Annotated in this window: 35 protein-coding genes and 1 rRNA gene (1 of these 36 running past the window's edge); 13 read left to right on the top strand and 23 right to left on the bottom strand. The window is 61.3% G+C overall.

The annotated features are described in order from the left end of the window. From VLA07_RS24005 to VLA07_RS23975, 7 genes are all read right to left on the bottom strand, one after another. On the bottom strand, positions 1–245 hold the 5' portion of the coding sequence (locus tag VLA07_RS24005; RefSeq protein WP_097086795.1) for an efflux RND transporter periplasmic adaptor subunit. It extends 643 nt beyond the left edge of the window; 245 of the gene's 888 nt are visible here — the first part of the coding sequence; its start codon is at positions 243–245; its stop codon lies off the left edge, out of view. Further along, positions 242–451: a DUF1656 domain-containing protein gene (locus tag VLA07_RS24000; RefSeq protein WP_027611129.1), complete on the bottom strand. Its 210-nt coding sequence runs from the start codon at positions 449–451 to the stop codon at positions 242–244. The genes VLA07_RS24005 and VLA07_RS24000 overlap by 4 nt, the downstream gene beginning before the upstream one ends. After that, on the bottom strand, positions 448–2,511 hold the full coding sequence (locus tag VLA07_RS23995) for an FUSC family protein (protein ID WP_333991890.1): 2,064 nt from the start codon (positions 2,509–2,511) through the stop codon (positions 448–450). The genes VLA07_RS24000 and VLA07_RS23995 overlap by 4 nt, the downstream gene beginning before the upstream one ends. Continuing rightward, positions 2,508–2,936 carry a MarR family winged helix-turn-helix transcriptional regulator gene (locus VLA07_RS23990; protein ID WP_201236054.1) on the bottom strand — a complete coding sequence of 143 codons (429 nt, stop codon included), beginning with the start codon at positions 2,934–2,936 and terminating at the stop codon, positions 2,508–2,510. The genes VLA07_RS23995 and VLA07_RS23990 overlap by 4 nt, the downstream gene beginning before the upstream one ends. Before the next feature lie 122 nt (positions 2,937–3,058). Next, a complete protein-coding gene (locus VLA07_RS23985) occupies positions 3,059–3,304 on the bottom strand; it encodes a hypothetical protein (RefSeq protein WP_041070983.1) in 246 nt (81 codons plus the stop codon). An 87-nt stretch (positions 3,305–3,391) separates the two neighbouring features. After that, positions 3,392–3,637, bottom strand: coding sequence for a DUF2789 domain-containing protein (locus VLA07_RS23980; protein ID WP_333991886.1), 246 nt, complete (start codon positions 3,635–3,637; stop codon positions 3,392–3,394). A 128-nt stretch (positions 3,638–3,765) separates the two neighbouring features. Next, entirely contained in the window at positions 3,766–4,227 is a 462-nt protein-coding gene (locus VLA07_RS23975; protein WP_027611126.1) for an aminoacyl-tRNA deacylase, read from the bottom strand. A gap of 152 nt (positions 4,228–4,379) precedes the next feature. On the opposite strand from VLA07_RS23975, the gene VLA07_RS23970 reads away from it, so the two are divergent. Both VLA07_RS23970 and VLA07_RS23965 read left to right on the top strand, forming a co-directional pair. Continuing rightward, positions 4,380–4,931, top strand: coding sequence for an NfeD family protein (locus tag VLA07_RS23970; RefSeq protein ID WP_333991881.1), 552 nt, complete (start codon positions 4,380–4,382; stop codon positions 4,929–4,931). Between the two features lie 2 nt (positions 4,932–4,933). After that, positions 4,934–5,692: a slipin family protein gene (locus tag VLA07_RS23965; RefSeq protein WP_333991879.1), complete on the top strand. Its 759-nt coding sequence runs from the start codon at positions 4,934–4,936 to the stop codon at positions 5,690–5,692. Between the two features lie 8 nt (positions 5,693–5,700). Here VLA07_RS23965 and VLA07_RS23960 read toward each other — a convergent pair whose 3' ends face one another. The 12 genes from VLA07_RS23960 to VLA07_RS23905 all read right to left on the bottom strand — a co-directional run bounded on the left by VLA07_RS23960 (position 5,701) and on the right by VLA07_RS23905 (position 21,928). Beyond that, complete coding sequence (locus VLA07_RS23960; protein WP_333991878.1) at positions 5,701–7,296, bottom strand: glycosyltransferase family 39 protein; 1,596 nt, start codon at positions 7,294–7,296, stop codon at positions 5,701–5,703. A 162-nt stretch (positions 7,297–7,458) separates the two neighbouring features. After that, on the bottom strand, positions 7,459–9,006 hold the full coding sequence (locus VLA07_RS23955; RefSeq protein ID WP_333991875.1) for an efflux transporter outer membrane subunit: 1,548 nt from the start codon (positions 9,004–9,006) through the stop codon (positions 7,459–7,461). Then, positions 9,003–10,073, bottom strand: coding sequence for an HlyD family secretion protein (locus VLA07_RS23950; RefSeq protein WP_333991872.1), 1,071 nt, complete (start codon positions 10,071–10,073; stop codon positions 9,003–9,005). Before VLA07_RS23950 ends, VLA07_RS23955 begins: the two co-directional genes overlap by 4 nt. A gap of 26 nt (positions 10,074–10,099) precedes the next feature. Further along, positions 10,100–11,638, bottom strand: coding sequence for an MFS transporter (locus VLA07_RS23945; protein WP_333991869.1), 1,539 nt, complete (start codon positions 11,636–11,638; stop codon positions 10,100–10,102). A 218-nt stretch (positions 11,639–11,856) separates the two neighbouring features. After that, positions 11,857–12,774 (bottom strand): LysR family transcriptional regulator, encoded by a 918-nt coding sequence (locus VLA07_RS23940; protein WP_041070933.1) that lies wholly within the window; start codon positions 12,772–12,774, stop codon positions 11,857–11,859. 176 nt (positions 12,775–12,950) lie between these two features. Beyond that, complete coding sequence (locus VLA07_RS23935) at positions 12,951–13,817, bottom strand: ABC transporter permease (RefSeq protein WP_095137828.1); 867 nt, start codon at positions 13,815–13,817, stop codon at positions 12,951–12,953. 21 nt (positions 13,818–13,838) lie between these two features. Then, positions 13,839–14,699, bottom strand: coding sequence for an ABC transporter ATP-binding protein (locus tag VLA07_RS23930; protein WP_027611118.1), 861 nt, complete (start codon positions 14,697–14,699; stop codon positions 13,839–13,841). 5 nt (positions 14,700–14,704) lie between these two features. Further along, complete coding sequence (locus VLA07_RS23925; RefSeq protein WP_333991863.1) at positions 14,705–15,730, bottom strand: ABC transporter substrate-binding protein; 1,026 nt, start codon at positions 15,728–15,730, stop codon at positions 14,705–14,707. Between the two features lie 18 nt (positions 15,731–15,748). Then, positions 15,749–16,645 carry a TauD/TfdA dioxygenase family protein gene (locus tag VLA07_RS23920; RefSeq protein WP_333991862.1) on the bottom strand — a complete coding sequence of 299 codons (897 nt, stop codon included), beginning with the start codon at positions 16,643–16,645 and terminating at the stop codon, positions 15,749–15,751. 374 nt (positions 16,646–17,019) lie between these two features. Continuing rightward, entirely contained in the window at positions 17,020–18,387 is a 1,368-nt protein-coding gene (locus VLA07_RS23915) for an HlyD family type I secretion periplasmic adaptor subunit (protein WP_096796933.1), read from the bottom strand. Then, complete coding sequence (locus VLA07_RS23910; RefSeq protein ID WP_027611114.1) at positions 18,377–20,533, bottom strand: type I secretion system permease/ATPase; 2,157 nt, start codon at positions 20,531–20,533, stop codon at positions 18,377–18,379. The genes VLA07_RS23915 and VLA07_RS23910 overlap by 11 nt, the downstream gene beginning before the upstream one ends. Before the next feature lie 42 nt (positions 20,534–20,575). Further along, positions 20,576–21,928 carry a TolC family outer membrane protein gene (locus VLA07_RS23905; RefSeq protein ID WP_329699117.1) on the bottom strand — a complete coding sequence of 451 codons (1,353 nt, stop codon included), beginning with the start codon at positions 21,926–21,928 and terminating at the stop codon, positions 20,576–20,578. Positions 21,929–22,285: 357 nt separating this feature from the next. On the opposite strand from VLA07_RS23905, the gene VLA07_RS23900 reads away from it, so the two are divergent. Further along, positions 22,286–39,121 carry a LapA family giant adhesin gene (locus VLA07_RS23900; RefSeq protein ID WP_333991856.1) on the top strand — a complete coding sequence of 5,612 codons (16,836 nt, stop codon included), beginning with the start codon at positions 22,286–22,288 and terminating at the stop codon, positions 39,119–39,121. Positions 39,122–39,268: 147 nt separating this feature from the next. Continuing rightward, a complete protein-coding gene (locus VLA07_RS23895) occupies positions 39,269–39,607 on the top strand; it encodes a hypothetical protein (RefSeq protein WP_027611112.1) in 339 nt (112 codons plus the stop codon). A gap of 128 nt (positions 39,608–39,735) precedes the next feature. Here the strand turns inward: VLA07_RS23895 and lapD are convergent, their stop codons facing one another. Next, the gene (gene lapD, locus VLA07_RS23890; RefSeq protein ID WP_139053425.1) at positions 39,736–41,682 is read right to left on the bottom strand and encodes a cyclic di-GMP receptor LapD; all 1,947 of its coding nucleotides are present in this window, start codon (positions 41,680–41,682) and stop codon (positions 39,736–39,738) included. Positions 41,683–41,696: 14 nt separating this feature from the next. Beyond that, positions 41,697–42,389: a cysteine protease LapG gene (gene lapG, locus VLA07_RS23885; RefSeq protein ID WP_007962016.1), complete on the bottom strand. Its 693-nt coding sequence runs from the start codon at positions 42,387–42,389 to the stop codon at positions 41,697–41,699. 196 nt (positions 42,390–42,585) lie between these two features. Between lapG and VLA07_RS23880 the strand changes: the two genes are divergently transcribed. The 5 genes from VLA07_RS23880 to VLA07_RS23860 all read left to right on the top strand — a co-directional run bounded on the left by VLA07_RS23880 (position 42,586) and on the right by VLA07_RS23860 (position 49,665). Continuing rightward, positions 42,586–43,296 carry a GntR family transcriptional regulator gene (locus VLA07_RS23880; protein ID WP_027611110.1) on the top strand — a complete coding sequence of 237 codons (711 nt, stop codon included), beginning with the start codon at positions 42,586–42,588 and terminating at the stop codon, positions 43,294–43,296. 768 nt (positions 43,297–44,064) lie between these two features. Next, positions 44,065–44,841 (top strand): DUF3050 domain-containing protein, encoded by a 777-nt coding sequence (locus tag VLA07_RS23875; RefSeq protein ID WP_103367800.1) that lies wholly within the window; start codon positions 44,065–44,067, stop codon positions 44,839–44,841. Further along, positions 44,838–45,767, top strand: coding sequence for a diiron oxygenase (locus VLA07_RS23870; RefSeq protein WP_333991851.1), 930 nt, complete (start codon positions 44,838–44,840; stop codon positions 45,765–45,767). The genes VLA07_RS23875 and VLA07_RS23870 overlap by 4 nt, the downstream gene beginning before the upstream one ends. 13 nt (positions 45,768–45,780) lie before the next feature. Then, positions 45,781–49,173: an amino acid adenylation domain-containing protein gene (locus VLA07_RS23865; RefSeq protein WP_333991848.1), complete on the top strand. Its 3,393-nt coding sequence runs from the start codon at positions 45,781–45,783 to the stop codon at positions 49,171–49,173. Between the two features lie 24 nt (positions 49,174–49,197). Then, positions 49,198–49,665 (top strand): SRPBCC family protein, encoded by a 468-nt coding sequence (locus VLA07_RS23860; protein WP_333991847.1) that lies wholly within the window; start codon positions 49,198–49,200, stop codon positions 49,663–49,665. A gap of 126 nt (positions 49,666–49,791) precedes the next feature. On the opposite strand, the gene VLA07_RS23855 is transcribed toward VLA07_RS23860, so the two are convergent. Beyond that, complete coding sequence (locus VLA07_RS23855) at positions 49,792–51,672, bottom strand: methyl-accepting chemotaxis protein (RefSeq protein WP_115985152.1); 1,881 nt, start codon at positions 51,670–51,672, stop codon at positions 49,792–49,794. 311 nt (positions 51,673–51,983) lie between these two features. Between VLA07_RS23855 and VLA07_RS23850 the strand changes: the two genes are divergently transcribed. The 4 genes from VLA07_RS23850 (at position 51,984) to VLA07_RS23835 (ending at position 57,328) form a co-directional block, all read left to right on the top strand. Then, positions 51,984–52,484, top strand: a complete 501-nt coding sequence (locus tag VLA07_RS23850) for a sigma-70 family RNA polymerase sigma factor (RefSeq protein ID WP_098966527.1) — start codon at positions 51,984–51,986, stop codon at positions 52,482–52,484. Continuing rightward, positions 52,484–53,485, top strand: a complete 1,002-nt coding sequence (locus VLA07_RS23845; RefSeq protein WP_333991844.1) for a FecR family protein — start codon at positions 52,484–52,486, stop codon at positions 53,483–53,485. Before VLA07_RS23850 ends, VLA07_RS23845 begins: the two co-directional genes overlap by 1 nt. An 87-nt stretch (positions 53,486–53,572) precedes the next feature. Further along, a complete protein-coding gene (locus tag VLA07_RS23840; protein ID WP_333991842.1) occupies positions 53,573–56,074 on the top strand; it encodes a TonB-dependent siderophore receptor in 2,502 nt (833 codons plus the stop codon). Between the two features lie 75 nt (positions 56,075–56,149). Beyond that, on the top strand, positions 56,150–57,328 hold the full coding sequence (locus VLA07_RS23835; protein WP_333991840.1) for a PepSY-associated TM helix domain-containing protein: 1,179 nt from the start codon (positions 56,150–56,152) through the stop codon (positions 57,326–57,328). Positions 57,329–57,393: 65 nt separating this feature from the next. Here VLA07_RS23835 and rrf read toward each other — a convergent pair. Next, positions 57,394–57,509: ribosomal RNA gene (rrf, locus tag VLA07_RS23830) — 5S ribosomal RNA — on the bottom strand. Positions 57,510–57,671: the final 162 nt, after the last annotated feature.

Raw genomic sequence — 57,671 nt, 5'->3', positions numbered from 1 at the left:
CGGTCCTGGTCGATGCTGAACAGCACCTGGCCGCGTTTGATCAACTGGTTGTCCTTGACCTCGACCTGCTGGATCAGCCCGGACACGTCCGGAGCGATCTGGATGATGTCGGCGCGGATGTGGCCGTCGCGGGTCCACGGCGCAAACATGTAATACATCACCATGCGCCAGACGAGGACGACGGCAAAAGTCACGATCAGCAGGGTCAGGACCACGCGACCGATAGTCAGAAACGGTTTTTTCATGTCATCAGGTATCGACTGAGTGAGTCCACGCCGTACAGCAGCACGGCGTAGAGCGCCACGTTGAACAATGCCCGGTGCCAGACCAGACGGTAAAAGTGCAGGCGCGTGAGCACGCCATGCACCAGCAAAAACAACACATAGGTGATGCCCATCAGCACCAGCAGGGTGGGCAGGAAAATCCCGCTGATATCCAGATCACCGATCATAGGGGCGCTCCATCGGGCAGCGGTTCTTCGGCATCGCTGGTGCTGACGAATTCCACACCGGGCAGCAGCGCCAGGCGCAAACCGCTCAAGGCATGCAACAGGTTTAGCCGGGTTTCTTCATCGCCGTGGCCTTTGAGCGCACGGCGGGCGCGATCCATGGTCATCAATAAAGGACTCGGTGCCGGCAAGCGTTCGCCGGCCTTCAGACACGCGCGAAAATACTCGCCGACCTCAGCCACCACTTGCTGCAGCAGGGCCTTCGGCGCGCCGCTGACCCTTGGCGTGTAAGCCAGCAGATCGAGCAGGTTCAAGCCGACGCGCACTTCACGCATGGCAATCCCGGTGTCCTGGCCGGTCATGGCCAGACGCGGCAAGTGCTGCATCAAACGGTCGAGCAACTGCACGCCCAGATGCCGATGTTCGGCCAGATTGGCCGGCTCGGTCATGCGCACGATGTCTTTCCAGCTGAAGCGGGTCAGACGTTTGGCGGCCAGCTCGACGCCGAACGGGCGGGCGATCAGGGTCCAGATAAACGCGAACAGCAGGCCCAGAGGGCCGGCCAGGTTGGAGTTCACGAAGGCGAAGAAGTCCGCGTCGTAAGCGCCCTGAATGCTGATGAACGACGAGGTGTTGACCAACGTCAGGAGCATGCCGAGGAAGAAGCGTGGCTGCACCGTCAGGGTGCCGACACAGATGAACGGAACCGCAAACGCCAGTACCAGCATCGGGAAATCGTGCAGGTTCGGCAGAATCAGAAACAGGTAAAGGCTGGCGAACAGCACCGACATCCCGGTCCAGAAAAAGAACCGGTAGATCTGCGGTGCCGGGTCGTCCATCGAGGCGAAGAAACTGCACGCTACCGCCGCCAGAATCACCGCGCTGCCACCGTCCGGCCAGCCGAGCAGAATCCACAGCACCGAAGCGACGATGATCGCCAGAACGGTCGAGGCCACCGAATACAGCATCATCCCGCGATCGAGAAACGGCGTCAGCCGCCCGAGGCGCCAGTGCCGGTACACCGCGCGCCAGCTGTCCTGGCGCTCGCAGAGAATCGCGTCCTGCAAACTGCGGCAGTCCTGCCACAGATCGATGAATTCGCCGAGGCGATAAATCGCGTTGGAGAACAGCAATTGCTTGCGATCTTCCAGCGCCTCGCAGCTTGGCTGCAGGGCCTGGAGTTGATCCTTGAGCGCCTGCCACCGTTCGAGATCGGCGTCGTTATGGCCGAGCCATTGCTGGGTCGCGGTCAACAGCGGGGCAAACTTTTCCACCAGTTCCGGTGTGCGTCGCTCAAGGGCATAGAGCGAGTCTTCCAGCGCGTCGATCACCGGCAACAGGTGGATCATCCGCCCGCGCAGCTCCTTGGTGTTGCGCACGGTTTGCGGTCGAGCGCCTTCGTGGGGCAACTGGCCGATCATCAATTCGAGGCTGTTGAAATTGGCGACCATGGCCATGCGCAGCGTGGCGATCTGTTCAGGCTGCACGTCGCGGCTGAGAAACTTCAGGCTGTAGGTGGTGGCGTCGGCGAACCACTTGCCCACTGCGTCGTTGAACACCGGCGCCAGACGCCGCGGCCAGAACATCGCGCCGACCACCGCCGCCACGGCGATGCCGAGAAAAATCTCTTCGGTGCGCGCCTCCGCCACGTCCCACACCGCCAGCGGATTATCCACCGTCGGCAAGGCAATCAGCGGCAAGGTGTAGCCGGCCAGCATCAGTGCGTAACTATTGGCGGTACGCAGGTGCAGCGACAGGAACAGCAAAATCCCCGTCCACAAGGCAATCACCACCACCAGCACATAGGGACTCTGCACGAACATCGGCACGAACAGCACCGCCGCCGCCGCCCCGAGAAAGGTACCGATGGCGCGGTACAGCGCCTTGGAACTGGTCGGCCCGAGAAACGGGCTGGAGACGATATACACCGTGGCCATCGCCCAATACGGACGCGGCATTTGCATGAGCAAGGCGATGTACAGCGCGATCATCGACGCTGCAAAGGTACGGACCCCGTAGAACCAGTCCCGGGCAGGCGGGATGCCAGAGAAAAAACCGTTCAAGAATTGACCACCACAGGCGGATTGGCCGCCTCAAAAGCTCGCAGTACCCGAAGCGTAGCTTCCAGATCACTCTGGTCGATGCCTTCGAGCACTTCATGACGCAGACGCACCAGTTCGATCTCCACCGCTTGCACCAGTTCACGGCCGGTGTCAGTCAGGCTCAGGCACTTGGCCCGGCGATCCTGCGCATCTTCGGTGCGGCAGACGTAGCCGGCGTGGCACAACTGATCGAGCAGACGCACCAGCGACGGACTCTCCATCCCGGCTGCCTGCGCCACCTGCACCTGACGCACACCCTCGCCCAACCGCCCGATCATCAACAACGGCACGGCGCAGGCTTCGGAGATTCCATAGTTGACCAGCGTGGTCTGGCAGATCTTCCGCCAATGCCTGGCGGCCACCACCATGGCACTGCTGATGTTCATCTGGAGAGCGTCGAGGGAATTCGCCACGGGAAAATGCACACTGTTAGTTTGCTAACTATCAATATCGCATTGGCGGGGAATTTCAGTCAAGTTTTGAAACAAATCTTCTCGGCAGAGAATTTCTATAGTTCATCCAGCTCGATGGCTACCCCTACTTCGTTCCTGCGCGAATATGTGATTGACACCAAATCGAAATCATCCAGCTTATTCAGGATCGCTTCATAAATTTCTGGCGAAATCAGCACAGCCACTGTTGTGTCGTGCTTCCGAAACTCGACAGGCCCGTTGGAGATGCTTTCGATCACTGCCTCAATACAGTCCCCAAGCGCGTCAACATCAATTGTTCTGACTGGCAAAAATGATTGCATCGACGGCTCCGGATTGTTGAATTGGCAAGCTACTCCAACATCGATAGGGATCCTGCGGACATTCTGTAATAAGGTTTTACTTCAGTCCTACAAAACCCGCCCCTTGCGCAACAACACATTCAACTGATCCACCACCTCCGCCCAGTCCGCATCATCAAAAATCTCATCCCGCAAAAAATCCGCCTGGCTCTTGCTCCAGAAAAACGCGTCCGCCAGGTGCAGCTCGGGTTTGAGTGGTGAGTGGGTGGCGATGAATTGGTCGATGCTGGTCGGGTCGTTGTCCAGTCCCAGTTGTTTGAACAGGGACGGCAGGCTGTGGGTGGGCTGGTCCATGGAGGACTCCTTCAAGAATGCGGTGGGTGGGAGATTATTCGCGAGCAGGCTCGCTCCCACAGGGGGAACGCGTTCAACCTGTGGGAGCGGGCTTGCTCGCGAAGGCGTCCGCGAAAGCGCTACAGAACCTAATGACTCAACTCCCGCACCTCGGCATGCGGCACCATTTTCAGAAACTCGGGCATGCTCATGTGCAGCAGGTAATTGTGGTTGCCGGCTTCCAGGTAGATGTCTTTCTGCCGGGTCAACAGCGGGTCGATGACCATGTCCAGGCCGTAGGAATCACCGAGCGGCGGCACCGCGCCGCGTTCGCAGTCATCGAAGATATGCGCCAGGTTGCTCTCCCGGGTGATCTGCCATTCGCCGCGAATGCGCACTTTACTCAAGTCCAGATGCCGACTGGCCGGCAGCACGGCCATCAGGTAATGCCCGTGATGGTCGTCGAGAATGACCGACTTGGCCACGCGTTCGGCGGGCACCCCGGAAACCCGTGCGGTTTCCAGACTGCTGGCCGAGTGGCGGTGGGCCACGATGTCATATTCGCAGTGCGCCCGGTTCAGGCTGCTCTGCACTTTTTTTGCCATACGCATGCTGCACCTCGGTGTCCCGCTGAACGTTGTGCCTGTTCTGCTGAGTCTAGTTCGGCCAGTTGCTGATGAAGAGAAATCCGCTCATTGGACACATACGCTTATTGATCAAAATTCATCCGGCGCCAGGCTCAACTAGACTTAAGGAAACACCCATGACTCTCCCGGAGGGTCACGTGAACAGCCGATGTTGCACGTTTTTCCTGATACTGCTGACCAGCGGCTCAGCCCTCGCGGCTGATGTCCTGCCGACGGCGGTCAATCCGGTCGGCCTGTGGCTGATCACCCTCGGCATTGCCTTTCTGATCGCCGAAGCCGCGCTGCCCAACTACGGGGTGATCGGCCTCGGCGGGATCATCATGTTCGTCATCGGCGCGCTGATTCTGGGCAACGCCGAGTTGCCGGTGCCGATGATCATCGGCCTCGGCCTGCTCAGCGCCCTGCTGCTGATCGCATTGATCGTCCGCGCCTTGAAAACCCGCCCGCGCCACGCCGTCAGCGGCGATGCCGGGCTGGTCGGCAGCGTGACGGCGGTGACCACCGTGCAAGCGCAAAACGCCCACAACGGCTGGGTGCAATTGCAGGGTGAACACTGGCAAGTGCACAGCACGACACCGCTGCACGCCGGGCAATCGGTGCGCGTGGTCGGGCGTAAGGGCTTACTGCTGAAAGTCGCCGCGACTGACGCGGTGCGACACGGAGAGTGATCATGGGTCTGCAAATCGGTTTCGTTGCACTGCTGCTGTTGGTGATCGCCCTCGCCGGGTCGACCTTCCGCATCCTGCGTGAGTACGAGCGCGGCGTGGTGTTCCAGCTCGGGCGCTTCTGGCAGGTCAAGGGCCCGGGGCTGATCCTGCTGATTCCGGTGGTGCAGCAAATGATCCGGGTCGACCTGCGCACCGTGGTCCTCGACGTGCCGCCACAGGATGTGATCACCCGCGACAACGTCTCGGTAAAGGTCAATGCGGTGCTGTACTTCCGCGTGCTCGACCCGCAGAAGGCGATCATTCAGGTCGAAGACTTTCTCTCGGCCACCAGCCAACTGGCGCAGACCACCCTGCGCGCGGTGCTCGGCAAACATGAGCTGGATGAACTGCTGGCCGAACGCGAGCAGTTGAACATCGACATCCAGCAGGTGCTCGACGCCCAGACCGACGCCTGGGGCATCAAGGTCGCCAACGTCGAGATCAAGCACGTTGATCTCAATGAATCGATGGTGCGTGCGATTGCCAAACAGGCCGAAGCCGAACGCGAACGCCGGGCCAAGGTGATTCACGCCGAAGGCGAACTGCAGGCCTCGGAAAAACTCATGCAAGCCGCCGAAATGCTCGGCCGCCAGCCCGGTGCCATGCAATTGCGCTACATGCAGACCCTGAGTTCGATTGCCGGCGACAAGAGCTCGACGATCGTCTTTCCGTTGCCGATCGAATTGCTCAAGGGGATGGCGGATTTGTCGGGCAAATCCTGAGCCTGCGATCACCCGCCCGGTTTATCGGCGCTCGGCTCCCTCACGTACAAACGTGCAAATGCGCCGCCTGCATGGACATCGCTCTGCCGCTGCCAGCCTTCAGGCAACGCCGCAAACTCATCGGGTTCATCCAGCGTGCCGATCAACCACATCCGCGTGCTGCCCTTGGACACGTCACCAAGCTGATCAAGGAAAACCTCCTCGCCGACCAAAGTGCCAAATCCGTAGGCATTGGGACGCGTGGAACGCCCATCCGCCGCTGGTGGCGTATACAGACGGATCTGCGCGTCAGTGCGGTTGTAGTAGATGTAGCTGAGGTACCACATCATGTCGCTGGTGACGATCCGGTCACCCTCGGTGAAGTGTCGATTGACGTAGTCGACCAGCACGCTGAACTGATCATTGCTGTCGACCGTGGCGTTGTTCTTCACACCCACCAGTTCGACCCCGACGAACAGCACCAGAATCGCCAGCGCCAGAACGCGAGAACCTGTGTACAGCCGATCGACCGCCAGCGCCACCAGCATCGGCAACCCCAACGCATAGGCCGTCAAATACCGCTCGATGAACACCGGCGAGATGAACGACACGCCAAACACCAGCAGAATCGGCATCACGCTGTAGCACAGCAACAACAAGCTGCCGCGAAATACGCTGCGATCACGATGCAGGGCAACAGCAATCACGGCTACCAGCGCCAATGGCAAAAGCAAAAACAGCCACCCCGGCAAGGTCATGCCGTCGTCCTGGATCAGCAACGACCAGACCATCGACGGCAATGAGCTGACGGTCACCGGATCTTCCCAGCCTATGTCATTGCTGGCCTTGAGTTCCGGGATGTGCTGCAGCAGATCAAGCAGGTTGGACACCCACGGCATGTACAGCAACGCGATGCTCAAGTTGGCCAGCCACCAGGCCGGACGCTGAATATGCCGCAGCCGATACCCCGGCTGCACGCGCACCGCTGTCAGATACAGCCAGTGGCTGATCACGCACAGAACGGTGAAGTAGTGGGTGTAGAACGCTGCTGTCATCAGCAACGCATAGGCCACCAGATAACGATGCCGCCGCGGCTGGCGCACCCAGTAGACCAACGCAATCGTCGCCCCGATCAGCCACATGCCGAGCAGCGAATACATGCGCACTTCCTGGCTGTAGCGCACGGCCGTGGGCAACAACGCCAGCAATAGCCCGGCCAGCAACGCAGCGCGACGGGTGGCGAGCAGATCCACCAGCCACACACCGAGGCCGACGGTAATGATGCCCGGCAGCGCACTCATCAAGCGAATGGACAGGATGCCGTCACCGAACAGCCCGATCCAGCCGTGCAGCAGCAGGAAATACAGCGGTGGGTGCACGTCGTGGGCCGCTAGCCCCCAGATCTCGGCCAGTGGAAACTGGCTCAGCAGGACGCTGGAGCCTTCGTCGAACCAGATCGCCGCCGCCGTCAGGTCGAAAAAACGCACCGCCGCCGCGAGCAGCATGATCGGTAACAACCAGTGCTCTCTGGCCCAGCGAAGCAGACGCAAGGCCACCAGCCATGCACCCGGGACCGCGCGCGGATCCTGCGTGTCGCCAACCGGCGTTTCTCTGTGTGCCGCCATTGCATCCTCTTGCTGTGCCGGAATATCGCGAACGGGATGGAGCCGAACCTGCCCGTCACTTTAGGTCAGCCACAGGAGAGCCGTCGATGGCGGTGTGCGCTTTCACGACATCCGGCACCCCGGCCAATCCCAAACAGCCCTCGGCATTTCCAGTTCAGGCCATCAGCGTTGCGCCATCTCCCCCGCCGGATACACCGACTCCCAGCCCCCGCCCAACGCTCGGTACAACCCGACCATCGCCAGCGAAACGCCGGTCGAGCTTTCCACCCACTGCTCCTGAGTCGCCAGCAACGCGCCTTGAACGGTGAGGACGTTGACGAAATCGACCACGCCTTCGACGTACTGCTGCTGTGCGGTGCGCAGGGCGATCTGGTTCTGCCGCACGGCTTCGGCGAGGCTGTCGCGGCGGCGTTGGCTGGCGTTGTAAGCCGTCAGTTGGTCGTCGATTTCATGCCAGGCGCTCAGCACGGTTTGCTGATAGGCGATGGCCGCTTCCTGTTGCTGGGCTTCGCGCAGTTGCAGCATGCCGCGCAGGCGTCCGCCGTCGAACAGCGGCAGGCTCAATTGCGGGCCGATGCCGAACGCGCGCGAGCCCCAGGAGCCGAAATCGCTCAGTTGCATCGCTTGCGATCCGAGGTTGCCGGACAGGGTGATGCGCGGATAAAAATCGCCCTTGGCCACGCCGATGTTGGCGGTGGCGGCATGCAGGCGCGCCTCGGCCTGCCGGATGTCCGGCCGGCGTTCGGCCAGCTGCGACGGCAGGCCGATGGCGACTTGCAGCGGTGACTGCGGCACCGCGCCATCTGTGGATAACTCCTTGGCCAGGGCCTGGGGCGGTTCGCCCATCAGCAGGCTGATCGCGTTGATCAATTGCGACTGACGCTGCTCGAGGGCCGGCAGGCGCGATTCGATGGCCGCGACCTGCGCGGCGGCTTCGGCGACGTCGAGATCGGTTGCCACACCATCGCTCAGGCGCAGTTGCGAAAGCTTGAGGCTGTGCCGGGCGACGTCGAGGTTCTGCTCGGTGACGGCGCGAGTGTTTTGCACGCCGCGCAGCTGGATATAGTTCTGCGCGGTTTCGGCCAGCACTGCCAGCAGCACACCGCGTCGGTCGTTTTCGGCGACTTCGAGGTTGGCATCGGCGGCTTCGGTTTCACGGCGCACGCGGCCCCAGAAATCCAGTTCCCAGGACGCGGAGAAACCGGCGTCCCACAGGTTGAAAGCGGAATCGCCGTTGTGCCCGGACGGGTCATTCAGGCCTTCGCCACTGTTGCGTTTACGCGCGTAGCTGCCGGTAGCGGCGGTGTTCGGGTAGCGATCCGCGGTGATCACCTGGCGCGCGGCACGGCTTTGTTGCAAGCGGCTGCTGGCCAGTTGCAGATCGAGGTTGCTGTTCATCGCCCGCTGGGTCAGGGCTGAGAGTTGCGGGTCGTGGAAAACCTCCCACCAGCGTTCGTTCAGCGGTTCGCTGACGGCTTGGCTGGGGGCGGACTTGGCGGGTTTGGCCCAGTCGGCGATCTGTGTGGCTTCGGGCCTGTGGAAGTCCGGGCCGACGGTGCAGGCGCTGAGGCCAAGAGCGAGCAAGGCACCGAGTGCGAGTTGCTGCCACTGGCCTCTTCGCGAGCAAGCCCGCTCCCACATTGGGTAATGCGTTCCCCCGGTGGGAGCGGGCTTGCTCGCGAAGGCGTCAGTTCTATCAACGCTGTTCATCGCTGAGTCACCTCGCGCTCCGCCGGCGCCGAACGGCGAGTGTCGATACTCGCCTCCACCGACATGCCCACACGCAAACGCTCGGCCAACGGCTGACCCGGTTCAAGCACGATCTTCACCGGAATCCGCTGCACGACCTTGGTGAAGTTACCCGTGGCGTTGTCCGGTTTCACCGCGGCGAATGTCACGCCAGTCGCCGGGGCAATGCTTTCGACGCGACCGCTCAAGGCCTCGCCGCCGAGGCTGTCGACGCGCACCTGCACGTGCTGGCCCGGCTGCACGTCCGTCAGTTGGGTTTCTTGAAAATTGGCGACCACATACGCCTGCTGCAACGGCACCACCGCCAGCAGCTTGCTGCCCGGCGTGACATAAGCGCCGACGCGCACAGCACGCTCGCCGATCATGCCGTCCTGCGGCGCGGTGATCCGGGTGTAGGACAACTCGAAACTGGCGATTTCCAGGGCCGCCTGCGCGTGCTTCAGATTGCCTTCGGCAGCATCGCGCTGCGCCGTGAGAATCTCTACCTGCTTACGCTCGGCCGCCAGTTTCGCGCTGGCGGTATCGAGCCGAGCGCTCGCCTGATCGATGCGCGTGCGGGCCTGTTGCGCGTTCTGCACCGTGCCGGCACCTACACCGGCGAGGTGGTTGTAGCGATTGAGTTCCTGCTGGGCGAAGGCCATTTCTGCCTTGGCCGAGACCACCGAGGCCTGCGCCTGAGCAATCACCGACGTCTGCCGCTCCAGCGTGGCCTTGGCGTTTTGCAGCTGAGCCCGGGCGACCAGGGTTTGCGCATCGGCCGCTTCAGCGGCGGCGCGCAAATCGCGATCATCGATCAGCGCCAGCAACTGCCCGGCCTTGACCTGCTGGTTGTCTTCCACCAGCACTTCCTTGATGAACCCGGCCACGCGCGGCACCACCAGGGTGAAGTCGGCGGAAACGAACGCGTCGTTGGTATTTTGCTGGGTACGCTTGCCGAACAGTCCCGGCACCGCCAGGTACAGCAACACGCCAACGGCCAGTGCGGCCGCCACGGCCACCGCGAGTTTTTGCTTTGCTTGAGTCGTCATAAAAACCTTCGGTATCAGTGAAGCAATCAGGTCGGCGCACGGGGCGGAAAGATCCGCGTCGGCAGCCAAAAAATCAGTAGGATCAGCGCCACCGCGACGCCAGCCATGCACACATAGAGATCAGAGGAAGTCAGCACCACGGCCTGTTCGTGCAGGCGATGGGCGAGGCCCGGGTCGCTGCGATCGGCCAGCGGTGAGTTGCCGAGGTTGTCGATCAACATGGTCGAGTGGAAATGCAGGCGCGCGGTGGTCAGCGCCTCAATGACTCCGGTGGCGATCACCGCCGCCAGGCCTTTCACCGTGTTGAACCACGCGGAGGCGAACGGCCCGTCCTGCGGCTGGATGCTGCCGGTCGAGAGCATCAACAGCGGCAGCACCGACATTGGCTGACCGAAAATCTGCAGCCATTGCAGGACGTAGAAATTGTCGCGGATCCACTCCGAAGTCAGCAGCGAGCCCCCCATGCAGGACAGGGTCAACATGCTCAAACCGATGCCGAGCACCCAGCGGCAATCGACCCAGCGCAAGTTGCACAGCGCCGCCACCAGCGGCAGCGCGATCAGTTGCGGCAACGCGGCGATCAGCATGATCGGCGCGGTCTGCACCGGGCGATAACCCTGGACCTGCGCCAGATAGCTCGACGGGATCAGCACCACCGCCTGCAACACCACCAGCACCCCGGCCAGGGTCATCAGGGCGAACGCCAGGTTGCGGATGCCGAGCATCTGCAACTTGAAAAACGGAATCGGCTGCGACCATTCATTGATCAGAAACGCCACCAGCAACAGCGAACCGGCGCCGAGCAAACCGCAGATCAGGCTCGACTCGAACCAGTCCAGCCGATTGCCCTGGAGCAAGCCGATCACCAGCATGCAGATCGCCGGGAAGCCCAGCAGCAGGCCCTTCCAGTTGAAGGTCTTGAGGCGCTCCAGACGCAGCGGATCCTGCGGAATCCCCCAAGCGACCATTGCCATGGCAATCAGGCACGGCACGATGATTTGCCAGAACGTCCATTGCCAGCCGACGTATTCACTCCATAAGCCAGCCAGCGGCGTGCCGAGACCCGGGCCGAACGTCGCCGTCAGCGCATAACCGGCCAGACCATAGAGTTTGAAATTGGCCGGCAGAAAGCGCAGCGCAACGGTCATCAGCATCGGCGGCAACGCGCCGCCGGCCAGCCCTTGCAGGGTGCGCATCAGCAGCAGGCTTTCGTAATTCGGGGCGAACGGGCACAGCACGCCGAGCAGCGTGAACAGGCTGATCGCGCAGAGGGTGAAACGGCGCAGCGAAAAGGTCACCGAGCACCACGGCGCGAACGCCATCGCCGCCACCGAGGTCGCGGCATAGCAGGACACCAGCCAGGTGCCTTCGTCATAACCGATGTTCAGCGCGCCCCGAATGTCGGCCAGTGCGACTTTGGTCACCATCTCGTTGAGGCCCGAGACCAGCACTGCCAGCAGCACGCCAACCAGGCCGGTGATGATTCGCGCCCCGAACACCGGTGGCGCAGCCGCCGTCGCCGGACTGGCCGCAGCAATGGGCGCCGGAACCGACAGGGATGTCATGGATACACACTCCGGAAGGAAAAATACCGGAGCATTTTAGTAAGGCTTACTGCTGACGAAAATTGACTTATTGGCAGGTTATAAGTGCGCTCAGTGCAGCAATGAATATCCAATGTGGGAGCGGGCTTGCTCGCGAAAGCGGTGGATCATTCAACCTGTGCGGTACCTGACACGACGCCTTCGGGAGCAAGCCCCCTCCCACACGGACTCTGCTTGTATCAGGGTTGCGCGGCCAGCCACGTCTCGTCACAACACGCCTTGAGGGTTTCACGCAGCCAGCGGTGCGCCGGGTCCTTGTCGAAGCGGGGGTGCCAGGCCTGGGTCAGCATCAGCGTCGGCAACGGAATCGGCAGATTGAACGAGCGCAGCTTCAGGCCCAGCCGGCGCACGCTGAGCAACGCTTCCTTGGGCACCGGCAGGATCAGGTCGGAATCGGGCAAGGCGAACATCGCCGCGTGGAAGCTTGGCGCAATTACCGCCACTCGCCGCTCCAGTCCCAAGGCGTTCAGCGCAGTGTCGATGGGGCCACGAGCAATGCCACGGCGCGACATGCTGATATGCGAGTAACCGGCATAGCGCTCGGCAGTGATTTCGCCGTCGAGCAGTGGATGATCCTCACGCACCAGACCGACGAAATGCGTGGAGAACAGGTTCTGCACTTTGACTTCCGGGGTCACCGGACGGGTGTTGCTGACACTCAGATCGATCCGTCCTTCGCGCAGCGCTTCATCGTCGCCATCGCCCTCGGGGACGAAGCGCAATTCGCAGTGCGGCGCCTGCTGGTCGAGGGTATCGAACAGTTTGCCGCCATACACGCCGATGAAAAAGTCGTTGGCGCGGATGCTGAAGCGCCGGCGCAACGTGCCCAGATCCACGCTGTCGGCGGAGCGAAACAGCAGCGCCGCTTGCTCGACGACATCGCGCACCTGCTCGCGCAATTCGAGGGCTTTGGGGGTTGGCACCAGGCCGCGACCGGCGCGTACCAGGATCGGATCGCCGATCGCCTCGCGGATCCGCGTCAGAGTGCGGCTCATGGCGGCGGGGCTGAGGTTCATCCGCCGCGCGGCGCCGACCACACTGCCCTCGTCGAGCAGGGCATCGAGGGCGACCAGGAGGTTCATGTCCGGGAGTTGCATACAGAGCACTCGTGGCTGATCTGGATTGATTCAGGCGCAATGCTAGCAAACATCCTTCAAATTTGGCGGCGGCTGAAAGGACGCCTTCGCGAGCAAGCCCGCTCCCACAGGGGAACGCATTCCAAAATGTGGGAGCGGGCTTGCTCGCGAAGGCGCCGGTCCTGCCATCACAAATCTCAGCGCTGCATGCCCCAACGCTTCACCGTCACTCGCTCCAGCGTATCGAACACCAGATTCTCCACCAACAACCCGATCAGGATCACCACCGCCAACCCGGCAAACACCTTGTCGGTGTACAGCTCGTTGCGGTTCTGGAAGATGTACCAGCCCAACCCGCCCTTGCCGCTGGTGGCACCGAATACCAGTTCGGCGGCGATCAGCGTGCGCCAGGCAAACGCCCAGCCGATTTTCAGCCCGGCGAGAATCGACGGCAGCGCTGCCGGGATCAGGATGAACAGCACAAAACGCATGCCCTTCAGCCCGTAATTACGCCCGGCCATGCGCAGGGTTTCCGAAACGCCGAGAAAACCGGCGTAGGTGTTCAACGCCAGCGCCCACAGCACTGAATGCACCAGCACGAAAATCAGACTGTTCTGCCCCAGCCCGAACCAGAGCAAGGCCAGCGGCAGCAAGGCAATTGCCGGCAGCGGATTGAACATTGAGGTCAGGGTGCTCAGCAAGTCGCGACCGAACTGGGTCGACACCGCCAGCGTGGTCAGGGCGAACGCCAGCACGATGCCGATCAGGTAACCCTTGATCAGCACCACCAGCGATATCCACACCTTGCCCAGCAACTCACCACTGAGCAGGCCGTCGTACAGCGCATGACTGGTCTGCAGAAAACCTGGCAGCAGCAGGTCGTTGTTCTGCACCCGGGCGATCACCTCCCAAAGGATCGCCAGCAGAATCAGGATCAGGCTTTTGCGCAGCCAGCCCTGTTGCCACAGGCGTTGGCCCAGCGGCAGTTCGCGCTCGAGCGGCACGCTGGTCAGTGGTTCAAGGACCGTTTCAAACTCTTGTCGTACAGACGATGGTTGGCTCATCGGGCAATCCCTCCAGAACGCTCAATAAGCGATACGAATGTCGTTGAAGTCATGGTCACGCTCGGTTTCCGGCGACTGGCCCTCATCGAACAGCAAACGGTGAATGCGCCGCGCCGATTCCTGAAACGCCACGCCGCCGAGGCTTTGCAGATCGTATTGATGGCTGTGCACTTCAGCGCGCACCCGCCCCGGATGTGGCGACAGCAGCAGGATGCGATTGCCGACCACCAGCGCTTCTTCGATCGAGTGCGTAACGAACAGCAAGGTGAAGCGCACCTCTTCCCAGAGCAGCAGCAATTCTTCCTGCATCTTGCGCCGGGTCAGCGCGTCCAGCGCGGCGAACGGCTCGTCCATCAGAAGGATTTTCGGCTGCATCGCCAGCGCGCGGGCAATCGCCACCCGCGCCTTCATGCCGCCGGACAAAGTGTGGGGATAGGCGTCGGCGAATGCTGCCAGACCGACTTTTTCCAGGTAGTGCAGTGCACGCTCTTCGGCGTCTTTTTTGTTCAAGGTTCGCGAGGCCAGCAGCGGAAACATCACGTTCTGTTTCACGGTTTTCCACGGCGGCAGTTGATCGAATTCCTGGAACACCACGATCCGATCCGGACCGGGTCCATCGACCCGCTGACCTTGCAGGCGAATCTCGCCTTCGCTCGGCGCAATGAACCCGGCGGCCGCTTTCAACAAAGTGGACTTGCCACAGCCGGACGGGCCGAGCAGCACAAAGCGGTCCGCCGGATCGATCTCGAAACTGACCTGATGCGTGGCGCGCACCACCCGCTGCGGGGTGCGGTATTCGAGGCTGACGTTATCCACCGCCAGCAGCGCTTGCGTACTGGCGACCGGGTTGCTGGCCGCGTGGCCTTGCAAAGGGGCATTCATCTCGATCAGCTCCCCTGCAGCGGTTTGGCGTCCTGGAAGAAGTAGTCCTTCCACGATTCCGGTTTGTTCTTGATCGCACCGACGCGGTAGAGGAATTCGGCCAGTGGATAGGTATTTTTCGGCGTGACGCTGAATTCGAATTGCGGGTTGTCGATGATTTTCAGCAGCTCGGCGCGGTCAATTTTAGCCTTGGTCACGCGGATGTAGGTGTCCGCCGCCGCGCCCTTATCGTTCTGGGCAAATTGTGCGGCTTCGGTCAGCGCCTCGACGAAGGCTTTGTAGGTTTTCGGATTGTCGTTGCGGAATTTCTCGGTGGCGAACAGCACCGTCGGCGAGTTCGGGCCGAGGATGTCGTAGGAGTTGAGCACCACGTGCACGTTCGGGTTCTGCAGCGCCTGATCCTGGAACGGTGGGTTGGAGAAGTGCCCTGTCAGCTCGGTGCCGCCGGCGATCAACGCCGCGGTCGCATCCGGGTGCGGTACGGCGATGGTGTACTTGTCGAGGCGATTGAATTCCTTGTCACCCCACTGTTTGGCCGCCGCGTATTGGAGGAAGCGCGACTGCACCGACACGCCCACCGCCGGCACCGCAATGCGGTCCTTCTCGGTGAAATCGGCAATGGTTTTGACCTTGGGATTGTTGCTGACCAGGTAGTACGGGAAGTTGCCGAGCGAGGCGACTGCCTTGACGTTCTGCTTGCCGTGGGTGCGATCCCAGATGGTCAACAGCGGGCCGACGCCGGCGCCGGCAATGTCGATGGAACCGGACAACAGCGCATCGTTGACCGCCGCGCCGCCCGAGAGCTGCGTCCAGTCGACCTTGATGTCGAGGCCTTGCTGCTTGCCGTACTTTTCGATCAGGCCCTGATCGCGCACCACGTTGAGCAATAGATAGACAATCCCGAACTGTTCGGCGATGCGGATTTCACCTTCGGCGTGGGCCACGGCCGGCGCCACCAGGCTGCCGGCGATGAGACTGAAACCGAGGCCAATGGCCGCCGCCAGCGGTGCAAATGGAAGACGTTTGGACATGATCGGATCTCCGGCAAATCAGAAAGGCGCGTCGCCCTGAATGGTCGTGCGATACAGCTTGCGGCGCAGGTGCGCAGGGCAGCCGGCGGCGAGGTGGATCAGCGAACGGTTGTCCCAAAACACCATGTCGTGGGGCTGCCACTGATGGCGGTAGATGTTTTGCGGCAGCACGCTGTGGGCGTAGAGCTCGGTCAGCAGTTGCTGGCTCTCGTCCTCCGGCAAACCGACGATGCGGGTGGTGAAGCCCTCGCTGACGAACAACGCCTTGCGGCCGTTTTCCGGGTGGGTACGGACGATCGGGTGTACCACTTCGGCGACCTGCGCCAGTTGTTCCGGGGTCAGGGTCGGGCGCCAGTTGCCTTCGAATTTGGTCTCGCTGTAACGCGCAGTGTAGGAATGTGCGGCCGAGCGCCCCTCCACGGATTTGCGCAACGCTTGCGGCAGGCTGTCCCAGGCTTTGTGCATGTCGGCGAACAGCGTGTCGCCGCCCTCGGACGGCAACTCCTGGGCATGCAGCATCGAGCCGAGACTCGGCAGCTCTTTATAGGAAAGGTCGGAGTGCCAGAACTTGCCGGCGTCGCCCAGACCGATGTTCTGGCCGTTCTCGACGATGTTGGAAACGATGAGGATTTCCGGGTGATTGGCCAGCAGGAACTGCTTGAGTACGTGAATCTGCAACACGCCGAAGCGGCGGCTGAAATCGATCTGCTGTTGCGGGGTGATGCGCTGGTCGCGGAACACCACCACGTGGTGATCCAGGTGCGCACGATGAATGCGCGCGAAGTCCTGATCGTTGACCGGCCGGGTCAGGTCCAGGCCGATGATCTCGGCACCGACGGCACCGCTGAACGGACGAATTTCAAAGGTTTGCGGCGCGGCAGTCGCGGCGCTTGGGGTGGCAGTAGCTGCGGACATCTTTCAATCTCCCACGCACGGCGCGCTCACAGGCGCGCACGTCGATCAGACACTCACGCTGGATTGCGTGTCGGTTCAGGTCGTGCGGCGCGCCGATTGGTCGGCAGGTACGCAGGTGGATGACTTTAAAGCTATAAGAACTGGAAATTAAATACCGTTAATGAATAACGATATGGCGGATGGTGAGGAATGGACTGGATGGTGAGTGACGGTTTGTGTCACTTACTGACAGGGATGTGGTGATTTTGCTGGCCCCTTCGCGAGCAAGCCCGCTCCCACAATGGATCCCGGTCGAACACAGAACCTGCGTCCACTGAAGATCAAATGTGGGAGCGGGCTTGCTCGCGAAGAGGCCAGCCGCAGCGCTGAAGATCCTAGCGCTCGTGCAGTGCTTCCGCCCGCGCCCGGATGATCGGCTTGAGCAGATAGCTCAACACCGATTTCTTGCCGGTGATGATATCCACCGACGCCACCATCCCCGGAATGATCAGCAGCGGCTTTTCATCAGTGCCCAGGTGGCTGCGCTCGGTGCGCACCTTGATGATGTAGTAGGTGGTTTTCTTGTCTTCGTCGGTGATGGTGTCGGCACCGATCTGCTCCAGTTTGGCTTTCAGCCCGCCATAAATGGTGTAGTCGTACGCGGTGAATTTGACGATCGCTTCCTGCCCCGGATGCAGGAACGCAATGTCCTGCGGACGGATCTTGGCTTCGACCAGCAAGGTGTCATCCAGCGGCACGATTTCCACCATGTCGCTGCCCGGCTGAATAACACCGCCGATGGTGTTGACCAGCAACTTGTTGACGATGCCGCGTACCGGCGAGGTGACCAGCGTCCGGCTGACCCGGTCTTCCAGGGCCTTGCCGGTGGCCTGGGCCTTGTTCAGGTCGGTGCGGGCTTCGTTGAGCTGGGTCAGCGCATCGCTGCGAAATTTGCCGCGAGTCTCGTCGATCTTGCGCTGGACTTCCTTGATGGCCGATTCGGCGCGCGGGATCGCCAACGTGGTGGCGTCGAGCTGACCACGGGTTTCGACTTCGGCACGCTTGAGCCGCAGCACTTCCACCGGCGATACGGCGCCCTGCGCCACCAGCGGCTCGGACATGTTGATTTCCTGGCGCTGCAATCCCAGTTGCTGGCGATACTGCGCCTGCTTGGAGCTGAACTCGCGCAGCTCTTGCTGACGCTGGATCAACTGCTCCTGCAAACCGCCGATCTCGTCGTGCAGTTGCTGACGACGACTGATGTACAACGATTCTTCGCTTTTCGCCTGGCCCGGCACGGCTTTGAGCACGTCTTCAGGGAAATTCAGCGGACGGTCATCGACCTCGGCGCTCAAACGCTCGACGCGCAGCAGCATCGACAGCCGATCAGCCTCGGTTTCGCCGACGTTGGAAGCAAATCGCGTGTCGTCCAGACGAATCAGCGGTGCGCCGGCCTCGACGATCTGACCTTCCTTGACGAACATTTCCGAGACAATCCCGCCCTCAAGGTTCTGGATTTTCTGGATCTTCGACGACGGAATCGCCTTGCCGTCGCCCTTGGTCACTTCGTCGATCACGGCGAAGTTGGCCCACAGCAGCAGGAACAGGAAGAAGCCGATGATTGCCCAGATGGTCAGGCGCACGACGCGCGGGGCGTCCTCGATCAGCGCCTTGTTGACCTCCGGCAGCGGCTGGCCCTGCAGCGAGGCAGAACCCTTGAAGTAGCGACGGATCGACTCTTTGACACCCGACTTAAGCAACACTGATCTGCCCCTTCTTCAACGCTTCCATCACGGCGGCTTTCGGGCCATCGGCGAGAATCTGTCCACGGTCGACCACCAGCAGGCGGTCGACCAGCGACAGCAGCGAGGCCCGGTGCGTCACCAGCACCACGGTCTTGTTTTCAACGACGGCGGCCAGACGCTGCTTGAGGCGTTCTTCGCCGGTGTTGTCCATGGCGCTGGTCGGTTCGTCGAGCAGCAGGATCGGCGGATTGAGCAGCAGCGCCCGCGCCAGAGCAACGTTCTGCCGTTGGCCACCGGACAGGTTCTGCCCGCGCTCGCCGACTTGCAGCTCATAACCCTGCGGGTGCAGGCGGGCGAATTCGTGCACGCCGGCCAGTTCGGCGGCTTGCAGTACCAGCTCGTCTTCTACATAGCGCGCGCCGGAGACCAGGTTGTCACGCAGGGTGCCGGCCAGCAGCTGGATGTCCTGCGGCACGTAGCCGATGTTGTAGCGCAGCTCGCTGACGTCGATCTGGCGGATGTCGACGCCGTCCACCAGCAACGCGCCGTCGTCCGGTTGGTACAGGCCGACCAGCAGTTTCGCCAACGAACTCTTGCCCGAGCCGCTGCGGCCGATGATGCCGATCTTCTCGCCAGGACGAATCACCAGGTTGATGTTCTTCAGCGCCGGGTTCTGCTGTTCCGGGTAGGTGAAGTTCAGCTGACGGCACTCGATCGCGCCCTGCAACACCTTGCGGCTCAGCGGACGCTCTTCGAAATTGCGCTCCTGCGGCAGCTCCATCATCTGGTCGACGGAAGTCATGGTCACCCGCGCCTGCTGGTAGCGGGTCAGCAGACCGGACAGCGACGCCAGCGGGCTGAGCGCACGGCCACTGAGCATGTAGCAGGCAATCAGACCGCCCATGCTCAGGTTGCCGGCGATGATCTGGTACACGCCGAAGACGATCATGATCACCCCGGCCAGTTGCTGGATCAGCAGGGTGATATTCATCGCCAGACCGGAGAGCATTTTCACCCGCAGTTCGAGGCGGCTGAGGGTGCCGATGGTCTGTTCCCACTGGTACTGGCGTTCGCTTTCGGCATTGTTGACCTTGACTGCATCGAGGCCGGCGAGGGTTTCGATCAGGCTCGACTGACGCTCGGCGCCGAGCGCCATGGTGCGTTCCATGGTCGCTACCAGCGGCTTTTGCAACGCATAGCCGATCAACAGCGCAATCGGGAACGCCAGCACCGGAATCCACACCAGATGCCCGCCGAGAATCGCGATGACGATGAAGATCAGGATGGTGAACGGCAGGTCGATCAGGCTGGTCAGGGTCAGCGAGGCGAGGAAGTCGCGCAGGCTCTGAAACTCATGGATGTTCTGCGCGAAGCTGCCGACCCGCGCCGGGCGGTACTTCATGGCCATGCCGACGATGCGCTCGAACAGCGTCGCGGAGATGATCAGGTCGGTTTTCTTGCCGGCCAGATCCAGGCACAGGCTGCGCAGGCTTTTGAGGATCAGGTCGAAAATGTAGGCACCGGTGATGCCCAGCGCGAGCACCCACAGAGTCGCCTCGGCCTGGTTCGGCACCACACGGTCGTAGACGTTCATCACGAACAGCGGCGCGGCCATGGCGATGATGTTGATCAGGAAACTGGCGGCGATCGCATCGGCATACAGCCAGCGTGAACGCTTGAGGGTGTCGCGAAACCACGAGCGTGCACGCGGGATCAGCGTGCCGTGGTTGACGTCGAATTTGTGCTGCGGCTGGGCGAAGAACACTTTGCCGGTGTAGTCGTCAGCCAGCAGTTCGCGGCTGACCACCGATTCGCCGCCGTCGCTTTCGCTGAGCAGCACCCGGGCTTCATTGTCACCTTGCCAGCCGAGCAGGACGGCGCTGCGGCCATCCTTGAGTAGCAACAGCGCCGGCATGGCAATCGCCGGAATCTCTTCCAGCTTGCGTTGCAGCACCCGACCCTGCAGCCCGGCGCGAGCCGCTGCGCGGGGCAGCAACTCGACACTCAGGCGCTGCTTGGGCAACGGCAGGCCAGTGGTCAGCATCGCGGCACTGGCCGGCTTCTGGTGCAACATGCATAGAGCGAGCAAGCCATCCAGTAACGGATCGTCGTGCATCGCGCGCGGATCATGAATGAGTTGAACTCGACTGACTTCTGATTCCACGCTCGGCACTCTTGGCTAACAATTGAACAATGAAGGTTCTGCTCAATTCATACCGGGCAGTTGGACCTTCGGCTTCACATCGTTCTGCACGACGGATGCCAATGGTGCGACCACTCCCTGGCTCTTGAGCAACTCGCCCATGGTCGCCTTGATTCGATACTGAGTAAATAACTGAATGTTCTTGATCTCGGCCAGACGGCGCGAAGCGGTGAACAACTCGTTTTCGCTGTCGAGCAAATCGAGCAGGGTGCGCTCGCCGAGGCTGAACTGACGCTGGTAGGCGGTACGCACGGCGGTGCTGTGATCAACGTACTGCTGAGCGATCGGCACCTGCGCATTGGCGTTGTTCAGGGCGTTCCAGGCCAGGCCCAGTTCTTCGTTCAACTGACGCAGGGCGTTGTTGCGGATGTCCAGCGCCTGGTTCGACAGGTACGACTTGGATTCCAGATCGGCCTTGTTGCTGCCGCCCGAGTACAGGTTGAAGCGCATGCGCAGCATCGCCTGCCACTCGTTGTTGTGGCCGTTCTGACCGTCGAGATCGTTGTCGGCAGTGCGACCCAGCTCGGCGTCGAAACGTGGGTAAAAGGTCGACTTGGCGGTTTCGTACTGCTTCTCGGCAGCGGCGATATCGGACTCGGCCGAGCGCAGGATCGGGCTGTTTTCCAGCATCTGCTGGCGCGCTTCATTGAGGTTGGCCGGCATCATCGCCATGAACGGCGCCGGACGCTCCAGCTGGTCTGGCATCTGGCCGACGGCACTGAGGAAGTTGGTCTCGGAGTCGGCGAGGTTGGTCTGTTCGGTGATCAGGTTGTTGCGGGCCTGGGCCATCCGCGCTTCGGCCTGATCAAGGTCAGCGCCGCTACCAACGCCGCGCTGGGTGCGTAGCTGGATCTGATCGTAAATGCGTTGGTGGCTCTTGAGGTTCTCTTCGGCCAGACGCACGAATTCGCGGCGGGTCAGCACGTCCAGGTACACCTGGGCGACGGTCAGCGCGGTGCGCTCGGAAGTGCCGAGCAGCGAGTAGGCGCGCGAGTTGACGGTGGCTTGTTGACGCCCGACTTCGCTGGACGTGGCAAAACCGTCAAAAACCATTTGCGAGAGACGTAAACTTGACTCGCTGCGGTTCAACGTTTCCCAGTGGTTGCCGCCACCGTTGGCGCGCGTGGTCACGCTGTCAGTGCCCTCACGGCCATAACCGCCCAGCAGATCGACCTTGGGCAGGTATCCACCTTTGGCTGCCTTTAACTGATAATCCGCGGCCAAACGACTGTTGACCCCCGCCTGGATTTCCGGATGGACATCCAGTGCCTGTTGCATGGCTTCTGGTAAGGATTGTGCTTGGACGAAAGAGGCGGCGAGGGCGAACGGTAGAGCCTTGAACAAGTGCAAACGCATGGTAAAGATTTCCCAGGACTTCTTGTCTTGAATCACAGCAAAACGTGCTGCTGCGTCGGATGATTGGCAACCGGAATGACCGTATGTCGGAAAGTTCAAAATAGGAACTGGATCACACGCTGAGGGACAGGTCGCCGCGGAAATATCAATGTGACATTAGTGGGGCGATTGTTTAGGATGGCACCCAGAAGGTCAATAGTTTGGCATAAAGTTAATAGCGAAAGAATCTAGCCAAATTATTGACGAAAAACAGCGTCAATCTTGATTCGCAAATTTTTAAAGTACGTCCAGACTGAATCGGCGCCGAAGCCATCAGGCTATGGAAGTCAACTGAACGTGACACCCGGAGAGTCTTCAATGAGCAGTGTTGTTGCCATCGTCAAAAGCATTGTCGGTCAGGTATTCGTGGTCTCCCCCGAGGGTGTACGCCGCGTGCTCGTTGAAGGCGATCGCCTGTTCGTCGGCGACCAGATCGATACCGGCCTCTCCGGCGCCGTGTCGCTGGAACTGGCGGATGGCCGCACCCTGGACCTGGGCCGTGAAACCCAGTGGAGCGCCAACGCGCCCGACTCCAGCACTGACCTGGCCGAGGCCACCGCGCAGGCCGCGCCGTCTGTAGCCGAACTGCAGCAAGCCATCGCTGCCGGTGCCGACCCGACCACCGCCCTTGAAGCCACCGCTGCCGGCGCTACCGCCGCAGGGACTGGCGGCGCGGCAGGCGGCGGCCACAGCTTCGTGATGCTCGATGCCACCGCTGGCCGCGTCGATCCGACCATCGGCTTCCCGACCGCGGGCATCAACTCCGGCGCACAAGTGGCACAGAACATCACCGGTGGCCAGACCACCGACACCACCACCAACGCCCTGCGTGAGTCGACCCTGAGCCTCAGCGCCACGCCGACCATCACCGAAGCCGGCGGCGTGCTGGTGTACACCGCGACCCTGACCCAGGCGCCGCTGACCGACCTGACCATCACTCTGTCCAACGGCTCGGTGATCGTGATTCCGGCCGGTTCCACCACCGGCACCGTCAACGTGCCGCTGGCACCGAACGACACCGTTTATAACGACCCGACCCAGATCGACGTCACCGTCACCGGCACCACCGGCGGCAACGGCATTACCGTGACCCCGCCGACCACCCCGGCCACGACTCAGGTCACCGACACCATCGACACCACCACCGTCACCCTGACCGCTGGCAATAGCGTCACCGAAGGCGGTCAGATCACCTACACCGCGACCCTGACCAACCCGGCACAGACGCCGGTCACCGTCACCCTGTCCAACGGCTCGACCATCACTATCGAAGCCGGCCAGACCACCGGCACCGTCAACGTGCCAACCGCGCCGAATGACGTCTACAACAACGGCAGCACCGTCAGCACCACCATCACTGGTGCCACTGGTGGCAACTTCGAGAGTCTGGTACCGAACACGACTCCAGCCGTAACGAACATCGTCGATTCGCGCGACACCACCGGCCTGACCCTCACCGCCACCGGTACCGTGGTCGAAGGTGGCCAGATCACCTACACCGCGACCCTGACCAATCCGGCACAGACCCCGGTCACCGTCACCCTGTCTAACGGCTCGACCATCACCATCGAAGCCGGCCAGACCACTGGCACCGTCAACGTGCCGACCGCGCCGAACGACGTCTACAACAACGGTGGCACCGTCAGCACCACGATTACCGGTGCGACCGGCGGCAACTTCGAGAATCTGCTGCCAAACACCACGCCGGCGACCACCACCGTCACCGACTCCATCGACACCACCAACCTGTCGCTGAGCGCGACCGGCACCGTCGCTGAAGGCGGCTCGATCGCTTACACCGCCACCTTGACCAACCCGGCCGGTACCCCGGTGACCGTGACGTTGAGCAACGGCTCCGTCATCACCATCGACGCCGGCAAAACCACCGGCACTGTGACCGTTCCCGCGCCTGCGGATGACGTCTACAAAGACGCCGGCAAGGTCGAAGTCAGCATCACCGGCACCACCGGCGGCAATTTCGAGAACCTGGTGCCGAGCACCGTTCCGGCTGTTACCGAAGTCACTGACACCATCGATACCTCGACCGTCAAACTGACTGCCGATACGTCGGTCGCTGAGGGCGGCACTGTCACTTACACCGCCACCGTCGGCGCGCCTGTCACCGGTTCGCCAGTGACCGTGACCCTGGCCAACGGTCAGACCATCACCATCGAAGTGGGCAAAACCACCGGCACCGTGACCACCACCGCGCCGAACGATGCGTTGACCGGCAACCCACCGCTGACCAACGCCATCACCAATGTCAGTGGCGGTAACTACGAGAACCTCGTCGCCGATAAAACTCCGGTTTCGACCACCGTTACCGACACCGTCGACACCACCAACCTGTCGTTGAGCGCGACCGGTACCGTGGCTGAGGGCGGTTCAATCGTTTACACCGCGACGTTGACCAATGCTGCCGGCTCGCCGGTCACCGTGACCCTGAGCAACGGCGCCGTGATCACCATCGAAGCCGGTAAAACCACCGGCACCGTGACGGTTCCGGCGCCTGCGGATGACGTCTACAAAGATGCCGGCAAAGTCGAAGTCAGCATCACCGGCACTACCGGTGGCAATTTCGAGAACCTGGTGCCGAGCACCGTTCCGGCGGTCACCGAAGTCACCGACACCATCGATACCTCGACCGTCAAACTGACCGCTGATAATTCGGTCGCTGAGGGCGGCACCGTCACTTACACCGCCACCGTCGGTGCACCTGTGACCGGTTCGCCGGTTGTCGTGACCCTGGCCAACGGTCAGACCATCACCATCGAAGTGGGCAAAACCACCGGCACCGTGACCACCACCGCACCGAACGACGTGCTGAACGGCCAGGCGCCGCTGAGCAACTCGATCACTGGCGTGAGCGGTGGCAACTACGAGAATCTGGTCGCCGACAAGACGCCGGTCAGCACCACCGTGACCGACACCGTCGACACCACCAACCTGACGTTGAGCGCCACTGGCTCCGTCGCTGAAGGCGGTTCGATTGTCTACACCGCGACCCTGACCAACCCGGCCGGCACCCCGGTGACCGTGACCCTGAGCAATGGCTCCGTCATCACCATCGAAGCCGGTAAAACCACCGGTACCGTGACTGTTCCGGCGCCTGCCGATGACGTCTACAAAGATGCCGGCAAAGTCGAAGTCAGCATCACCGGCACTACCGGTGGCAATTTCGAGAACCTGGTGCCGAGCACCGTTCCGGCGGTCACCGAAGTCACCGACACCATCGATACCTCGACCGTCAAACTGACCGCTGATAATTCGGTCGCTGAGGGCGGCACCGTCACTTACACCGCCACCGTCGGTGCACCTGTGACCGGTTCGCCGGTTGTCGTGACCCTGGCCAACGGTCAGACCATCACCATCGAAGTGGGCAAAACCACCGGCACCGTGACCACCACCGCACCGAACGACGTGCTGAACGGCCAGGCGCCGCTGAGCAACTCGATCACTGGCGTGAGCGGTGGCAACTACGAGAATCTGGTCGCCGACAAGACGCCGGTCAGCACCACCGTGACCGACACCGTCGACACCACCAACCTGACGTTGAGCGCCACTGGCTCCGTCGCTGAAGGCGGTTCGATTGTCTACACCGCGACCCTGACCAACCCGGCCGGCACCCCGGTGACCGTGACCCTGAGCAATGGCTCCGTCATCACCATCGAAGCCGGTAAAACCACCGGTACCGTGACTGTTCCGGCGCCTGCCGATGACGTCTACAAAGATGCCGGCAAAGTCGAAGTCAGCATCACCGGCACTACCGGTGGCAATTTCGAGAACCTGGTGCCGAGCACCGTTCCGGCGGTCACCGAAGTCACCGACACCATCGATACCTCGACCGTCAAACTGACCGCTGATAATTCGGTCGCTGAGGGCGGCACCGTCACTTACACCGCGACTGTCGGGGCCCCGGTAACCGGTTCGCCAGTGACCGTCACGTTGGCAAACGGCCAGACCATCACCATCGAAGTGGGTAAAACCACCGGCACCGTCACCACCACTGCGCCAAACGATGCATTGAACGGTCACGAGCCACTGACCAACGCGATCACTGACGTGAGCGGCGGCAACTACGAGAATCTTGTAGCGGATAAAACCCCGGTTTCGACCAGCGTCACCGACACCGTCGACACCACAAACCTGTCGCTGACTGCGACCGGCACCGTGGCGGAAGGCGGTTCGATCGTCTACACCGCAACCCTGACCAATCCGGCCGGTACTCCGGTAACCGTGACCCTGAGCAATGGCTCGGTGATCACCATCGAAGCAGGTAAAACCACCGGCACCGTGACCGTTCCGGCGCCAGCCGATGACGTCTACAAAGATGCCGGCAAGGTTGAGGTCAGCATCACCGGAACAACCGGCGGCAATTTCGAGAACCTGGTGCCGAGCACCGTCCCTGTGGTCACTGAAGTGACTGACACCATCGACACCTCGACCGTCAAACTGACCGCCGATACTTCGGTGGCTGAAGGTGGCACCGTCACTTACACCGCCACTGTCGGTGCGCCGGTGACTGGCTCGCCGGTTGTTGTGACCCTGGCCAACGGTCAGACCATCACCATCGAAGTGGGCAAAACCACTGGCATCGTGACCACCACCGCACCGAACGATGCGTTGACCGGTCACGAGCCACTGACCAACGCGATCACTGACGTGAGCGGTGGCAACTACGAAAACCTGGTCGCTGACAAAACCCCGATTTCGACCAACGTCACCGACACCGTCGACACCACCAACTTGACCCTGAGCGCCACCGGCACCGTGGCGGAAGGCGGTTCGATCGTCTACACCGCTACCCTGACCAATCCGGCCGGTACTCCGGTGACCGTGACCTTGTCCAACGGCTCGGTGATCACCATCGACGCGGGCAAAACCACCGGCACCGTGACCGTTCCAGCACCCGCCGATGACGTTTACAAAGACGCTGGCAAGGTTGAAGTCACGATCAAAGACGCCGCAGGCGGCAATTTCGAGAACCTGGTGCCGAGCACCGTTCCGGCTGTTACCGAAGTGACCGATACCATCGATACGTCGACGGTCAAACTCACCGCCGACACTTCGGTCGCTGAAGGCGGGACTGTCACTTACACCGCCACCGTCGGCGCACCGGTAACCGGCTCGCCGGTTGTTGTCACCTTGGCCAATGGTCAGAACATCACCATCGAAGTGGGCAAAACCACCGGCACCGTGACCACCACCGCGCCAAACGATGCGCTGAACGGTCACGAACCGCTGACCAACTCGATTACCGGCGTCACCGGTGGCAACTACGAAAATCTGGTGGCGGACAAAACTCCGGTTTCGACCAACGTTACCGACACCGTCGATACCACCGACCTGACGTTGAGCGCCACTGGCTCCGTTGCCGAAGGTGGTTCGATCGTTTACACCGCGACCCTGACCAATCCGGCCGGTACGCCGGTGACCGTGACCCTGTCGAACGGTTCGGTGATCACCATTGAAGCAGGTAAAACTACCGGCACCGTGACCGTTCCAGCGCCAGCCGATGACGTCTACAAGGACGCTGGCAAGGTTGAAGTCACGATCAAAGACGCCGCAGGCGGCAATTTCGAGAACCTGGTGCCGAGCACGGTTCCGGCTGTCACCGAAGTCACTGACACCATTGACACCTCGACCGTGAAACTCACGGCCGATACTTCGGTCGCTGAAGGTGGCACCGTCACCTACACCGCTACCGTTGGCGCACCAGTCACCGGCTCGCCTGTGGTCGTGGCCCTGGCCAACGGTCAGAACATCACCATCGAAGTCGGCAAAACCACCGGCACCGTGACCACCACTGCGCCAAACGATGCGCTGAACGGTCACGAACCGCTGACCAACTCGATTACCGGCGTCACCGGCGGCAACTATGAAAATCTGGTCGCTGACAAAACTCCGGTCAGCACCACCGTCACTGACACCGTGGACACGACGAATCTGTCGCTCAGCGCCACCAACTCGGTCGCCGAGGGTGGTTCGATCACCTACACCGCGACCCTGACCAACGCTGCTGGCTCGCCAGTCACCGTGACCCTGAGCAACGGCTCGGTGATCACTATCGAAGCCGGTAAAACTACCGGCACCGTGACCGTTCCAGCACCAGCCGATGACGTCTACAAAGATGCCGGCAAAGTCGAAGTCACCATCAACGGTGCAACCGGCGGCAACTTCGAGAACCTCGTTCCGAGCACTGTTCCGGCAGTGACTGAAGTCACTGACACCATCGACACCACGTCGGTGAAACTGACCGCAACCGAGTCCGCTGCTGAAGGTGGCACCGTCACCTACACCGCGACTGTCGGTGCTCCGGTAACCGGTTCGCCTGTGGTCGTGACCCTGGCTAATGGTCAGAACATCACCATCGAAGTCGGCAAGACCACCGGCACCGTGACCACCACCGCACCGAACGATGCGTTGAACGGTCATGCGCCGCTGACTAACGCCATCACCGACGTGAGCGGCGGCAACTACGAGAATCTGGTTGCCGACAAAACCCCGGTCAGCACCACCGTGACCGATACCGTCGACACCACCAACCTGTCGCTGAGCGCGACCGGTACCGTGGCTGAGGGCGGTTCGATCGTTTACACCGCGACGTTGACCAATGCTGCCGGCTCGCCGGTCACCGTGACCCTGAGCAACGGCGCCGTGATCACCATCGACGCGGGTAAAACCACCGGCACCGTGACCGTTCCAGCACCTGCCGATGACGTCTACAAAGACGCCGGCAAGGTCGAAGTCACGATCAAGGATGCTGCGGGCGGCAACTTCGAGAACCTGGTGCCGAGCACCGTTCCGGCCGTCACCGAAGTCACCGACACCATCGATACCTCGACCGTGAAGCTGACCGCCGATACTTCGGTGGCTGAAGGCGGCACTGTCACTTACACCGCGACTGTTGGCGCTCCAGTGACTGGCGCACCTGTTGTTGTGACCCTGGCCAACGGTCAGACCATCACCATCGACATCGGCAAGACCACCGGCACCGTGACGACCACCGCTCCGAACGATGCGCTGAACGGTCATGAGCCGCTGAACAACTCGATCACCAATGTCAGCGGCGGCAACTACGAAAACCTCGTCGCCGACAAGACGCCAGTCAGCACCACCGTGACCGACACCGTCGACACCACCAACCTGTCGCTGAGCGCGACGCCGGCGGTGAACGAAGGCGGGCAGATCACCTACACCGCCACCCTGACCAACGCCGCCGGCACTCCGGTGACCGTGACCTTGAGCAATGGCGCGGTGATCACCATCGACGCCGGCAAAACTTCCGGCACCGTGACCGTCGATGCGCCGAAGGATGACGTCTACAAGGACGCCGGCACCGTTGAGGCGACCATCAAGGGCGCGACCGGTGGCGAGTTCGAAAACCTGGTGACCAGCAACACCCCGGCCGTGACCACCGTCAACGACACCATCGACACTTCCACCGTGTCGTTGACCGCCACCGCCAACGTCGCCGAAGGCGAAACCGTGGTTTATACCGCGAGCGTCACCGCGCCGGTAACCGGCTCGCCAGTTGTGGTCACTCTGTCCAATGGCCAGACCATCACCATCGCCGTCGGTGAGACCACCGGCAGCGTGAATTTCGTTGCACCGAACAGCCCATTGGCGGGCGGCAGCTCGTTGAGCGTGGCCATCGACAAGGTTGCCGGCGGCAACTATGAGAACCTGGTGGCCGACAAGACACCGGCGAACACCTCGGTGTCGGACACCGTCGACACCACCAACCTGAACCTGACCGCCAGCGACTCGGTGGCCGAGGGTGGTTCGATTGTTTACACCGCGACCCTGACCAATCCGGCCGGGACGCCGGTGACCGTGACGCTGTCCAACGGCGCGGTGATCACCATCGAAGCCGGTAAAACGTCGGGCACCGTAACCGTTCCAGCTCCGGCTGACGACGTGTACAAAGACGCGGGTAAAGTCGAAGCAACCATTTCCAGCGCTACCGGTGGCAACTTCGAGAACCTGGTGCCTAGCACCGTTCCGGCCGTCACCAACGTGACCGACACCATCGATACCACCACGGTCAAACTGACCGCGACCGAATCGGCTGCGGAAGGTGGCACCGTCACTTACACCGCGACTGTCGGCGCGCCAGTGACTGGCTCGCCGGTCGTGGTGACCTTGGCAAACGGTCAGAACATCACCATTGAGGTGGGTAAAACCACTGGCACCGTGACTACCAGTGCGCCGAACGATGCGTTGACCGGCCACGCGCCGCTGACCAACGCCATCACCGACGTGAGCGGCGGTAACTACGAAAACCTCGTGGCGGATAAAACGCCGGTTTCGACCAATGTCACCGACACCGTCGACACCACCAATCTGTCGCTCAGTGCGACCGGCACCGTGGCCGAGGGTGGCTCGATCGTCTACACCGCGACGCTGACCAACGCTGCCGGCTCACCGGTTACCGTGACGTTGAGCAACGGCGCAGTGATCACCATCGACGCCGGTAAAACCTCTGGAACCGTGACCGTTCCGGCGCCAGCCGATGACGTGTACAAAGATGCCGGCAAAGTCGAAGCGACCATTTCCAGCGCTACCGGTGGCAACTTTGAAAATCTGGTACCGAGCACTGTGCCGGCCGTCACCAATGTCACCGATACCATCGACACCACCACGGTCAAACTGACCGCGACCGAATCGGCTGCGGAAGGTGGCACCGTCACCTACACCGCCACCGTCGGTGCTCCGGTAACCGGCTCGCCTGTGGTCGTGACCCTGGCCAACGGTCAGAACATCACCATCGAAGTCGGCAAGACCACAGGCACCGTGACCACCACCGCGCCGAACGATGCGTTGACCGGACATGCGCCACTGACCAACGCCATCACCGACGTGAGCGGCGGTAACTACGAAAACCTCGTGGCGGATAAAACGCCGGTTTCGACCAATGTCACCGATACCGTCGACACCACCAACCTGTCGCTCAGTGCCACTGGCACCGTCGCTGAAGGCGGCTCGATCGTCTACACCGCGACCCTAACCAATCCGGCCGGCACCCCAGTCACCGTGACATTGAGCAACGGCGCCGTAATCACTATCGACGCCGGCAAAACCACTGGCACCGTAACCGTTCCGGCGCCTGCCGATGACGTCTACAAAGACGCGGGCAAAGTCGAAGCGACCATTTCCACCGCCACCGGTGGCAACTTCGAGAACCTGGTGCCGAGTACCGTGCCGGCTGTCACCGAAGTCACCGACACCATCGACACCTCGACCGTCAAACTGACCGCCGATACCTCGGTGGCCGAAGGCGGCACCGTGACCTATACAGCAACCGTCGGCGCACCAGTCACGGGCTCTCCGGTTGTGGTGACCCTGGCCAACGGTCAGAACATCACCATCGAAGTCGGCAAGACCACTGGCACCGTGACCACCGCTGCACCGAACGATGCGCTGACCGGTCATGCGCCTCTGACCAACTCGATCACCGGTGTGACCGGTGGCAACTACGAAAACCTCGTGGCTGACACAACCCCGGTCAGCACTAACGTCACCGACACCGTCGACACCACTAACCTGTCGCTGTCCGCGACCGGTACCGTGGCCGAAGGCGGCTCGATCGTTTATACCGCAACCCTGACCAACGCCGCTGGTTCGCCAGTCACCGTGACGTTGAGCAACGGCGCCGTGATCACCATCGAGGCTGGCAAAACCACCGGCACTGTGACCGTTCCGGCACCGGCCGACGATGTCTACAAAGACGCGGGTAAAGTCGAAGCAACCATTTCCACCGCTACTGGTGGCAACTTCGAAAACCTGGTGCCGAGTACCGTTCCGGCCGTCACCAACGTCACCGACACCATCGACACCACCACGGTCAAACTGACCGCGACCGAGTCTGCTGCTGAAGGTGGCACCGTCACCTACACCGCAACCGTCGGTGCACCGGTAACCGGTTCGCCAGTGACCGTGACTCTGGCCAACGGCCAGAACATCACCATTGAAGTGGGTAAAACCACCGGTACCGTGACCACCACCGCACCGAACGATGCGCTGACCGGCCATGCGCCGTTGACCAACGCCATCACTAACGTGACCGGTGGCAACTACGAGAATCTGGTCGCCGACAAAACCCCGGTTTCGACCACCGTTACCGATACAGTCGACACCACCAACCTGTCCCTGAGCGCAACCAATTCGGTCGCCGAGGGCGGTGCGATCATCTACACCGCGACCTTGACCAACGCGGCTGGCTCGCCAGTCACCGTGACCCTGTCGAACGGCGCTGTGATCACCATCGAAGCCGGTAAAACCACTGGCACCGTGACCGTTCCGGCACCTGCCGATGACGTCTACAAAGACGCCGGCACCGTTCAGGCAACGATCACCAACGCTACCGGTGGCAACTTCGAAAACCTGGTACCGAGCACCGTGCCGGCTGTGACTCAGGTCACCGACACCATCGACACCACCACGGTCAAACTGACCGCGACCGAGTCTGCTGCCGAAGGGGGTACCGTCACCTACACCGCGACCGTTGGTGCGCCAGTGACGGGCTCGCCAGTCGTGGTAACTCTGGCCAACGGTCAGAACATCACCATCGAAGTCGGCAAAACCACCGGCACCGTCACTACCACCGCACCGAACGATGCGCTGACCGGCCACGCGCCGCTGACCAACGCGATCACCAACGTCAGTGGTGGCAACTACGAAAACCTCGTTGCCGACAAGACCCCGGTCAATACCACAGTCACCGATACCGTCGACACCACCAACCTGTCGCTGTCCGCGACCGGTACCGTGGCCGAAGGCGGCTCGATCGTTTACACCGCGACGCTGACCAACGCTGCCGGCTCGCCGGTTACCGTGACGTTGAGCAACGGCGCCGTGATCACCATCGACGCCGGCAAAACCACCGGCACCGTGACCGTTCCGGCTCCAGCGGATGACGTCTACAAAGACGCCGGCACCGTTGAGGCCACGATCAAGACCGCGACTGGCGGCAATTTCGAAAACCTGGTGACCAGCAACACCCCGGCCGTGACCAGCGTCACCGACACCATCGACACCACCACGGTCAAACTGACCGCGACCGAGTCTGCTGCTGAAGGTGGTACCGTCACCTACACCGCGACCGTTGGTGCACCGGTAACCGGTTCGCCAGTGACCGTGACTCTGGCCAACGGCCAGAACATCACCATCGAAGTCGGCAAAACCACCGGCACCGTGACCACCACCGCACCGAACGACGTGTTGACCGGTCATGCGCCACTGACCAACGCCATCACCAACGTCAGCGGCGGCAACTACGAGAACCTCGTCGCCGACAAGACTCCGGTCAGCACCACCGTGACCGACACCATTGACACCACCAACCTGTCGCTGAGCGCGACCGGCACCGTGGCCGAGGGTGGCTCGATTGTTTACACCGCAACGCTGACCAACGCCGCTGGTTCGCCAGTGACCGTGACCCTGAGCAACGGCGCCGTGATCACAATCGACGCCGGTAAAACCACCGGTACCGTCACCGTCCCTGCCCCGGCCGACGACGTCTACAAAGACGCCGGCACTGTTCAGGCAACGATCAAAACCGCGACCGGTGGCAGCTTCGAGAACCTGGTTCCAAGCACCACGCCAGCCGTGACCAATGTCACCGACACCATCGACACCACGGGCGTGAAACTCACCGCCACGGGCACCGTGGCCGAAGGTGGCACCGTCACTTACACCGCTACCGTTGGTGCGCCAGTTACCGGCTCGCCTGTCGTCGTGACCCTGGCCAACGGTCAGACCATCACCATCGACATCGGCAAAACCACCGGCACCGTGACCAGCATCGCACCGAACGATGCGCTGACCGGTCACGCGCCGTTGACCAACTCGATCACTAACGTGACCGGCGGCAACTACGAAAATCTGGTAGCCGACAAGACACCGGTCAGCACCACCGTGACCGACACTGTCGATACGACCAACCTGTCCCTCAGCGCCACCAACACGGTCGCCGAGGGCGGTTCGATCATCTACACCGCGACCTTGACCAACGCGGCTGGTTCGCCGGTCACTGTGACTCTGTCCAACGGCGCCGTGATCACCATCGACGCCGGTAAAACCACTGGCACCGTGACCGTTCCTGCCCCGGCTGATGACGTCTACAAAGACGCCGGCACCGTGCAGGCAACCATCACCAATGCCAGCGGCGGCAACTTCGAAAACCTGGTACCAAGCACCGTACCGGCCGTGACCAGCGTCACCGATACCATCGACACCACTACCGTGAAGTTGTCTGCCACCGGTACAGCGGCTGAAGGCGGCAACGTCGTCTACACCGCCACCGTCGGCGCGCCAGTCACTGGTTCGCCAGTCGTGGTGACTCTGTCCAATGGCCAGACCATCACCATCGACATCGGCAAAACCACCGGCACCGTAACCACCACCGCACCGAACGATGCGCTGACCGGTCACGCGCCGTTGACCAACGCAATCACCAACGTGAGCGGCGGCAACTACGAAAACCTGGTGGCCGACAAAACCCCGGTCAGCACCACCGTGACCGACACCGTCGACACCACCAATCTGTCGTTGTCCGCGACCGGCACCGTGGCCGAAGGTGGCTCGATCGTTTACACCGCAACCCTGACCAACGCCGCGGGTTCGCCAGTGACCGTGACCCTGAGCAACGGCGCAGTCATCACCATCGACGCCGGTAAAACCACCGGCACCGTGACCGTTCCTGCACCAGCCGATGACGTCTACAAAGACGCCGGCACCGTGCAGGCGACCATCAAGTCGGCGACAGGTGGCAGCTTCGAAAACCTGGTGCCAAGCACCACGCCAGCCGTAACCAGCGTCACCGACACCATCGACACCACTGGCGTGAAACTCACCGCCACGGGTACTGTCGCCGAGGGTGGCACTGTCACCTACACCGCCACTGTCGGTGCGCCTGTGACTGGCTCGCCAGTTGTCGTGACCCTGTCCAACGGCCAGACCATCACCATCGACATCGGCAAAACCACCGGCACCGTGACCACCACTGCGCCGAACGACGTGTTGACCGGCCACGCACCGTTGACCAATGCGATCACCAACGTCAGCGGCGGCAACTACGAAAATCTGGTAGCCGACAAAACCCCGGTCAGCACCACCGTGACCGACACCGTCGACACCACCAGCCTGTCGCTGAGCGCGACCCCGGCGGTGAACGAGGGCGGCCAGATCACCTACACCGCCACCCTGAGCAACGCTGCCGGTTCCCCGGTAACCGTGACCCTGAGCAACGGCTCGGTGATCACCATCGACGCCGGCAAAACCACTGGCACCGTGACCGTTCCGGCTCCGGCTGACGACGTCTACAAAGACGCCGGCAGCGTGCAGGCGACCATCACCAACGCCAGCGGTGGCAACTTCGAGAACCTGGTACCGAGCACGACACCGGCCGTGACCAACGTCGCCGATACCATCGACACCACCACCGTCAGCATCACCGGCAGCACCTCGGTGACCGAAGGCCAGACCGCCAGCTACACCGTCAGCCTGACGCACCCGGCGCAAACCGACGTGACCCTGAAGATCGTCTACAGCGGCACCGCTGCCGACGGTTCGGACTTCACTGGCGTGTACACCGTGAAGATTCCGGCGGGCGCCAGCAGCGCGCAGTTCAACGTCGCGACCATCGATGACAAGATCACCGAAGGCACCGAGAACTTCGTGGTCAAGATCGACTCGGCCACCGGCGGCAACTTCGAGAACCTGGCCGTCAGCAGCACCAACGGCAGTGTCAGCACCTCGATCATCGACAACGATGCGCCACCGGTCATCGACCTGGATGCCAACAACTCCAGCGGCGCCACCGGTGCCGACTACAAGGTGACCTTCACCGAAAACACCCCGGGCGCCGGCGTGTCGATTGCCGACACTGACCTGACGATCACCGACCCGGACAGCACCATGCTGACCGGCGCGACCATCGTGCTGACCAACCGTCAGGACGGCGATGCACTGAACCTCGGCAACAGCGTCAACGGCATCACGATCAATGCCAACAGCACCAACGGCACCGTGACCCTGACCTTGTCGGGCAACGCGACGCTCGCCGACTACATGCAGGCGATCAAAAACATCACCTTCACCAACAGCAGTGAAGACCCGAGCACCGTGCCGCGGATCATCACCGTGACCGTGACCGATGGCGGTAACTACTCCAACACCGCGACCACCACGGTCAACGTGGTGGCGGTAAACGATGCGCCGGTTGCGGCTCCGGTCAACGTCACCGGCACCGAAGACACCCCGCTGATCCTCGGCTGGTCGACCTTCGGTGTGACCGACGTCGACAGCCCGGCCAGCAGCCTGGGCATCAAAATCACCCAGCTGCCGGGCGAAGGCAAACTGCAGTATCTGGACGGTTCGACCTGGAAAGACGTCGCCAACAACCAGACCTTCAGCAAGGCTGACATCGACGCTGGCAAATTGCGCTTCATGCCGGATGCCAACGAATCGGGGGTCAACGGCTACGGCGGCAACGGCGTCGGCAACAACCAGGCCGACTACGCGCAGATCAAGTTCCAGCCAACCGACGGCCAACTGCTGGGCAACACCGGCACCGTGAAGATCGACATCACGCCAGTGGCGGATGCGCCGACCGTGAGCGTGGCCGACAACAGCGTGAAGTCCACCGGGCTGGTCAAGGAAGTCTGGACCGGCCTGTCGGGCCTGGGCACCAGCGGCAACGGCGCTGACTCGACCACGTTGAAAAACGTGATCGACGGCGCCGGCACCCCGAACTCCAGCACCAACGTGAATAACGTGCAGTCCGACGGCAGCGTGACCGCCGGTACCGCGTCGAAGACCTCGGGCCTGATCTATCTGGAAGCCGGCAAGACCTACAGCTTCAGCGGTGTGGCTGACGACAGCCTGCTGATCACCATTGGCGGCAAGAGCGTGGCGTCGGGTACCTGGGGCGCGGGCGGTGCGATCAGCGGTTCGTTCACCCCGACCACCAGCGGCTACTACACCCTGGACATCTACCACCACAACCAGAGCGGCCCGGGCAGCTATGACGTGAACCTGTCGGTCAACGGCAGCACGCCAATCGACCTGAGCAGCGCCGGCGTGCCGATCTACACCGGGGTGCAGGATCTGGTGAATTCCGGTGTGACTGTCTCCGATCTGCACGGCACAAACGGCGAAGGCTATTACGACGGCTACAAGCTCAACACCGGCGCCGAAGGCACCACGGTGAAACTGTCGGCGATCAACACCGCGCTGACCGATACCGACGGTTCGGAAACCCTGAGCGTGAAGATCAGTGGCGCGCCGGTCGGCTCGGTTCTCTCCGACGGCAACGGTCACACCTTCACAGTCACCGCGAGCAACGGCGAAGCCAACGTCACCGGCTGGAACCTCGGCAGCCTGACCGTAACCCCGCCGACCTACTACAACGGCCAGTTCAACCTGACCGTGACCTCGACCTCCACTGAAATGGTCGGCGGTTCGGCCAGCAGCACCGCGACGATTCCGGTCACCGTGGTGCCGGCGGTTTATAACGCGGTGGTGGGTACCTCTGGCGACGACACCTTCAACGGTACCGATGGCAACGACATCATGGTCGCCGACATCGGTGGTCTGACCGTGGTGCCGGGCACCAACTACAACATCGCGTTCATGGTCGACAGCTCGGGCAGCATGAGCACCTCGTCGATCAACGCGGCCAAGGACTCGCTGACCTCGGTGTTCAACACCCTCAAGCAGAGCCTGGGCGGCAGCAACTCGGGCACGGTGAACATCTTCCTGGCGGACTTCGATACCCAGGTCAACAAGTCGGTGTCGGTGAACCTCAACGACCCGAACGCGCTGACCAAGCTCAAAGCCGTGCTCGACTCGATGGCGTCCGGCGGCGGCACCAACTACGAGGACGTGTTCAAGACCACGGCCAACTTCTTCCAGAGCGCGGAAGCTGTGGCGAACACCGGGGCGAAGAACCTCACGTACTTCATCACCGACGGCCAGCCGACCTACTACCAGAGCGGCGAGCAGACCAACCCGACGCTGTACGGCAGCGTGAAGTTCGACAGTGTGGTGACAACCAGCAACTACAAGCTGGGCGATACCTTCAGCACGTACATCGACAACACGCATTACCTGAGCATCACCGCCAGCGGTTATGCCCAGTTGCAGACCTACACTGGCCGTGGCTGGACCACCACCAACCTGGGCACGGTTCACGCTCAGGGTGATGGTACCTATGAGCTGTCGAGTCTGGCGGGCAGCGGCAGCAGCACCAGCTCGGCCACCACCGACAACTCGACCAGCAGCTTCGCCTTGCTCAGCGGTCTGTCGAATGTCGAGGCGATCGGTATCAACAGCGGTGTCAGCCTCAACGACCTGAAACCGTATGACTCGGATCACTCGCCGCAGACCAACATCGATCCGAAGGATCTGGCCAACTCGATCATCGGCCACACCGAAGCGACGCTGCCGGGCAACGACACCGTCAGCGGTGGCGACGGCAACGACATCCTGTTCGGCGACCTGGTGAGCTTCAACGGCATTGCCGGCGAGGGTTATCAGGCGATGCAGGCGTTCGTGGCGCAGCAGACCGGGGTCGACGTCAGCAAGGTCACCACCAGCAACGTGCACCAGTACATCACCGAGCACTATCAGGCGTTCGATGTATCCGGCGCACATGACGGCAACGACACGCTGCTGGGTGGCGCAGGCAATGACATCCTGTTCGGCTCGGGCGGCAACGACCTGCTCGACGGCGGCAAGGGCAATGACATCCTGCTCGGCGGCACCGGCAATGACACGCTGATCGGCGGCCAGGGCAACGACATCTTGATCGGTGGTTCCGGTGCCGACACCTTCGTCTGGAAAGCAGGCGACACCGGCAATGACGTGATCAAGGACTTCAACGCCAACGAAGGTGACCGCATCGACCTGCGCGATCTGTTGCAGGGTGAAACCGGCAGCACCATCGACAACTTCCTGAAGATCACCACGGTTGATGGCACGTCGTCGCTGCAAGTCAGCTCGGCGGGCAAGTTCAACTCCGGCGACGCGGCAGCCGCCACGCCGGACGTGACGATCAAACTGGAAGGCAACAACTGGTCGAGCGCCAACATTCACAACCTGATTGCCGGCAGCGATCCGACCATCAAGGTCGACCACAACAACAGCTGATGCGTGAACAAAACGGCCGCCCCTTGGGGCGGCCGTCACGTTTGCGGCTAACTCGGCGGTGACGATTTCGTCGCCACCCCGCATACTCGCGCGCAGTTGGCCTATGCTGCTGACAGCATGACGCTGGATCTTTCTGAGGGATGCTCAATGTTTTACGTGCAACGCGATGCGCAAGGTCTGTTGATTCGCGTGGAAGCCGCGGCCTACGCCGAGGCCACGGAAACGCTGCCGGCCGACAGCCATGAAATCCAGGCCTGGTTCGCCAATGAAGTGGTGGAAACCAGCCTGAAACAGCTCAAGCAGAGCGACCTGGAAATGATTCGGGTACTCGACGACCTGATTCAGGTGCTGACCCAGAAAGGCGTGATCCGCGTCACCGACCTGCCGCCGGCGGCGCAGGCCAAGTTGATGGACCGCACCCAGGCGCGTGAGGCGTTGGGCGGGTTGAGCCAGTTGATCGATGATGATGAAGGTGGGCTGATCTGATCCCGCATATTCGTTGAATGATCTGGCCCCTTCGCGAGCAGGCTCGCTCCCACATTTGAAATGCATTCCAATGTGGGAGCGAGCCTGCTCGCGAAGACGGCATCACTGACACCGCCTTACTCCAAGATTCACTTCCAGGGCGTGGGTTCACCGAACAACTGCCCCTGCACTCCGTACAAGCCCATCTCGCGAATCACCGATAACTCGCCTTCGGTCTCCACCCGCTCGGCAATCAACGGTAGATCGATGCTGTGCGCCGCCCGCTGGATGGCTTCGATGAACAGACGCTTGTCACTCTCCTGATCGATCGCGCGAATGTAACTGCCATCGATCTTCAGGTACGCCAGCCCCAGCCGCGCCAGGTTGCCGATCATGCTGAAGCGTCCACCAAAGCGCTGCAGACTCAGAGAGAAACCGAGTTCACGCAGACGCCGGGTCAACTGCTCCAGCACCGCTTGCTCCGGCAATTGCTCCTCGCCGATCTCCAGCGTCAGGCGCTCGCCGAGGTCGGAGTGCGCGCGCAGAATCTCGAACACTTTGTTCAGCGCTTGTGGATCGGCCAGGGTTGCCGAAGACAGGTTCAGCGCCAGCGAATCTTCGTGCCCTTTCATCTGCTCCAGCACGCGTTCGAGCATCAGACGGTCCAGTCGCGCGGTCCAGCCAAAACGCTCGAGCCACGGCAGGAAACGCCCGGCCGGGATGGTCTGGCCCTGTTCATCCAGCAAGCGCGAAAGCACTTTGTAATGCAGCACCAATTGCGTGTCCTGAGCGGCCACCACCGGTTGGAAATACAGTTCGAAACGCTGCTGGTTCAGCGCCTGATCGAGCAAGCGATGCCAGGCATGGTGATCGTCACCGACGTCCGCCACCAGGCTCTGATCGATGCACGCCCAGTTTTGCTCGCCCTGCCCCTCGGCCTGCGCCAGCGCCTGATCGCCCAGGGTCAGTACTGCTTGCGGTGAATCGCCGTGGGCAAACGGGGCGAGGCCAATGGAAGCCACGGCCGGCACATCGGTTGCGCCAGTGGCGTGCAGGCTGCTCAGCGCGCTGTCGAGGTTCTGCGCCAGTTGCAGCGCTTCTTCGCGCACCAGTCCCGGCGCCAGCACGGCGAATTCACCACCGCGAATACGGGTGACGAGGTTCTGGGTTTCAGGGTATTTGGCGCACTCGCGGGACAGTTGCTCGCCGACAGCTTTCAACAATTCATCGGTGCGCTGACCGCCCAGACGCTGATTGAGCCCGGCCAGATCCTTGACCCGCAACAGCAGCAGATAACCGGAACTGGCCTGCTCCGGGTTGCTCACGCGGTTGTGCAGTTGCATCTCGAAATAGCGCCGGTTGGCCAGCCCGGTGAGGTTGTCCTGATAAGACTCGGCACGCAGTTTTTCGCTGCGCTCGGCCTGCTCCTGGAACAGCGCCTTGAGCTTCTCGACCATCTGGTTCATCGCCTGCACCACGCGCCGCAGTTCCGGGGTACGCGGCAGCTCCGGCAGGCTGAGGAATTCGCGGCGAGCAATGGCGTGCGATTGTTTGACCATGTAATCCAGCGGGCGCAATTGCCTGCGCAGCAGCAACGCGCCGAGCACTGCACTGACCGCGCCGCACAGCAGCAGCCAGCCGAGGCTGCCCAACGCGCTCTGCCACAGCTTGGCCACGGCAAACATCGGGTGACTGACCACCTCGACCCGCGCCGCCTGCTCCCAGCCACGGCTGACCAGCGCGTCGCCACCGGCCGGCTCCAGGCCGATCAGTTTGACGAACCAGTCAGGCACATTGCTCACCGCCGGAATCCCGCTGCGCTCGACAATGGTCTGGTCGGTCTTGAGATCCACCACGCGGATGCTCGCGTAATAGCCGCTGTCGAAAATCGAGCTGACCAGCAGCTCGACCATCGCCGGGTCGTCGATATTCGGCGTCAGCGACAACGCCAGCGCCGTCGCAGCGTCCTGGGCATGGGAGCGCAGCTGGTTGACGTACTGGGTGCGCGAGCTCTCCAGGCTGACCATGAAGCTGCCGGTGAAGGCGACCACCAGGAACAGACAGATAGCGATCAACAGCTGTTTGAACAAAGACATCTGAGCGCGTGCTCCTAGTTAGTCGTTTCGACCGGGAAACCTTCGGCCTGCATTTTCTTCAGCACATCCTGCCAGCGCGACAGGCGTTTGGTGTCACCGACCTTTTTGTTGCCCTTGGCTCCCGGCAGGTACAGACCTTCAGCATTGAAAGAGTAGACCGGCAGCAAATCGGTTCGCTGGGACGCAGGCTGAATCGGATCGATCAGGCTGTCGAGCACCAGCGGCATGGCATCGGGGGTGGCGTAGTAAGTCAGCACCATGTGTGCGCGATTCTGGCGCAGTGCCTTGACGTAGGTGATGCGCAGCTTGTCACTGGAGACCCCGAGATGGCGCAGGCTGAAATACTTGGCGATCGCGTAGTCTTCGCAATCGCCTGCGCCTTTCCACAACGCTTCGATGGGCGTCTCCCAATAATCGACCTGCCCCCACAGATCGATATCTTCTACATAACGCACCTGTTTGTTGAAAAACAGGTTCACCACTTTCAGCTTTTCCATCTCGCTGACCTGTTTCTGCGTGGCCAGCAGGTTTTGCCAGGCATCGATCCGCTGCTGCCCGGCACCCAACGGGCCGTAGAGCGCCGTAGCCTTGCGGCTGATCGCGGAAAAATCCCAATCGGCATGCAGGCCGCCCAGCATGACGCCGGCCAGCAACAGTGCGCAGCCTAGCCAGCGCAGAGTCCGGGGGATCGCGAAACGTACCGCCACAGCAGGTTTCCAGGGGGCAGGAAGGAAAGCGTTTGATGGTGAAGCTTAGCCCGGCAAAAAACAATGGCACCATGAGATCATCGCCATCGCGCTAAACTTCATTCAGGACAGCAATCCTTTACATGGTTTGACAACCTGTAGAGCAATCACTAGTGTCTTTGGATCCAAATTCCGTCGTCATTCAGGGTGAGTAGTTGTGACACAGAAGCCCAAACCGCTGCACAGCATCAAAGTCGATGGGCCGATTCCCGCACACCTTGCCCGCTCGATCATCGAAGAAACCCTGCGCTCGGCGATCCTTGACGGTCGCTTGCCGTGCGGCACCGCCCTGCGCCAGCAGGATCTGGCCGACCTGTTCGGGGTCAGCCGCATGCCGGTGCGCGAGGCTCTGCGCCAGCTCGAAGCGCAAGAACTGCTGAGCGTCACCACCCACAAGGGCGCCGTTGTAGCGCCGCTGATCCAGGGCGACGCCACCGAAACCTACGAGTTGCGGATCCTCCTCGAATCCGAAGCCATGCGTCAGTCGATCCCGTTGCTGACCAGCGCCGATCACGCGCTTGCCGCCGGCTATATCGAAGAACTCGAAACCCAGCACGACTACAGCGAAATCGGTCGGCTCAACCGTCTGTTCCACATGGCCCTGTACAGCAAGGCACCGAATAAGCGTCTGCTGCGGCTGGTCGAAGACGGCCTCAACGAGGAGGAGCGCTTCCTGCGTTTCAATCTCGAAGCCATGGGCCTGGGCAAACTCTCCCAGGAAGATCACCGCGCCATGCTCCAGGCCGTGATCGAGCGCGATGTCGAGCTGTCGGTGAAGTTGCTCACACATCACCTCAACCGTGGCGTCGACGTGATCACCCGCTTCCTCGCCAGTCCCGCCGGACAAAACCGCAAGGCCGTGCGCTGACACCCTTCACGCCGGTCTCAGGCCTTCGCGTCTGACCGGCGAATAACCCGCTTACAAATCCTCTCCCCGATCCTCCGCAAACCTGGTGGCGGATCCGCGTGTTCGCTCTAACCTCCCAGCGCTCGCAAGCCCGCCATTGCGGCTCGGCGCGGACGAATCGGTCATAGCCGTCCCGCCAATTTACCCGCACTCTTTAACGGCCACCCCATGAAGAACGGGCGACGCGCCGCACCGCCGGCGCAGTCCCCGCACCAGGAACCTACGGAAGGAGCCTTGCCACGGGAAAAAGGGAAGTTACGGCGCCGTTTCCGGCCCACTTTCATTCCTATACATCACATTCAATTTCCGCTTCTTAAAGTTGCTTTGAGTGAGGCATTCACTCTTGTCTTCAATTTTGGCCATTATTTGCCGAAAGGAGCAACTACGCCCAAGTAAAACTTAAACAAAAAGTTTTACCGGGCCGACTCATACTTGAAAAACATACAACTAAAAATAATTAAAAATAAACTTGTTAAGTTATTTGACGATGTATTAGCTTTTCCTCGCCGAGCAGGTTCTACCTGCAAACACGGCACGGCTCCGCAGTCAGCCAATAGCTTTGGCAAATATTCGCCAACGCATGGTCGAGAGCCTTTCATGCACTTTGCAAACTTTCATTAATCCGAATGAGGCCCGCGTTCGCCAATAGAAAACATTTCAAACTTATCAAGTCCATGTTGATGCACTGAACGAGCAACTCCCTCTATTCCAATAACACCGAGGTTCGCCATGATGCCAACTAAAGAACAACTCGCCCTGAAAAAAGCGCAATTGAGCGATCACCCGATCTTTACCGAGATCGATTCGTTATCGGTACTGCGCCGGTTCATGGAATCCCACGTCTTCGCCGTGTGGGATTTCATGTCGTTGACCAAGCGCCTGCAACAGGAACTGACCTGTACACGGCTGCCATGGTTACCGCCACGCGATCCGCATGCTGCGCGGCTGATCAACGAGATCGTGCTCGGCGAAGAGTCGGATGATCGTCCCGCCCACGGCCATTACAGCCATTTCGAGCTGTACCTGGACGCGATGCGCGAAGTCGGTGCGAGCACCACGGCGGTCGAACGGTTTGTCGCGCTGCAACAGGAAGGCGTGAGTTACGACGTCGCCCTGCAAAGCGTTGAGGTTGATCCGGCAGCGGCGAAATTTGTGCGCGAGACGCTGCACACCGCGCTGCACGCACCGGGCCACAGTGTCGCCGCCGCGTTCCTGCATGGCCGCGAAAGCGTGATCCCGACGATGTTCCAGCGCATCCTCGATGACTGGGGGATCGGCATCGAACAGGCACCCACCTTTCGCTATTACCTGGAGCGCCACATCGAGGTCGACTCCGAAGATCACGGCCCGGCGGCAGAGCAACTGCTGGAGCGCCTGGTCGACGGTGATCCGCAGCGTGAGGCCGAAGTCTACGCCAGCGCCATCGCGGCGGTGGATAGCCGCATCGCCCTGTGGGACGGCTTGCGTCTGAGCATGCGCGAGCCCTTGGCGGAGGTGGCCCAATGAACGCCGCCGATTACCAATCCTTCGCCGACGCCTGGGAAACCCGCGCCACCATCCGCACCCGGCCACGGCGTGTTCTGGAAGACGATGAGCGCCTGATCTATCCGCTGAGCCGCCAGCCCCTGGTGCTCAACGAAACCTTCCTGCGCGAATGCCCGCAGCAGCGTGATTTCGCCCTGGTGCAGACGTTGTACAAGTTCATCAACGACGTGGTGATTTTCGAAACCGAAATCGTCGACCAGACCGCCCGCGCCATCGCCAAGAATCGCTTCGCCGTACCCTTCCCGTTCGCCTGTCGCTACGACGCCATGACGGTGGTGGTGGACGAGGATTACCACGCACTGGTGGCGATGGACTTCATGCAGCAGACCGTGGCCATGACCGGCATCGAGCCGATCGAACTGCCCGCTGAAATCGAACTGAGCCGGGCAATTCCTGCCGCTGTGGCACTGGCGCCAGAGCACCTGCGCAGCGCGGTGGAACTGATCTGCGTGGCCATCGCCGAGAACACCGTGACTGGTGACGTCGCCGCATTCGCCCGGGACGACACGGTCAAGCCGTCGATCAAAGGGCTGATGGCCGATCACCTGCTCGACGAGGGCCGGCACTCCAGTTTCTGGGCGCGCATGGTGCGCATCTATTGGCACACCGCCAATGACGCGGATCGGGAAACCATCGCGCAGATCCTGCCGGTGTTCATCGGCCATTACCTGACCAACGACATCCAGAAGTCCTTCGATCTGCGCCTGATCGACGCCTTGCCGGTCAGTGATGCGATCCGCCGCTCACTCAAGGACGAAATGGCCGGGCTGGCCTTCCCGATCAATCGCCATCATCCGCTGGTGGGCAACATCGTGCGCTTTTTCCACAACAGCTCGCTGCTCGACACGCCCTGCGTGCAGCACGCCCTGCGTGACTATCTGGTTTGATGAGGAGGCCGACATGAGACGTCTCGACATTTTATTGATTGGCGCCAGCCAGGCCATGACCGACCTGGCGCAGGAACTCGAACAACACGGTCATTCCTTACGACGCAGCGGTACGGCGCAATCGCCGGTGGATCTGATCATTGACGATGGCTTCATCGGCGCTGGCGATTTCTGCGCCATCCCGCACTTGCATCTGCGCCTCGGTATCGCTGCGCAGAGCCTTGGCGGTTTACCGACGCTCGACCTGCTGTGCTTCCTCGGCTCGTCACTGATCAGCCGTGTGCCGATTGGCGATGAGCCGTCCGGCAACGGTCAGGCACTACGCCAGCGGGTGCTGACGCAGGTGGTTGACGAAGTCGCGCTGCTGGTCAGCCGTTTCTCCCGCGATGCCGAGTATTTGCAGCAGGCAGTGCCGGCCATGGCGCCGGACTTCGAACAGGTGGAGGACCTGTCGTTTCTCGACAGTCTGGCTTACATCCATCGCCTCAACGCCACGACGCATCCGGCATTGTTGCAACAGGCGCAGACACCGTTGATCGAGCGCCTGCAACACAGCCTGATCGCGCACGCTGATCGGCCGGCGCTGCACCTGGCCGAGCAGTCGCTCAGCTATCGCCAGTTGCACGCGCACAGCCGTGCGATCCAGCAACGTCTGCAACCGTTGCTCGAGCAGCATCCGCAGCCGTGGGTCGTGGGCATTTGCCAGCCGAAAAGCCCGGCGCTGTTCGCCTCGACTCTGGCGGTGCTCGGCAGTGGCGCAGTGTATCTGCCGCTCGAGCCGAGCCATCCGTTGCAGCGCCAGCAATACATCCTGCAAAACGCCGGCGCGGTGTTATTGCTGCACGACGGCGAGCATCCGCTCAGTGAGTCGATGCCCGGGCTGGATGTCAGTCGTATCGACAATGCCGAAGCCGATCTCGACCTGCCATTGATGCGTCAGCGGCCGACGCTTGAAGCACCGTGCATGGCGCTCTACACCTCCGGCACTACCGGGCATCCGAAGGGCGTGCTGCTGAGCCAGGCGAACCTCGCGCACTTTACCGCGTGGTACGCCGATTACGCGCAGTTGCACGCCGAAAGTCGGGTGTTGCAGTTCTCTTCGCTGAGCTTCGACTCATCGCTGATCGATATCTTTCCGACGCTGCTGCAGGGCGCCGAACTGGTGGTGCCCGACGACACCCAGCGCCGCGATCCGCTGCAACTGGTGGCATTGATCCGCCGCCGGCAACTGACCCACGCGTTTCTGCCGCCGGCGCTGCTGAGCATCCTGCCGTTGGAGCAACTGCAAGGCGTGGAGGTGATGACCGGTGGCGACGTCTGCGAGCCTTTCGTCATCGAGCAACTGACCCGTCATGGCAGGCTGCACAACCTCTACGGCCCCACCGAAGCGACGGTGCTGATTACCGCTCGCCAGCTCAAACCGGGTGACAGCAACCGCACTCTTGGCGCACCGATTGCCAACAGTCAGGTGCTGATTCTCGATGACGACTTGCAACCGGTGACGGAGAACACTGTCGGCGAATTGTTCATCGTCGGTCCTGGCGTTTGCCTCGGTTATTTGAACAATCCGCAGCAGACCGCGGAGCGTTATCTGACCCTGCAACTGCCGCACGGTGAGAGCTTGCGCGCCTACCGCAGTGGCGACATGGCCAAGTGGGGCGAACACGGTATCGAGCTGTGCGGACGGCGCGACAATCAGGTGAAGATTCGCGGTTTCCGGGTCGAGCCGGAAGAGATCGAGCGCTGCCTGCGCGAGAGCCAGTTGTACCGTCAGGTGGCGGTGGTGATCGACAGTCAGCGGCGGATTCTGGCGTTCCTTGCGCAGCCGCAGTCGGACGCTGCCCGCGATCTGTTGAAGGCGCATGCCCAACAGTTTCTGCCGGACTACATGCAACCGGTGGCATGGACTGAACTGGCACGGATGCCGTTCGCCAGCAACGGCAAGGTCGACCGCAAGGCGTTGCTGGAGCTGCCGTTGAGCGTGCAGGACAGCAGTCCGAAATGCCTGCCGGCAAACGCTGACGAAGCGTTGCTGCTGGAGATCTGGGCGGAACTGCTGGAGCTGCCGAGCAGCGATATTTCCACCGACGAAAGCTTCTTCAATCTCGGTGGGCATTCGATTCTGCTGTCGCGGATGTTGCTGCGTTTGCGTGAGGAATTCGGGCGCAGCATCTCGATCAACCGCTTCATCGAACTGCCGACCATCATCAAGCTCGCGACGCTGGTGCGCGGTACCGATGACAGCGCGGTGCTCAGCGCCCAGGCCATGGCCGACGCCGAGCGTCCGCTGAACATCGAACCGCTGCCGATCAGTCGCCTGGGCGATGTGCACAAGGTGATCGTCACCGGCGCCAACAGCTTTGTCGGCGTGCACATCGTCGAAGCGCTGCTCGGTTGGGGCGCCAGCGAAGTAGCCTGTCTGGTGCGTGACGGCGGCGGGCAAACGGCGGCGCAGCGTTTTGCTCAGGCGCTGCGCGAGAACCGTCTCGAGCATCTCGATTTGAGCCGGGTGCGGATCTACTCCGCGAACCTCACCCGACCGCAACTCGGTCTGGCCGATGACGATTATCAGCGCCTGGATCGCGAGTTCGGCGCGCTGGTGCACAACGCCGCCAACGTCAATCACGTGCTCGATTACGAGTCGCTGGCCGCGGATAACGTCGAGCCGATTTTCGAGCTGCTGCGCCTGTGTGAAGGGCGCAGCAAAAAGGTCTTCAACTTTGTCTCAACGCTGTCCGCTTCCAGCACCGTCGACGGCGAAGGCCGAGTGCTCGAACTGCCCGCCGCGCCGACCCCGCCGATCTACATCCGCAACGGCTACAACCTGTCGAAGTGGGTCGGCGAGCGCGTCCTCGAACGGGCCCGCGAGCGTGGGGTGTGGGTCAACCTGTATCGCCCCGGCAACATCAGTTTCAACAGCCTGAGCGGCGTCTGCCAGCCGCACAAAAACCGTTTGATGCTGATGCTCAAAGGCTCGATCCAGCTCGGTCAGGTGCCGGCCTTTGCGCTGAATTTCGACCTGATGCCGGTGGACTTCCTCGCGCGCTTCATCGCCTTCCACGCCAGCCGTTATTCGACCGAGCGTGCGGTGTTCAACCTGCACAACCCCGAACCGCTGAGTTGGGATGCCTACGTCGCTTCGTTCCGCGAAACCGGCAGCGAGTTTTCGCTGGTCAGTGTCGCCGACTGGCAGCAGCAACTGGGCCGGGTCGACGCCGACAACGCGCTGTTCGGCGTGCTCGGTTTCTACCTCAACGGCTTCGAGGAGGACATCGGCGACATCTCCCTGATCGGCCACGCCAACGCTGAAGCCGGCGTGCAACAGATGGGCGCGCACTACCCGGAAAAATCCCCGGCGCTGCTACGTCGCGGCTGCGATTACCTGAAAGAAATCAACTTCATCTGATTCATCCAAAAAAGGAGCAACACCATGAGCAATCTGCAACCCGACACCCTGATCAAAAACCCGCACGGCTGCCACGTTGTGTCGTCGGTGGAAGTGCCGGCGGACGCGGCGCAGGTCTGGGCGGTGGTCGGCAATTTCGCTGGCTTCGACCGCTTCATCCCGGCGCTGTCGCACATCGACATGACCGGCGACGGCGTGTCGTCGCTGCGCAAGAAATTCTTCAAGGACGGCAACGTGGTAGTCGAGCAACTCAACTCCCGCGATGAGCAGGCGCGCGCCATGACCTGGACCACGATCTACAACACCTTGGGTGTAGCGAATTTGTGGGCGGCGATGAACGTGGAATCGCTGGGGGCGGGTAAGTCGCGGGCGACCTGGACGATCATTGCCGAACCGGCTTCAGGTGGGGAGGAAGCGCTGCCGGGGTTCAAGGATTTCGTGCAGGGGTTTGCCGATGATGCGATGGGGAATGTGCTGAAGCTGTTTGTGTAAGGCTTCAGTTCTGCGGTGATTGAGCTACCGCAATCGCGAGCAGGCTCACTCCTACAGTTGGAATGCGTTCCCCTGTAGGAGTGAGCCTGCTCGCGATCAACGATAACGCGGTCTCGAATCTGACAATCAGATCTTGAAGCTGTCCACCAACTGCTTCAGGCGATTGGCCTGCTGCGACAACGCATCACAATCCTTCAATGTTTCATTGAGGTTGGCCACGCTCTGCTGGTTCAGCAGGTTGATCTGGTTGACGTCGACGTTGAGGGTTTCCACCACCGCCGTCTGCTCTTCGGTCGCCGCGGCCACCGACTGGTTCATGCCGTCGATTTCGCCGATGCGCTGGGTCACGCTGACCAGGCGCAGACCGGCCTGATTGGCCACTTCCACGCTCTCTTCGCTGGACGCCTGACTGGCGTTCATGGTGGTCACCGCTTCACGCGAACCGACCTGCAAGGAGGTGATCATCTTGTGGATCTCTTCCGCCGATTCCTGGGTGCGATGCGCGAGGTTACGCACTTCGTCCGCCACCACCGCAAAACCGCGTCCGGCTTCACCGGCACGGGCCGCTTCGATGGCCGCGTTGAGCGCCAGCAGGTTGGTCTGCTGCGAGATGCCTTTGATCACATCGAGGATGTGGCCGATGTTGTCGGTGCTGGCGTTGAGTGTTTCGATCTGGGTGCACGACAGGCTGATCTTCTGCGACAGCTCTGTCATCGCCTGAATGGTCTGCTCGACCACCTGACGACCGTCATCGGCCTGCTCGCTGGCGCCGCTGGCGTGCTGCGACGCATCGGCGGCGTTGCGGGCGATTTCCTGAGTGGCGGCGCCCAACTGGTTGATCGCGGCGGCGACACTGTTGGTGCGCGCGCTTTGTTCGTCGGAACCGATGATCGAGGCGTTGGACGAGGCCATTACCCGTTGCGACAGGTCGTGCACGTGACGGGTGGCCGACGACACTTCGGAAATCGACGCGTGAATACGCTCGACGAACTGGTTGAACGAGCTGCCCAGTTCAGCGAACTCATCCTTGCCTTCCACGACCAGACGCCGGGTCAGGTCGCCTTCGCCTTGGGCGATGTCCTGCATCGCGCGGCCCATGGTGGTCAGCGGACGCATCAGGACGTTGATCAGCAGGCTCAGCAGCAGCGCAATCGCAGCAACTGCGACGAACATCGCAATCAGCGCCGAAGTACGGAACTGGCTGAGGGCGGCGTAGGCCTTGTCACGATCGATCGACAGCCCGATGTACCAGTCGGCATTTGGCAAACCAGTGACCGGGGTGAACGACAGGATGCGTTCCTGGCCGTTGAGCACCACGTTCTGGTTGCCCTTCTCGATGCGCACGCCGGAATTCGGATAGATGTCCTTGAGGTTCTTCATCACCTGGTCTTTGTCCGGGCTGACGATCACCTGACCGTCACCACTGACCAGGAACGCGTGACCGAGGCCACCGAAGTCCACCGAGTTGATGATCTTCACCAGTGTTTCCAGGCTCAGGTCACCACCGACCACACCCAGCAGTTCGCCATTCTTTTTCACCGGCATGGCGATGGTCACGACCAGACCACCGACCGCCGCCATGTATGGCGGGGTCAACATAGTTTTGTCGGCGACCACGGCCTGTTTGTACCAAGGGCGCTGACGCGGGTCGTAGCCGTCGGGCATCTTCGCGTCAGGGCGCTGGGTGAACACTCCGTTGGCCTGACCGACGTAGGTGAACTGGAAGTTCGAGGTGAAGGCCGGTTGATCGACCAGCCCCGGGAAGTCGGCGTCCTTGCCCTGATGGGCAACGTTCTGCGCGAGGTTTTCCAGCACCAGAATTCGCCCGCTCATCCAGTTCTGCACGCTGCTGGCGGTCAGATCGCCGGCCTGCTGTACGGACGACTGGAGGTTCTGGCGAATGGTGTTGCGCTGCAGATAGTCGTTGTAGAGGGTGAACAAAGCGAAAGCCAGGACCACGACGCCCGAGGCGGCCAACAGGATTTTATGGCTGAACTTGAGATTCATTTCATGGGACTTCTTATGCAAAAGTGGGGATGCGTTCCGGGATGCAACATTCCATGTACAGCGCAGGCGGCGTTCTGACGGCCGCTCTACTTTGGTGCACGCATGTCTCACCAGTCTGTCGGCACCATTCACGGAAATCTTAGGGCTGCATGGGAAATGGCCTGCATTTCTGTCAGATTCCCGCCGAACGGCGTGCCAGAGCGTTCGCCACGAAGTTTTTTTGCTGGATCTCCGAGCGGAGGTTGCAAAATTCGCAGCCCCTGATAAAAATGCGACTAATTATCATTTGTGACGTTCGGGCTGTCGCGTTCATGTCCTCACCTGAGTTTGCAGTGCAGGCGCTTTACAGAAGTCATCACGGCTGGCTCAACGCCTGGCTGCGGGCGCGGCTGGGCAACGCCGCGGATGCCGCGGATCTGGCCCAGGACACCTTCGTCCGTCTGTTGCAGCGCAGCGAACGCCTGGAACTCAAGGCGCCTCGCGCATTTTTACGCACCATCGCCCGTGGCCTGGTGATCGATCATTGGCGTCGTGAAGAAATCGAACGCGCCTATCTCGAAACCATCGCCCATTTGCCCGAAGCCGAAACCCCAAGCGCCGAAACCCGCGCGCTGGTAATCGAGTTGCTCGAGAGCATCGCGCGCATGCTTGAAGGCTTGCGACCGAAAGTGCGTCAGGCGTTTCTGCTGGCGCAGTGCGAAGGTTTGACCCACAAGCAGATCGCCGCGCAGATGGGCTTGTCACTGCGTTCAGTCGAACGTTACGTCGCCGATGCGCTGTATCACTGCTACGTGTTGCGGTACGCAAGTTGATGCCTGTGGATAACAACTCAGTCGCGCGCCGCGCCGAGCCGCAGCAACAGGTGGTCAAGCAAGCCATCCACTGGCTGCTGCGGCTGCGTAACAACCATGGCAATGCGCGCCTGAGTCATCAGTGCGACGCGTGGCGCGCCGAAAATCATGAACATGAACTGGCCTGGCAGCGCGTGCAGTCGCTGCAGGCGGAATTGAGCCATAACCTGCGCGCAGTGCCCGGCGCGCACGTGGCGCTGAACACACTGGAAAACAGTGCGCAAGGACTCGGACGGCGACAGGCCTTGAAGCTGCTGTCTGGCGCAGTGCTGATGGGCTCCGCGGCATGGCTGGCCAAGGACACCTCCGTCTGGCAGCAGTGGCGCGCTGATTACGCTACGGCGACCGGCGAGCGTCGCGGGTTCCAGTTGCCCGACGGCACGCGGATCGAGCTGAACACTGCCAGCGCAGTGGATCTGGACTACACCGCGCAGCAGCGGCTGATCCAACTCACTCGCGGCGAAATCATCGTCACATGCGGCGGTAACGATGAAGGCGCGACGTTCAACCGGCCACTTCGCGTGCAAAGTCGTCATGGTATTTATGAGCCGATAAAAGCCCGCTTCATCCTGCGTCAGGACAGCGATTGCACACGGCTCACCGTCAGCTCCGGGAGCGTCGCCATCCGCAGCGGCGCAACCTCCGTCGAGGCACTCGCGGGGCAGACCTATCTGATCGATCATCATCAGGTGCGCCCGGCAGCGCCACTGGATATGGACGTGGGCGCGTGGGCCGATGGTTTGATTGTGACCCGCAATATGCGCCTGGGCGATTTCCTCAATGAAGTCGGGCGTTATCGTCAGGGCTTTGTGACGTGCGCGCCGCAGGTGGCGGACTTGCGCCTGTCCGGAGTGTTCCGCCTGGAGGACACCGACACGCTGCTGGCCATCCTGCCGCAGACCCTGCCGGTGCAATTGCGTTATCGCACCCGATGGTGGGTCACACTCGAGGCGGTGGCCTGAAATTATTTTGGCGGGTTTTCGCGACAAGTCCGGCTTGGTCAGTAAGCACTTCAACTCAGCCTTTGCGACTTGCCACGGAAACCGACAATGACTGTCCGCCTCACCTGTAAGAAACCGCTGAATTTCACTGCCGAATCGGGCCTGCTGCGCCACGCCGTTCGCGCCGCCCTGCTGTCCACCGTTCTGGGTGCCGGTGCGCTGCCCGGCCTGAGCGTCGCCGCCCCTGCCAGTGAAGCGAGCAGTCATCGCTACAGCATCGGCGCCGGCCCGCTGGGCGAAGCGCTGAACCAGTTTGCCCGTCAGGCAGGCATTACCCTGGCGATGACTCCGCAGCAAACGCAGGGACAACAGTCTCCGGGCGTACAGGGCGAATATTCAACTGATCAGGCGTTGAGCCATTTGCTCAGCGGTTCGGGCCTGGAAGCAGTCAGCCAGGACGGCAGCAGCTACGTCCTGCGCCCTGTCAGTGAAACCGATGCGCTGGCACTGCCAACCACCGATATCAAAGGTTTCGCCCTCGGCAACGCACTCGGCAGCATGGAAGGCTATAACGCCACCCACAGCCAGATCGCCACCAAGACCAGTACTGCGTTGCTAGAAACTTCGCAAAGCGTGTCCGTGGTCACCCGCGAGCAAATGGACGACCAAGGTTCACAGACTGTCTCCCAGGCCATGCGTTATACCCCCGGCGTGCTGACCAACCCTTACGGGGCGACCCATCGCTACGACTATGTGGCGATGCGCGGCTTCAACGATGGCTCGGTGGATAACATCTACCTCGACGGCCTCAAGTCGATGGGCGACAGCGGGACCTACAGCACCATGCAGGTCGATCCGTATTTCCTCGAGCGCGTGGATATTCTCAAAGGCCCGTCGTCGGTCTTGTATGGCCGCAGTTCGCCCGGTGGCCTGGTGGCGCTGACCAGCAAAAAGCCGTTGTACGAGGCCTATCATCAGGTTCAGGCCACGGTCGGTACCCAAGGTCAGCGCGGGGTCGGGTTTGACTTCAGCGGCCCAGTCGATGACGACAAGCGCATTGCCTATCGTCTGACCGGTTTGACGGATCAGTCCGACACACAATTCGACCACAACAAGGAAAAACGCTTCGCCCTCGCTCCGACGCTGAGCATCGATTTCACTGAAGACACCTCGCTGACGCTGCAGGCGTATCTGCAGCACGATCCGGATGGCGGCTACCACGGCGGCGTGCCGGCGGACGGGACGATTCATCAGCGCAACGGCAATCGCATCTCGCCGCACTTCTTCGAGGGTGAGCCGGGGATTGATGGCTACTCGCGGGATCAGCAATCGTTCGGCTATCAGTTCGAACATCGCTTCAACGATGTCTTCACGGCGCGGCAGAATTTCCGTTACCTCGACTCCAAAGTGAACATGGATCAGGTCTACGCCTATGGCTGGACGACGCCAACCAGCAACGAACTGAACCGTTATTACACCGGCGGCGATGAACGTCTGCATGCGTTTATCGTCGACAACATGCTGCAGGCCGAATTCTTCACCGGAGCTACCAAGCACACCGTGTTGATAGGTGCGGACTATCAGCGGCGCAAAACGGTGGTCGACTGGACCAGCGGCGGTCTGGCGCCGATCAATGCGTTCAACCCGGTCTATGGCAACTCGGCGATCGATATGTACGGCGACACCAGTTACCTGCGGCGCCTGGAGCAGACCGGGGTCTACCTGCAAGACCTGATCGAGATGGACCAGTGGCGTTTCTCGCTGGGTCTGCGTCAGGACTGGGTCGAGACGTCGGATGAGAACCGTATCGCCGAAGCGGGCCGTCCGGTGGGCACGGAAATCAACGACCGCCGCACCAAACTGACCGGCCGTGCCGGTGCGTTGTATCTGTTCGATAACGGCCTGGCGCCCTACATCAGCTACTCCGAGTCGTTTAACCCGAACTCGTATGCCGACAGCGCCGGTAATCCTCTGCCTCCGACCGATGGCACACAGTGGGAAGTCGGCCTGAAGTATCAACCGCCGGGCACCGACAACCTGTTCACAGCCTCGCTGTTCCGCATTGATCAAGAAAATCTGGCGACCAAACTGCCGCAGGAAAACTTCTACCGCGCGGTAGGCGCTGTTCGTTCGCAAGGGCTGGAACTGGAAGCGCACATGCAGTTGACCGACAACCTGAAAGTGCTCGGCAGCTACACCTTCACCGATATCGAGTACTCGAAATCGATGGTCAGCACCTTGAGCACTCCGACCGACGTGATCGAGAACAAAGGCAACTCGCCAACTCAGGCGCCGCGGCACATGGCCTCGTTGTGGGCCGACTACAAGTTCGACAGCGCGGTACTCGATGGCCTGCGTCTGGGCGGTGGTGTGCGTTATGTCGGTTATAGCTGGGCGGACGCGGAAAACACGCTGAAGGTGCCTTCCTACACCTTGTTCGACGCCTCGATCGGTTATGACCTGGGCAAGGTCGGCTTGAAGGGCGTCGACGTGCGCTTGAATGCGAACAACCTGACCAATGAGTCCTACGTGGCCTCCTGCGCCAGCCTGAACTTCTGCTACATGGGCGAAGAGCGCAACGTCGCCGCCACGGTCAGCTACCAGTTCTAAACCTCTGCCTTGTGCATAAAAAAGCCAGCCCCTGATTTCAGGGGCTGGCTTTGTCGCTTCTGTGGGGAAATTCTCATGCGCGCATTGTTGGTGTTGTTGCATCGCTATATCGGGCTGGCAACAGCGGTGTTTTTGCTGCTGGCCGGGATCACCGGAAGCATTCTTGCGTTCAATCATGAGCTGGATGAGTGGCTGAATCCGCAATTCTACGCAGCGTCATTTAAGGGGCAACGATTGCCTCCCGGGGCCTTGGTCGACGTGGTGCAAACCACGCATCCGAAGTTGCAAGTCTGGTACATGGAGTATCCGCAGGAGACGGGGCATACCGCCATGTTGGCGGCGGTACCGCGTAATGATCCGGCGACCGGCAAACCGTTCGATGAGCGCAATCAGGTGTTCTATCTCGACCCGGTGAGTGCCGAGCAGAAGGGCCAACGTTACTGGGGTGAGTGCTGCCTTTCTCGGGAGAACTTCATTCCGTTCATTCTTGAGTTTCATTACAACTTGACGCTGCCCGGAAACTGGGGCTTGTGGTTGATGGGACTGGTTGCCAGCGCCTGGGTGATCGATTGTTTCATCGCGCTGTGGCTGACGTTTCCTCGTGGCAAGCCGTTCTGGAAAAAGTGGTCGGCGGCCTGGAAGATCAAGGGCGGCCACGTCTATCGACTCAACTTCGATCTGCATCGGGCCGGTGGATTGTGGCTGTGGTTGTTGTTGCTACCGATTGCGGTCAGCAGTGTCGCGATGAACTTGCCCAGTCAGGTCTTCAAACCGGCGGTGTCGCTGCTTTCACCGATCGAGCCGAGCGTTTATGAGGCTCGAGGGCGAATGCCTCCCTCGGAGTTGGGGGTGACACAATTGAGTTATCAACAGGCGTACGAAAGGGCATTGGTCGAGGGGAAGAGGCTAGGACTGACTGCGGCGATCGGGGAGTTGTATTACAGCTTTGAGTACAACTTCTACGGCGCAGGATTCGGGCAACATGACACTCAAGCGCATGGAAAATCCTGGTTGTTCTTTCACGGCACGGACGGACGATTATTAGGACAGGAAATAGCTGGAGAAGGGACATTGGGGGAACGGTTTTACCGCTTGCAACTACCGATACATGGCGGACGGATCATCGGCTTCACCGGGCAAGTGATCATCGCGGTATTGGGTGTTGTGATTGCGGGGCTGTCAGGGACTGGCGTCTACATCTGGTGGCGCAAGTGGCAGGCCCGGCGCATCAGCCAGGCTCGCAAAGCGGCCTGAGTTTTGGGAGCCCTGAAACGACAAAACCCCTGTCTGCGTTAGCAGACAGGGGTTCTGGAATTTAATCTTGACGATGACCTACTCTCACATGGGGAAACCCCACACTACCATCGGCGATGCATCGTTTCACTTCTGAGTTCGGGATGGGATCAGGTGGTTCCAACGCTCTATGGTCGTCAAGAAATTCTGTATCTGGCTCGTCAACACGGTAACGTGCCAGCAAAATCGGTGACTTCTACTAAAACAAAACCCCAACTGCTTTCGCAATTGGGGTTTCGGAATTTAATCTTGACGATGACCTACTCTCACATGGGGAAACCCCACACTACCATCGGCGATGCAT

The organism is Pseudomonas sp. S3(2024) (genome assembly GCF_036861315.1).
Taxonomy (GTDB): Bacteria; Pseudomonadota; Gammaproteobacteria; order Pseudomonadales; family Pseudomonadaceae; genus Aquipseudomonas; species Aquipseudomonas putida_A.
Note: the sequence above shows the minus strand (reverse complement) of the source record. Positions and strands in the feature narration are given on the sequence as shown.

Bases quoted from the DNA above. Each gene is read 5' to 3' on its own strand.
- VLA07_RS23855 (WP_115985152.1), bottom strand. From the start codon at position 51,672: ATGAATCTCAAGTTCAGCCATAAAATCCTGTTGGCCGCCTCGGGCGTC.
- VLA07_RS23965 (WP_333991879.1), top strand. From the start codon at position 4,934: ATGGGTCTGCAAATCGGTTTCGTTGCACTGCTGCTGTTGGTGATCGCC.
- VLA07_RS23845 (WP_333991844.1), top strand. From the start codon at position 52,484: ATGCCTGTGGATAACAACTCAGTCGCGCGCCGCGCCGAGCCGCAGCAA.
- VLA07_RS23935 (WP_095137828.1), bottom strand. From the start codon at position 13,817: ATGAGCCAACCATCGTCTGTACGACAAGAGTTTGAAACGGTCCTTGAA.
- VLA07_RS23925 (WP_333991863.1), bottom strand. From the start codon at position 15,730: ATGTCCAAACGTCTTCCATTTGCACCGCTGGCGGCGGCCATTGGCCTC.
- VLA07_RS23860 (WP_333991847.1), top strand. From the start codon at position 49,198: ATGAGCAATCTGCAACCCGACACCCTGATCAAAAACCCGCACGGCTGC.
- VLA07_RS23920 (WP_333991862.1), bottom strand. From the start codon at position 16,645: ATGTCCGCAGCTACTGCCACCCCAAGCGCCGCGACTGCCGCGCCGCAA.
- VLA07_RS23870 (WP_333991851.1), top strand. From the start codon at position 44,838: ATGAACGCCGCCGATTACCAATCCTTCGCCGACGCCTGGGAAACCCGC.
- VLA07_RS23850 (WP_098966527.1), top strand. From the start codon at position 51,984: ATGTCCTCACCTGAGTTTGCAGTGCAGGCGCTTTACAGAAGTCATCAC.
- VLA07_RS23990 (WP_201236054.1), bottom strand. From the start codon at position 2,936: ATGAACATCAGCAGTGCCATGGTGGTGGCCGCCAGGCATTGGCGGAAG.
- VLA07_RS23865 (WP_333991848.1), top strand. From the start codon at position 45,781: ATGAGACGTCTCGACATTTTATTGATTGGCGCCAGCCAGGCCATGACC.
- VLA07_RS23900 (WP_333991856.1), top strand. From the start codon at position 22,286: ATGAGCAGTGTTGTTGCCATCGTCAAAAGCATTGTCGGTCAGGTATTC.
- VLA07_RS23945 (WP_333991869.1), bottom strand. From the start codon at position 11,638: ATGACATCCCTGTCGGTTCCGGCGCCCATTGCTGCGGCCAGTCCGGCG.
- VLA07_RS23895 (WP_027611112.1), top strand. From the start codon at position 39,269: ATGTTTTACGTGCAACGCGATGCGCAAGGTCTGTTGATTCGCGTGGAA.
- VLA07_RS23975 (WP_027611126.1), bottom strand. From the start codon at position 4,227: ATGCGTATGGCAAAAAAAGTGCAGAGCAGCCTGAACCGGGCGCACTGC.
- VLA07_RS23970 (WP_333991881.1), top strand. From the start codon at position 4,380: ATGACTCTCCCGGAGGGTCACGTGAACAGCCGATGTTGCACGTTTTTC.
- VLA07_RS23985 (WP_041070983.1), bottom strand. From the start codon at position 3,304: ATGCAATCATTTTTGCCAGTCAGAACAATTGATGTTGACGCGCTTGGG.
- VLA07_RS23980 (WP_333991886.1), bottom strand. From the start codon at position 3,637: ATGGACCAGCCCACCCACAGCCTGCCGTCCCTGTTCAAACAACTGGGA.
- lapD (WP_139053425.1), bottom strand. From the start codon at position 41,682: ATGTCTTTGTTCAAACAGCTGTTGATCGCTATCTGTCTGTTCCTGGTG.
- VLA07_RS23835 (WP_333991840.1), top strand. From the start codon at position 56,150: ATGCGCGCATTGTTGGTGTTGTTGCATCGCTATATCGGGCTGGCAACA.
- VLA07_RS23950 (WP_333991872.1), bottom strand. From the start codon at position 10,073: ATGACGACTCAAGCAAAGCAAAAACTCGCGGTGGCCGTGGCGGCCGCA.
- VLA07_RS23930 (WP_027611118.1), bottom strand. From the start codon at position 14,699: ATGAATGCCCCTTTGCAAGGCCACGCGGCCAGCAACCCGGTCGCCAGT.
- VLA07_RS23840 (WP_333991842.1), top strand. From the start codon at position 53,573: ATGACTGTCCGCCTCACCTGTAAGAAACCGCTGAATTTCACTGCCGAA.
- VLA07_RS23960 (WP_333991878.1), bottom strand. From the start codon at position 7,296: ATGGCGGCACACAGAGAAACGCCGGTTGGCGACACGCAGGATCCGCGC.
- VLA07_RS23955 (WP_333991875.1), bottom strand. From the start codon at position 9,006: ATGAACAGCGTTGATAGAACTGACGCCTTCGCGAGCAAGCCCGCTCCC.
- VLA07_RS23940 (WP_041070933.1), bottom strand. From the start codon at position 12,774: ATGCAACTCCCGGACATGAACCTCCTGGTCGCCCTCGATGCCCTGCTC.
- VLA07_RS23875 (WP_103367800.1), top strand. From the start codon at position 44,065: ATGATGCCAACTAAAGAACAACTCGCCCTGAAAAAAGCGCAATTGAGC.
- VLA07_RS23905 (WP_329699117.1), bottom strand. From the start codon at position 21,928: ATGCGTTTGCACTTGTTCAAGGCTCTACCGTTCGCCCTCGCCGCCTCT.
- VLA07_RS24000 (WP_027611129.1), bottom strand. From the start codon at position 451: ATGATCGGTGATCTGGATATCAGCGGGATTTTCCTGCCCACCCTGCTG.